Genomic DNA, 56,520 nt, shown 5'->3' with positions numbered 1-56,520 from the left:
TGATCGATCAGCGCGACCTTCAGACCGCGATCGACAGTCTCGGTTGCAGCAACGAGACCGGCCAGCCCTCCCCCGATGACGAGTACATCGAATTCCCGCATGCCTTCCTCCCGACAAGCTTTTTCTTACTTTTACGCGCACGTAAGCAAGGCCGCAAGTTGTCTGGCACGCAAACAGTTACGAACGAAATCAGCGTTCGGTCAGCTTGAGTTCGATGCGACGGTTCTGGGCCAGAGTGTCCGGCGTGTCGCCTTCCGCGATCGGCTGGAACTCGCCAAAGCCGGCAGCGACCAGGCGGTTGGCGGGGACGCCTCTGGAGATCAGGTATTTCACCACCGATGTCGCGCGCGCAGACGAGAGTTCCCAGTTGTCGCGATAACGGCCCGTGCCCGTGAGCGGAGATGCGTCGGTGTGTCCATCAACTCTGAGCACCCAGTTGATTTCGTCCGGAATTTCCTGCGCAAGTTCAAGAATGGCCGCCGCGAGCTTGTCCATCTCCCCCTGCCCAGCCGCATCAAGATCGGCGCCGCCGACGGGGAAAAGTACCTCCGACTGGAAGACGAAACGGTCGCCAACGATTCGGATGTTCTCGCGGTCGGAGAGGATTTCGCGCAGCCTTCCGAAGAAGTCCGAGCGATAGCGGTTGAGTTCCTGAACACGCCGGGCAAGCGCCACATTGAGACGACGGCCGAGATCGGCGATACGCGCCTGGGAGGACTGATCCTTGGCTTCGGAGGCCTGGAGCGCGCCTTCGATGGCGGCGATCTGCGCACGCAGTGCGGCGATCTGCTGGTTCAACAGTTCGATCTGGCTCATGGCCCGCGCGCTCACCTGCCTTTCGGCATCGAGTTCATCGGTGAGCCGGCCGACCTTCTGATTGGCGACATCTGCCGAGCCCGCACCGCTGTCCAGCAATTGCTGCAGCCGGCTGCGCTCGCTTTCAGACGAGGAAAGAGACGATTGCAGTGACGCCAGGGTATCCTGGAGATCCTGATTGCCGCTCTTCTCCAGCGCCAGCAACTGGGTTAGTTCGGCGATCTGACTGTTGAGCCGGTTCAGCACTTCGTCCTTGCCCGAAATCTCACGTCCCAGGATGAACTGCGCAATGACGAAGACGGTGAGCAGAAACATGATGGCGAGCAGCAGAGTTGACAGGGCATCGACGAAGCCCGGCCAATAGTCGATCCCGCGCTCGCGGCGGCGGTTGCGCCCGAGCGCCATTTACTTCGCCCCGCCGATCTTGTCATTCAGCCGGTCCAGCGTCTTGCGCATGGCGCGCGCGTCTTCCTGCTGGGCCTCGATCCAGTCGCGCAGCATCTGCTGCTCGTTGCGCATGTTCTTGACGAGCCCCTGGATCCCCTCGGCGAGGCCGGCAATCGCGGCAACCGAGCGATCATTGCCCTCGCGACTGGCGAGTTTCTGGATTTCCTCGACCAGCTGGCGGATATCGTCGCTCGCAACGGCGCCGTTTGAATCCGAGGCCACGGGACGCTCCGAGTCGAGGTCGGTGACGGAGGACAGCCAGTTTTCAAGTTCGATGTAGAAGCGGTTCTGCGCGCGGCCGGCCTGCAGATCGAGGAAACCGAGGATCAGCGAACCAGAAAGACCGAGCAGCGACGAGGAGAAGGCCGTGCCCATGCCGGATAGCGGCGCCGTCAGGCCGGACTTCAGCGATTGCAGAACATCATTGCTGTCTCCGGACGCGGGATCCAGCGAACCGATGACCTCGTTGATCGAGCCGATCGTACCGAGCAGACCCCAGAACGTTCCCAAAAGCCCGAGAAAGACAAGCAGACCGATCAGGTAGCGGGTCGTATCGCGCGACTCGTCGAGCCGTGTGCCGATCGAATCGAGAATGGAGCGGAGGGCAGCCGTCGAAATCGCCATCGAGCGGCGGCCACCGATCAGCGCCCGCATCGGCGCAAGCAGCTTCGGATCACGGCCGACCAGCATGGCATTGTCGCCGGCGGCGCGGAAGGAATTAAACCAGCGCACTTCAGGTCGAAGCGCCAGAACCTGTGCAAACACGAGGATGATGCCGACGACGAGAACGCCGAGGATCAGGCCGTTCAGGCCGGGATTGGTGATGAAGGCGGCATGCGCCTGCCGATAGAGGATTGCCGCGATGAAACACACGATGATCAGGAAGATCACCATCGTCGTGAAGAAGGGCATCGGGCTGGAGAGCTTCTGGCCGTATGCTCCCGGACGGGTCTCGCCCACCTCGAGATCCTCCAACTTCACTTTCGCCATGGTACGCTCAACCTCCGGGGAATCTTGGACCCGGAGGCTAGTGCAAAATTGAGACGAATTGAAGCCGCGGACTTTGGGAAAATTTTCCCTGCGGTCGAAATCAGGCCTGCGGCACCGGACGGTTCACGACCTCTTCCAGAGCCTTGCGGATATATTCGTTGCCGGCAAGCACCGTGCCGTTCTCGAACATGTCCTGACCGCCCTTCATGTCGGAGACGAAGCCACCGGCCTCCTTGATCAGGAGAATGCCGGCCGCGATGTCCCACGAATTGAGCTGCGCTTCCCAGAAGCCGTCGAGACGACCGGCCGCGACATAGGCGAGATCGAGGGCAGCAGCGCCCATACGGCGAACGCCGGAGACTTCGCCCATGACATGGCGCAATTCGACGAGGAACTTGCCGTGCTGGCCGCGACCGAGATGCGGCACGCCACAGCCGATGACGCAATCCGAGAGCACCTTGCGCGCGCCGACGCGGATGCGGCGGTCGTTGAGGAAAGCGCCGCCACCCTTTTCCGTCGTGTAGAGTTCGTCCGTCGCCGGATTGAAGATGACGCCCGCGACGATCTCACCATTGCGCTCAAGCGCAATCGAGACCGCGAACTGCGGAATGCCGTGCAGGAAGTTGGTGGTGCCGTCGAGCGGGTCGACGATCCAGCGATGCGCGCCGTCGGTGCCCTTGATCTCTTCGCCTTCCTCGCCGAGGAAGCCATAGGTCGGGCGGGCCTTGAGCAGCTCTTCACGCACGATCTTTTCAGCGCGGAAATCGGCCTGCGAGACGAAATCGCTGGGACCCTTCACCGAGACCTGCAGGTTCTGCACTTCGCCGAAATCGCGCGACAGCGACTTGCCGGCCTTGAGGGCAGACTGGACCATGACATTGAGAAGGGCGGAGCGGGCCATAGATCGGATTCCTTGAAACTGGGAGACGCCGGGAGGCGGCGACGGGCGAGCGCGCGTCGGCGGCGGTGTTTGGCCGGTTCAAGACCACAAATGCCGCCAGAATTCAAGGGGCTTGGCCCTTTCGGCCCATGCATGCGGCTCAGATGTGCCCTGCAGCATAGGTGACGATCAGGCCGCCAGCGACGGCAAGCGCCGAGGCGGCTGCGAGCCGCAGCGAGAAACCACGGCTGCCCGCGACAGCCCCATAGACCACTTTCGCCGCCATGTTGGCGTTCACGGCGATCCCGACAGCGATGAGCGCCACGTCGATGGCAAGCGCAGGCAGCATCCCCGCAACCGTGACCGTTGCCGCGTCGACATCGGCAAGAGCCGTCAGGCCTGAGACCACGTAAAGACCGCCATCACCAAAGATCTGGCTCGCCGCACGCGCGATGAAGGCGATGACGGTGATCAAAACAGCCATCTTGATGACCTGCGACAGCTCGAACGGATTACCGGGCAGGTCTGCCTCTGACGCCGTGTCGGCGCGAGCGATGGCTATCATGGCAGCCGCAAGCATCACGCCACCGGCAACGAGCAGGCCGGGCAACAGGCGCCAGCCGAGCGCTGGAGCCAGTGCTAGGAGCAGAAACGCCGTGCGGAAAAGCGAGATGCTCCCCGCCGCGATCGCGCCGGCCGCGGGACCGGCAGCTGCCTTCGTGTTCCGGCTCTGGCGCGCCATGGCGAGCGTGGTCGCCGTCGAAGAGACGAGCCCACCCACGGCACCGGCGACGAGATCACCGCGCCCTCCACCGATCAGCCGGACCGCGACATAGCCGACATAGGAAATGGAGGCGAGCATGATCACCAGGATGACAAGGCTGCGGGGCGACACACCGCCGAACGGACCATAGGGATCGGCCGGAATGAGCGGCAAGAGCAAGAAGCCCATGGCGAGTAGCACGACCGCCGAGCGCAGCTCGACCCAGGTCAGCCGCCGGATCGCGGCATGCAGGAAGTCGCGGCTGGCAAGGATCGTGACCGTGGCAGCGCCCGCCGCAGAGGCAACCGACATATCTCCCGCAACAGCCAGTGCACCGAGGCCAAACGTGGTGATGCCGGCAATGACGGTCGTCGCGCTGAACGAGCCTTCGGCTTGCGCCTCCATCAGGCCAAAGCGCAGGAGAACCAAGGAGATAACGATCAGAAAGCTCGCGATGATCAGCCCGGACAGTCCAGCCGGCGCCATGCCCTGATCCAGGAGGCCGCTAATCCCACCGGTCATTCCGATCAGCGTGAAGGTCCGGATGCCGGCGATACGAGCACCCTCGGGTTCGTCACGCTCCCGCCAATGCCGCTCGACGCCGACAGCGGCACCAATAGCGATAGCAAGCCCGAGACGTTGAAAGACATCGATGAGATCCATGACCGCCGCCCTCCTCTTGATACCACATCTCGATAAGCCACCTTCAGTCGGCTTCCAGACCCTATGGGTTCCCATGATCGAGACGTGGTATACAGCCGCAGAACGCCGTTGCGTCAGATTCGACGGAAGCGGTTGGCGAGATCGATCGCCTGCTTCTGCTGGTCTTCGTTGAGACCGAGATAGAAGTCCTCGAGCGCCGGATCCGTGAGCCCCGCACGACGCGACAGCACATACCACTTGGCGGCTTCGACCGGATTAGGGCCGGTGCCGAGCGCATTGATGTAGAGATGGGCGATCCGGTTCTGGGCAACCACATTGCCACGTGCAGCCGCAATGCTCAGCCAGCGATAACCGGCCTCGTAGTCACGAGGGCCGTTATAGCCGTTGACCAGCCAGAGCCCCATGTCGAGCTGGGCCGTGTCGAAACCGGCACGAGCCGCGCGCAGCATCCATTCCCGAGCGCGCGCCTTCTTTTCCGGAGGCACGTCTTTCAACGCGGAATAGACCTGCGCCAGCGCATACTGCGCATCGGCGATCCCCTGCTCGGCGGCCTTTTCGTAATAGGGCATGGCGGCGGTCAGGCCGCGCACGCCGGGCGTGCCCGAGACCAGGATCTGTGCCCAGTTGAACTGCGCGGATGCATTGCCGGCATCAGCCGCGCGCCGCATGAACTCGTCGGCCTTGGCTCTGTCCTGCGGTACTTCCCGCCCCTCCATCAGGAGAAGCGCATATTTGAACATGGCGGAAGGATCGCCGCCCTGCGCAGCCTGGCCATACCAGAAGGCGGCCCCCTTCAGATCGCGCTTGACGCCCAGCCCGCGCGACATGATTTCCGCAAGCAGTGTCTGCGCCGCGGGATCGCCGAGCTGGGCGCGCGGCAGCGCCTTGTCGACGGCCGTCAGGAACAGCCCGCGCTGGAATGCGCCATAGGCCTCGTCGGGCTTTCCATTATAGGGTTTTTCCGGCGGCACTTCCGGCAGTGGCGCGCCCATGCGCAGGTAGATATTGATGCCCTGCAGGTCATCCGGCTTATCGTCCGCAGTCGGCTTGGCGCCCTTGGTCACCGGCGGCAGAGAATCCCGGTCACCGCGATCGAGCGTGTTGGCATCGCCCGTGCTGCTGCTGGGCCGTGCCCCGCGTTCGATCTCGCCGGCGTTATCGGGATCGGCCGGCAGGATGGCCGGTGCGTCGCCAATCTCGAGACCATCCTCGCTCTCCTGTCCCAGCACCGGGCTGGCCAAGGCAAGGCATGCCCCGGTAAGCGCGGCGAGAATCAGGCGATGATGGGACGAGATTGAACGCATGAGGCGGTTCAATCCTCAAACCGTGGCGCTTTTTCGTCAAGCTCGGCATTCACGCGGGTCACAATCGCGGCAGCTTGTGCAGGGTCGGCGAAGACGGCCTTGCCGAGCGCCACGAATTCGACGCCGCTTTCGGCAACGACGACCGCCGAGGCAGGATCCGAGCCGCCCATGACGATGGCCGGGATCTCGATCATCGACGACCACCATTCGCCGAGCGCGACATTCTTCGAATGTGCCTCCGGCTTGATGTCCCCGTCGATCCTGCCGAAGAAGATGTAGTCGGGCTGAACCTCACCCATTTCCAGCGCGTGGTGCCGGTCCATCGCATTGCCACCACCGACGATCAGCTTCGGCGCATGTTTCTCGACGGACTCGGCCAGTGCCTCGGCATTGCCGGTGACATGCAATCCATCGGCCTTCACCCGACCGGCGACGCGGCTGTTGTCGACGACGAGCGCAGCGGCACCCGCCTCCTGGATGACCGGAACGAGCGTTTCGGCATGCTTCTGGAAGACGGTATCGTCGAGCCCGTATTGCGGGATGATGACCGATGCGACATCGCCGCCGCGCAGCGCATTGCCGAGCACTTCGGCACGCTCGGCGGGATCCGCCATATCGGGAACGATGAGGACCAGGCGGCAGCGATTTTCGATCATGCGCGGTGTTTCCGTGTGCGGGACGGGTCCGTTTCTCCGGATTTCGTCCTCGTTTTCTCTAGACAATTCCGATAGACCGCTCTTCCGAAAGGATCAACCGCGCAATGCTGACAGACCCGAACTTCTATGCCGTCGCCATTCCCGCTGTTGCCCTTGTCGGCCTGTCGAAAGGCGGCCTTGGCGGCGCTTTCGCGCTGATCGGCGTACCCCTGCTCGCCTTCGCAGTACCACCGATGCAGGCCGCCGCCATCTTCCTGCCGATCCTTCTGGTCATGGACGCCGTCGCACTCTGGGCCTGGCGCCATCACAACAATCGCGCGACCCTGGTCGCCATGCTGCCGGGAGCCGTCATCGGCATCGGACTTGCCTGGGCGACGTCGACCTATGTCTCGGCAGACGCGATGCGTCTCGTTCTCGGCGGCATCTCGATCGTCTTTTCGCTCAAATATTTTCTCGAAAGCTGGTCCGCTTACAAGGGACAGGAAACGGCACCCGCAGCCCAGCGCCCAGTCGCCGGCTCTTTCTGGGGCTCTCTCGCGGGCTACGCCAGCTTCGTTGCCCATGCCGGCGGCCCGCCCTTCCAGATCTATGTCCTGCCGCTGAAGCTCGATCCGCTGACCTATACCGGCACCTCGACCCGGTTCTTCGCCATCCTGAATGCGATCAAGGTCATCCCCTATTTTGCGCTCGGAGAGCTGGATGCGACCAATCTCAGCCTGTCGACAGCCCTGTTGCCCATCGCGCTGGTGTCGACGCTCGCCGGAGCCCGCCTCGTACATTACCTGAAACCGGCGATTTTCTATCCGTTGATGTACGGCATGGTGCTGATCGCCGGCAGCAAGCTGACCTGGGACGGCACCCGGGGGCTTTTCGGCATCTGACGCGCGATTTCGTGTTCGGCCATGGCTTGCTGCAGCGCACATCGCCGCTTGCCGCGGAAGGGCCTTTGTCATAACCTTTCCGGCATGACGAACGCAGACCCGTTCACGGCGATCGCAGACCCGAACCGGCGGCATATCCTCGAGGATCTGCGTCGGGGGGAAAAGACCGTGAACGAACTTGCCGCGCAGCTGCCGATCAGCCGCCCTGCGGTCTCGCAACATCTGAAAGCATTGCTCGACAGCGGCCTTGTCGATGTCCGCTCCGAAGGCACGCGGCGGATCTATGTGATCAATCGACCAGGCTTCGATCGCATGAACATGTGGCTCGACCAGTTCTGGTCCTGAACCCCAGAAAACAGTCATCAAGGCAAAACAAAAGCCCCGAAGTCGTGTGAACTCCGGGGCTGAGGGTGCTGTCTTGGCTGCTTCATGAATACATCGGGATCGGTCTTTGGGTCCGCCAGATCCCGGCGCAGCCGGAAGGGTGGTATCAGTGGCGTGTGGAGGCCCTCAGGCGTTCCATTTCATCCTTGAGACGCAGTTTCAGGCGCTTCAGTTCGGCAATGTGCCGGTCATCGATGGAGGGGGATGCAAGCGCGTCATGGAGTTTTTCCTCGAGGGCTCCATGCTTCTTCTGCAGCGATTCAAGATGAGCCTGTATGGTCATTTGATGCGTCCTTCCTTATCGCCTACCTCCAGCCCTCATCCGCTGGAGTTTCAGGCTTTGCGAAGATAATGTGACACGAGAAATACGGTTTGTCGAAGGCGAATTGGCCAAAAACGACCCCGAAAATCGGAGACAAGGATAACTTCCCGTTACCGGTATTTGGTGATAGGAGCTTGCGCGAATCTTCCGGGCATCCTTAAAGGATGGGCCACACGGCGATAATGGGGAACAAGCATGGCCGATCAGGAACAGGCCGACGTCAGGCTCTCGTTGGCACGGCTTCGCCAGGAACATGAAGACTATGATGCTGCGATCAACGCCATGATCACGACTGGCTGTGATGCCCTGCGAATCCAGCGGATGAAGAAGAAGAAATTGTCCATCAAGGACAAGATCACCGCGCTGGAAGACCAGATCATCCCCGACATCATCGCCTGAAGGCATAAGGATACGAGATGACAGCTGAGTGCCCGCCCGTCGCCATCATCATGGGAAGCCAGTCTGACTGGGAAACCATGAAGAATGCCGCAGACACGCTCGACGCACTCGGCGTCTCCTATGAAGCCCGCATCGTTTCGGCACACCGCACGCCCGACCGCATGGTGGCCTTTGCCAAGGGCGCCCGCGACGAGGGCTTCAAGGTGATTGTCGCCGGCGCAGGAGGCGCTGCCCACCTGCCGGGCATGGTCGCGTCGATGACCAATCTGCCCGTCTTCGGCGTGCCCGTTCAGTCGAAAACGATGTCCGGCCTCGACAGCCTCTATTCCATCGTCCAGATGCCCGCCGGCATTCCCGTCGGAACGCTTGCCATTGGCCGCGCTGGCGCCGTCAACGCCGCCCTGCTCGCCGCCCGCGTGCTCGCCGCCTTCGACGAAGAACTGGCCGACCGCCTCGACGAATGGGTCGAACGCCAGACGGCATCGGTCGCTGAATACCCCGTGGACGAGGCCCCATGACCATCCGCACCATCGGCATCATCGGTGGCGGCCAGCTTGGCCGCATGCTGGCCATGTCCGCCGCCCGACTGAATTTCCGCACCGTGATTCTCGAGCCGCAGGCCGACAGCCCCGCTGAGCAGGTGGCCAACCAGCAGATCACGGCAGCCTATGACGATCCGGCAGCGCTGGCCGAACTGGCCCGCCTCTGCGACGTCGTCACTTACGAATTCGAAAACGTGCCCGTTTCGGCCGCCGAGACGCTGGCTGCCAGCGTGCCGGTCTATCCGCCGCCGAAAGCCCTTGAGGTTGCCCAGGATCGTGTGACGGAAAAACGTTTTCTCAACACATCCGGCATCGAGACCGCCCGCTTCCACGCCGTGGACAGCCAGGCCGACCTCGAAGCAGCCCTCGCCGATTTCGGCGGTGAAGGCGTGTTGAAGACCCGCCGCCTCGGCTACGATGGCAAGGGCCAGAAGGTCTATCGCAAGGGTGACAGCTCAGGCGGCGGTTATGAGGCACTCGGCTCGGTGCCGCTCATTCTCGAAAGCTTCGTACCCTTCGTCCGCGAGATCTCGATCATCGCCGCCCGCGGCACTGATGGCGAAGTCCGCTGCTACGACCCGACCGAGAATGTTCACCGTAACGGCATCCTGCACACCTCGACGCAGCCCGCGGCCATTGTGCCTGAGACGGCCAGGGCTGCCCGCGAGGCCGCAACCAAGCTTCTCGACGGCCTGGGCTATGTCGGCGTCGTCGGCATGGAGTTCTTCGTGCTCGAAGACGGCAGCCTGATTGCCAACGAGATCGCCCCGCGCGTGCACAATTCCGGCCACTGGACGGAGGCTGCCTGCATCGTCTCGCAGTTCGAGCAGCACATCCGTGCGGTTGCCTCTCTGCCGCTCGGTGACACCGTTCGCCACTCCGATTGCGTGATGACGAATCTGATCGGCGACGACATCGATTCTGTCCCCGCCTGGCTCGCAAAGCCGAACGTGCTCGTCCATCTCTACGGTAAGACGGAAGCTCGCCCCGGTCGCAAGATGGGCCATGTCACCGAAATCCTGCCGTTTCGCGACTGATTTTCCCGGTTTTTTAGCCTGATGTGTCCCGCATTTTCCGCCGGACATGTTGACATCAAGGCCTCCCTCGGGCTAATTGCCGCCAACTCTTCAGGGGCGCGCCCAGCGGCGCGCTTTTGATTGTTTGAACACAGTGGGTGAATGACACATTCCCCGACAATCGTTGTGGACCAGAAAAATGAAGATCAAGAACTCGCTGAAAGCGCTTAAGGCCCGTCATCGCGACAACCGTCTGGTTCGCCGCAAGGGCCGTATCTACATCATCAACAAGCAGAACCCGCGCTTCAAGGCTCGCCAGGGCTGATGCCCCGGGATCTCAGGATCCCATGAGCCGGACGGACTGCCCGCTGCATATGCGGCGTGTTGATATCGGAAATTTGAGTTTGAAAGACGGCGCTGAGGGACTACCTTCCCTTCATGCGCCGTTTTTCTTTGCGACTCGCCCTCACCCTCCCGCTTCTGCCCGCCCTGCTCTTCGCGGGGAGCGTCGCCGCACAGGCGCCTGAAGAGCAAGGTGGCACGCAGGCGACTGAGATGCCTGTCGAACAGATCCCACTGAGGCCACCAGCCAAGCCGAAGACCGTCGATGATCTACTCGCCGAACTGAAACGAGAGCGCAATCCGCAGGCGGCCAGGCAGATCGCCAATTCCACGATGGCGACCTGGAGCGACTCGTCTAGTCCGACAGTCAACCTCCTGATGCAGTGGTCTGCCAAGGCCGCCGCCGAGAAACGCAACGCGGCCGCCCTCGACTTCATCGACCAGGCGATCATCCTGAAACCCGATTTCGTCGGCGCGTGGAATCAGCGCGCCACGCTGCATTTCACCATGGGCAACTACAAGAAATCCGTCTCTGACATCGAAAAGGTGCTGGAGTTGGAGCCTCGACACTTCGGCGCCATCGCCGGCCTTGCGGGCATCCTCACCGAACGCGGCAGCAAGGATGCCGCACTCAAGGCCTGGGAGCGCTACCTCGAAGTCTTCCCCGCCGACCGCGAGGCCCAGGAGATCGTCGCCAAGCTATCAGAGGAACTGGCCGGCCAGCGGACGTGAGGTAGCCGAAGCGACATCCGCTCAGGCGACCACCTTCGCCACGAGATCGGGATGTTCACCAATCACCCGCACATAGGCGATCGCAAAATCAGGCGGCGTTGCCCTCGCCTGCTCCCAGTCGCGGAGCGTACCCACAGGCACGCGAAATCGAGACGCGAACTCCGTTTGCGACAAACCAAGAGCCGTGCGGGTGCGACGGATCAATCGCGAACGCTGCGCACGGTCGAGCGCCTCCGCCGAGACGTCAAAGTCCTCGTTGTCGTTCGGATCAGCCGGTATCACGATAGGCACGCTCTTCTCCTTGATTGCTTCTCCGGACCGAGATGAAGCGCGGCTCCTGTCCGCGCCAAACGAAGACTCCGGTGAATAACTTGTCCTTCACCAGCCCAATCACCTTGTATCTCTCCTCGCCGTCGCGTTCGCGTATGGACGGGACAACAAGATGATCGAGATCGTCGAAAATGCGATCTCCAAACGCCAGCGAAACACCATGCTTCGCTTTGTTGATCTGGTCCTTCTCGGGATCGAACCGTTCAGCCATACCCAACTATACGGAAATCCCGTATATCACGCAAGACTCGAGCGGCGACCCAGGACGCCCAGCATCAATGTCACCTTGACGAACGGCACCGCCGCACGATCTTGTCCAGATGTCGTCCTTGCCGGAAGCTTCGCTCTTGCTCCTCCCCCGTATCGGTTTTGCTTTGCTCGTCATCCTCCTCGTCCTCATCGCCGTGCTCGCGGCGCTCGCCATCGCCACGCAACTTCGTGCCAGCGCCATCGAGGCGAAGACGCCGAATATCGGCGCGCTGACTGATGTCGGAGGCTTTCGTCTGAACGCCCTGCATATTCCCGCAGGCGCCGATGCCGACCTGCCGCCAATCGTGTTCATCCATGGCGCCTCCGGCAACCTCAGGGATCAGGCGGGCGCCTTCCTGGAGCCATTGCGCGGCCGCGCCGAGCTTCTATTCGTCGATCGCCCGGGTCACGGCTATTCCGAGCGCGGCGGGCCGGAGAACGACACGCCGGACGGACAGGCCAAAGCGATTGCGCGGCTGATGGAGAAAAAGGGCATCGGGCGGGCAATCATCGTAGGCCATTCCTTCGGCGGCGCGATCACCGCAAGTTTCGGCGTTCTGCATCCCGACAAGGTCGAGGGCCTCGTCTTCCTGGCCGCCGCCACGCATCCCTGGCCGGGCGGCGTCGATTGGTATTACCACCTCGCCTCTGCGCCGGTGATCGGACCGATCTTCTGTCACACCCTGGCGCTGCATGCCGGGATGATGCGGATCGCGGCAGCGACCGACCACGTCTTCGCCCCCAACCCGCGTCCGGCCACCTATGTCGAGGATACCGGCCCGGCCCTCGTCTTGCGCCCCTCAACCTTCCGATCGAACGCAAAGGATGTCGCCGGCCTCCATGCCTATGTGAGCACCTTCGCCCCGCGCTACCGCGAGATCACCAAGCCGACGGTTGTCATAACCGGCGATAGCGACGAGATCGTGCTGGAGGAGATCCATTCGAAGGGCCTCGCACGCGACATCGCCGGCTCCGAACTCGTCTGGATTGCCGGTCTCGGGCATAAGCCGGACTATATCGTGACGGAGATCGCCATCGCAGGCATCGAGACGATTGCGGGCAAAGAGCGCGATCTACAGGCCATGGCGCGCGCCGTGGAGCCACGTCTCGCGGCAACCCGGGTGGTCCCGGCAGGCTCAGCGCCGTCCCTCCAGGCTGGCCAATAGCGAGCATGAAAAAAGCCGCCCGAAGGCGGCTTTTCCAGATCAGGGATGCGGTCGAGCTCAGACGCCCGACTGACCGTCCGAACCGATATAGGCGATGCGCAGCATGTTGGTCGAACCAGGTGTGCCAAGCGGCACGCCGGCCGACATGATGATCCGGTCACCCGGCTTGCCGAAACCTTCTTCAACGACGATGCGGCAGGCGCGGTTGACCATGTCGTCGAGATCCGTCGGCTCAGAGGAAACGACACAGTGCAGGCCCCAGACGACCGAGAGGCGACGCGCGGTATGGATAACTGGCGAAAGCGCGATGATCGGCACTTCGGGACGCTCGCGCGAGGCGCGCAGACCGGTATTGCCCGAGGAGGTGTAGCAGACGATCGCCTGCAGACGCAGCGTCTCGGCGATCTGGCGGGCAGCCAGCGAGATGGCATCGGCGCCGGTCGCTTCCGGCTGGGCGCGCTGAGCATAGATGATGCCCGGATAGTGAGGCTCGCGCTCGACCGTGTGGGCGATGGACGCCATGGTGGCGACGGCCTCGACCGGATACTGGCCGGAAGCCGATTCGGCTGAAAGCATGATGGCGTCGGCGCCTTCGAAGACGGCGGTCGCAACGTCAGAGACTTCGGCGCGGGTCGGAACCGGGGCCGTGATCATCGATTCCAGCATCTGGGTGGCCACGACGACCGGCTTGCCTTCGCGACGGCAGGCGCGGATCAGCTGCTTCTGGATGCCGGGCACGCGCTCGAGCGGCATTTCAACGCCAAGGTCACCACGGGCGACCATCAGAGCGTCGGAAAGCGCGATGATCTCGTCGATGCGCTCGATTGCCTGCGGCTTCTCGATCTTCGACATCAGGCCAACGCGGCCCTTGGCAATCTTGCGAACTTCCGCCAGATCTTCCGGGCGCTGAATGAAGGAAAGTGCCACCCAGTCGACATCATTGGTGGCGAGCACGGCATCCAGGTCGGCGCGGTCCTTGTCGGTGAGAACACCGGTCGCGAGAATGGTGTCGGGCAGGCTCACACCCTTGCGGTCAGAGATCTTCGTGCCCGAAACGACTTCCGTGACGATCGTCTTGCCGTCGCATTTGACAGCCTTCAGGTGCAGCTTGCCGTCATCGATGAGCAAACGGTCACCAACTTTGACCGATTCGAGAATTTCCGGATGCGGCAGGTAGACGCGGCTTGCATCACCGGGCGCTTCGTTGCTGTCCAGCGTGAAGGTCTGGCCGGGCTTCAGCTCGACGGTCGTTTCGGCAAACTTGCCCACACGCAGCTTCGGACCCTGCAGGTCGGCAAGGATACCGATCGGGCGACCACAGGCAGCCTCGACGCTACGAATGCGCTGAATGAGCGTCCGCAGCATCTCATGGCTCGAATGGCTCATGTTGATGCGGAAAAGATCGGCCCCTGCTTCGTGCAGCTTCCGGATCATCGCTTCATCGGAAGAGGCGGGACCAAGCGTGGCGAGGATCTTTACTTTGCGGTTTCGCTTCATCAGTTCTGGCTTTCCTGGGTGCCCGACGTATCGGACAGCTGGACCATCCAGCTCCCCTGCCTGCCGGTGTCGTATTCCTTGAATCCCATCTGCTGATAGCCGCGTGCGAAGCAGTCCTTCACACCAACGATTTTGAACTCGTTTTCGGCGACACACATGTTGATGTCCCCGGTCCAGCGACCACCGCGAGCGGCATCCTCAGCATAGAGATAATAATAGCGCGATTGGAGCTCGCCCTCGATGAGCGTGGCACAGGTGCCGGCAGGGACCTGCCACCAACCTTCCGTGATCCAGCCCTCTTCAGCCCGGTAGCCGACCGCGACCCCGACCAGGTTCTGCGTGCCGTTGCAGACACGAAACTCGGCATGGGCAGCAGAGGCTGCCAGCATGGGCGAAAACAGCGCACCCGCGATCAGGAGGGGCTTCAGAAAACGTGCCGCAGCACGGTCGAAAGTCTGTCTGATCGGTTGATGCACGATTGCCGCCGGAACTCCAAAAATGCGCATGGGATGCCTTCTTGCGATGCTGACCAGAGAATGTCAACGCAACTCTAATCGATTATATTTTCTGCCTTTGGCCAGTCTCAGAACGTATATGTTCGATCTTGGCACAAACGTGACAGCCATGAAAGCTTGCGCTCCCCCATTCCCCATGCGATCAAGCACTTGTACCAGACGATGGCTTCAAACTGATGAATGTTTCCCCCGTTTTCGAGATTCTGGATGGCCGTTTTGACGCCGGCCTGGTGCTTCTCGCCGACCACGCGACGAACATCGTGCCCGAGCCCTACGGAAAGCTTGGCCTTCCGGACAGTGCCTTCGGCCGTCACATTGCCTATGACATCGGCATCGAGCCGCTGACGCGCCAGCTGGCTGCCCGCCTTGGCGTCCCCGCCGTCATGTCACGCTTCTCCCGTCTGCTGATCGATCCGAATCGCGGCGAGGATGACCCGACGATCATCATGCGCATCTCCGACGGCGCCATCGTGCCTGGCAACCATCCGATCACCACAGACGAATGGCAGTATCGCATCGAGACCTATCATCGGCCCTACCACCGTGCGGTCTCCGATGTGATCGCCAAGGTCGCGGACGCCTCGGGCAAGGCCCCACTCGTTCTCTCTCTGCATTCCTATACCCCAGCGTGGAAGGGCGTTCCCCGCCCCTGGCACGCCGCAGTCCTCTGGGACACCGACGCCCGCGCCGTGCGCCCACTGATCGAAGGTCTGGAGGCATCGGGTGATGTCCTCGTCGGCGATAACGAACCCTATGATGGCGCCTTGAAGGGCGACACGATGTATCGTCACTGCATGATCACGGGTATTCCGCATGCGCTTCTCGAAGTGCGCCAGGATCTGATCGCCGACGATGCCGGCGTCTCCACCTGGGCCGATCGCCTCGCGCCGATCTTCGAACGCCTCAATGCCGACCCGATGCTGCACGAGTATGAAATTCATGCCTCGCGCACCGGACCCTACCCCGCCCAACCCATCGCGCCCTGAAGGAGGACAGCATGACGCTCCCGACCAAGGACCAACAGACCGAACTCGAAGCGGCCGCCTTTCGCCGGCTCGTATCCCATCTGCGCAATCGTCCCGACGTCCAGAACATCGACCTCATGAACCTTGCCGGCTTCTGCCGAAACTGTCTGTCCAACTGGTATCTCGACGCCGCCAAGGAAAGTGGCCTCGACCTCACCAAGGACGAAAGCCGCGAGATCGTCTACGGCATGCCCTACGACGAATGGAAGTCGCTCAATCAGCGCGAGGCAAGCGCCGATCAGCAGCAAGCCTTCGAAGAGAACCGCCCGAAGGAATGACGCGTCCCTCAAGCTTTGGGACTTGACGCGGACGCTGCTTCGCGGCACGTGGACGCCACGAAAACCATCCCGAGAATGCCATCCCCGCAATGAAGGAGATTGCCCATGTCTGATGCCGCTCACGGCGTCGCCCGCGACCAGCTCCGTGCCTTTGTCGAACGCATCGAGCGCCTGGAAGAAGAAAAGAAGACCATCGCCGACGACATCAAGGATGTCTACGGCGAAGCCAAGTCCATGGGCTTCGACACGAAGATCCTCAAGAAGGTCATCGCGCTTCGCAAGAAGGACGACCAGGAGCGCATGGAAGAGGATCTGATCCTCGACACCTACCTGCACGCGCTCGGCATGATCGAGAGCCCGCCGGAAGGCTGAGGCAGGCGCATCGTGACCAACAAAAAACCCGCCGATCCGGCGGGTTTCTTTTTGTCTGCAATCGCGAAGAGCTGGAGATCAGGGAGCGCCGAAGCGGCTCGGATCGACCGTGGTGGCATCGAGGCGGAACCCGTCCGGAACAGCAGTCGGGGGTGCCACGAGCGAACGGGACACGACGCGAGGTGCTTTCACCGGCTTGGCGACGGATTCAAACTTGCCCTGATTCAGCGCCCACTGCTCGATCATGTTCTTGGTCAGCTGGGTGCCGCCATACATGGCCATGTGCGCGCGCTCTGCATCTTCCTGTCCCGGACGACCGCCCTTCTTCGGCAGCGCCGCATCGGCATCCGCCACAGGTTCGGACGGCGCATCGAACATGTCGCCAAATTGCGTGGTCGACTCGACACTGGCTTCCTGTTGCGGCGGGATCGCGGCCACCTCGACGGGCTTTGCAGCCGGTGCAGGTGCGGCACGAAGTTCGGCCTGAGCGGGCGCGCTCGACGGGATCGGCGCGGCCATTTCCGGCACAGTGCTGTCTTCAAGCGCTGCAGCAGCTTCCGGCGACAGGATCGCTTGTTCCACTTCGTCGACTTCCGCTTCGGCTTCCGCCTGGGCTGAGGCCAGCAGCGCCTCGGCGACCTGCGGACGGGCTGCCGGAACCGGTACGGCCATTCCCTCAGCCAGAAGCATGGCTTCCGAGCTCGGATCGATCGAGGCCGTCATCACGCCTTCGGTCGGACCAGCACCAGGACGCGCATTCAGAAGCGTCGGTACGGGCACGTTCACCGAGGCGAGATCGGGAAATTCATCAGACGGCGCGCTGGCCGGCGTGGGCACGCCACTTGCGACCTGCTGCAGGGCATCTTCTGCGGCATTGCGCGGCGGCTGATAAAGCGCAACGGCAAGACTGTTATCAGCCGGGCGAAGCGAAGGACGGGCCTGCGGGACGGGCGCATCGGCAGCATCAACGCCCGGGAGTGCATTGGCGACCATGACCGGGTCTTGTGCCGCGCCGACCGGCTGCTGGCGCGGCGCAGCAGGTACAGGCTGCGGCCGGGCCGTTGCCGGACGCGCGGCGGGTTCCGGCACGTCCTCGACTTCATCCTCATCACCACCGCCAAACAGCATCGCGAGGAAGTTGCGCGGACGCGAGGAGGACTTTTCCTCGGCGATCATCACGGTGTTGCCGGATGCGACACGGCGCTTGTATTCGGCGAGCGCCTGCTGGTAGCCCGGCAGCGGCTTGCCGTCGGAGGGAATGTGGACGGTCTTGCCGTCGGGGAACAGACGGACGAGATCCTGGCGGTTCATGCGCGGCCAGGCGCGTACACCGGCCACGTCCATATGAACGAAAGGCGAGCCGGAATTCGGATAAAAGCCGACGCCGCCGGCCTGCATCTTCACGCCGATTTCGCGCAGCGTCTTCAGCGGAACACCGGGGATATAAAAGTCCATCGCGGTGCCGCGCATGTGCTGGCTTTCCTTCGCGACACCCTTGGAGCGCGAACGCAGCATGTTGTTCGTCGCCGGCGACCGATAGGCCGAGACGACCTTGATATAGCCCTTGGCACGCGACTGGCGATAAACCTCCCAGACGAGGTCGAAGAGGCGCGGGTCCATCTTCGTCGGCTCGTTGCGACGCCAGTCACGGAGAATATAATTGAGCTGTTTCAGACCCTTGGGGTCGTAGCGGCCATTGCGCTTGAAGGTGATCGAAGCGCGTTCGCCGGTGTGCACGAATTCGATGTTGAGTGTGCGGCTCTCGGCACGCGCTGAAGCGGCGTTGCCGAGCAGGAAGCAGAAGCTCATGAGAAGGGCGGCAAACAGCGAAGACAACAGCCGGCTCACCGACTGTGCAGACGCAAGCCGGATTTTGCGCTCGTTTTGTCCATAGAGCGCGCTGATGTCCTGCGATGCCTGCAATGCAATCCCCGTCCGAAAGACTACGTCCCACGCCAACCGAATTGAACGTCAAATGCGGTCATACCATGGCAAATTTGCCACATCCGCACAAGCTATCCCTTTATGGTGAACGCTTGCCTAACAAATGCTTAGCCCTTGGGTAAGCGATTAAGCTTACCCCAGAGTTAACATCGAACGGTTGAGGCAAATCAAGCGGCATCCTTCTGCGGATCGTCGGGATCGATTCCGTAATCCTTGAGCTTGCGGTAGAGCGTGGACCGCCCGATGCCGAGCTTCCGGGCGACTTGGCTCATCTGGCCGCGATAGAATTTCAGCGCGAAGCGGATCAGCTCCTCCTCGATCTCCGCTAGCTTGCGCACATTGCCGGCCTCGTCTGTGCTGACGATGACATTGCCGGATGCCGATCCCTGAAAACCTGTGGATGGAGCCGACTGGCCGCCGCTGAAGCTCGCTGCACGCTCGGCAAGGGCGGCCTGAACCTTGGCGATCGGGCTCGGCTCATACACGACGGCCTGCGCCTCGCTGCCGCCGACGGCACTTCGATGGCCGGTGACCTGCGCTGCGATCTGCGGAAAGTCACTTTCCTTGAGACTGACGCCCTCCGCCAGAACAACGGCGCGGAAGATCGCGTTCTCAAGCTGGCGCGTATTGCCCGGCCAGTCGAATGAGGTCAGCAGGGCCAGCGCGGAGGATTCGACCTGCAGGGTCCGCGGCAGGCGCTGCTCGAGCGAAAAACGTTCGACGAAGGCCCGTATCAGATGCGGAATATCCTCCTTACGGCGGCGGAGCGCGGCAATGGTGATCGGAAAGACGTTGACCCGGTAGTAGAGATCCTCGCGGAAACGTCCGGCCTTGACCTCCTCGATCAGGTCCTTGTTGGTCGCCAGGACCAGACGGACATTGGCCTTCAAGGGCTTGGTCTGTCCGCTGCGATGCACCTCGCCGGACTGCACGATTTCAAGCAGGCGCATCTGGCCGACCGGCGGCAACTCGCTGATCTCCTCGATGAAAAGCGTGCCACCCTCGGCCTCGGCAACCTTGCCTGTCTGGGTTTCGTTGCCGAACAACACGTCTTCAATCTGCGCGGGCGAGATGGCATTGCAGTTGACCGAAACGAACGGACGGGACGACCGATCGCTGGCGGCATGGATGGCGCGCGCCACGAGTTCCTTGCCGACGCCGGCTTCCCCTTCGAGCATCACGGGGATCATCGACTGCGCTGCCCGACGACCAAGTTCCACGACGCGCGACATGGCCGCACTCGCGGCAACGACGTCGGAAAAGCTGACCGCGCCGCTGCGGGCCCGGCGCGGCGTGCGGCCCTGCAGGCTGGTGCGATGGATCTTCAGTGCCGATTCGATGGCACCGATCAGCCGCTCCTGGGCGATCGGCTTGACGAGGAAGTCAAAGGCGCCCGCACGCACGGCGTTGAGCGCGGTTTCGGTCGCGCCTTGGGTGGTGCAGACGATGACGGGCACGCTCGGATTGATCTCGGCGAGCATGGGAATGACGCTGGGGTTCAGGCCGTCTGCGGACGTGACGTCGAGCACCACCACACCGACTTGCTCGGATTGGCGGCGGAAGAGTTCGAGACCCGCAGGCGCGGTGTCGGCGACATGAACGGCATGGCCGTGCGCTTCTATAGCAGCCTTCATGCTGCGGCGCTCGGCGGCATCTTCATCGATGAGTAGAATCTGTGCGGTCAACTTGCGCTCCCCGAGGCTGTTTCGGCGCGTTCGCGCTCCTGGGTTATCGCGAGGGAGACTGGCAGAAAGGCCTGAAGATGTTCTTGGGAGAAAACCTAACATTTTAACGGTCCTTAACCGTTTATGGCACAATCCACAGAGGCGCTGCGGCAATCGGCTCGCTCAGGTCGCACCACTCCGGCACACCCGGCTGCTTGCCCATCGGCGGGCGACTGACTACATCTCCGCAAAGAACGAGAGAAAGGACGTCACCATGATGATCGACCGCCGCCCCGCCTTAAGCCCCGTCACCCAGGCCTCCGCGAGCACGGATCAAAACCTCGGCGACCTCCCCGTCTGGAAACTTGACGACCTCTATCCCGGCCAGACCTCGTCGGAATTTCTCGGTGCCGTCGAGAAGGCCGGCGCCGATGCGCTTGCCTTTGAGATGAAGTGGAAGGGCAAACTCGCAGCCGCTCTCGAAACCGTTGGTGACGGCTCTCTGGCCGAAACGCTGCGCGAGATGGAAGCACTGGAAGACCTGCTGGGTCGGATAGCCTCCTATGCTGGCCTCACTTATTATTCAGACATGACCAATCCGGCGAACGGCAAGTTCTTCGGCGACATCCAGGCCAAGCTGACGGACATGTCGTCGCGCCTGCTCTTCTTCCCGCTGGAACTCAACCGCCTGCCCGACGACGCCGTCGACGCCGCCATGGACCGCCATCCCGCTCTCGCCCACTTCCGCCCCTGGATCGTCGACCTGCGCAAGGACAAGCCCTTCCAGCTCGACGACCGCATCGAGCAGCTCTTCCTGGAAAAGTCGCAGACGGGTGCCGCCGCCTTCAACCGCCTGTTCGACGAGACGCTGGCTTCGCTGCGCTTCAAGGTGGGCGAAGACGAAATGCCGCTCGAGCCGACGCTGACGCTTCTGCAGGATGCCAATCCGGAAAAGCGCAAGCTCGCCGCCGAAGCCCTGTCGAAGACCTTCAAGGACAATATCCGCATCTTCACTTTGGTGACCAACACGCTCGCCAAGGACAAGGACATCTCCGACCGCTGGCGCGGTTTCGACGACATCGCTGACTCGCGCCATCTCGCCAACCGCGTGGAACGCGAAGTGGTCGATGCACTCGCTGAAGCCGTACGCGAAGCCTATCCGCGCCTGTCGCATCGCTATTACAAGATGAAGGCGAAGTGGCTCGGCATGGACCAGATGAACTTCTGGGACCGCAATGCGCCGCTTGCCGAAACGCCTGACAGACTGATCTCCTGGGACGAAGCCAAGGACACGGTGCTTTCAGCCTATGGCGGCTTTGCGCCCGAAATGGCTGACATCGCCGGACGCTTCTTCGACGGCGGCTGGATCGATGCCCCCGCCCGCCCCGGCAAGGCGCCGGGTGCATTTGCCCATCCGACGGTGCCTTCGGCTCACCCCTATGTTCTCGTCAACTACCTCGGCAAGCCGCGCGATGTCATGACGCTTGCCCATGAGCTTGGCCACGGCGTGCACCAGGTGCTGGCCGGCGGTCAGGGCGCCCTGATGTGCCAGACCCCGCTGACATTGGCTGAGACGGCCTCCGTCTTCGGCGAAATGCTGACCTTCCGCGCCCTCCTCGACAAGACGACGGACAAGCGCGAGAGGAAGGCCATGCTCGCCCAGAAGGTCGAGGACATGATCAATACGGTCGTACGCCAGATCGCCTTCTACCAGTTCGAGCGCAAGATCCACACGGCTCGCAAGGAAGGCGAACTGACGGCCGAGAAAATCGGCGAATTGTGGCTCTCCGTTCAGCAGGAAAGCCTGGGGCCGGCGATCAAGATCTCGGAAGGCTATGAGAACTGGTGGGCCTATATCCCCCACTTCATCCACTCGCCCTTCTACGTCTATGCCTATGCCTTCGGCGATTGCCTGGTGAACTCGCTCTATGCCGTCTACCAGAACGCCGACCAGGGCTTCCAGGCGAAGTATTTCGAGCTTCTGAAGGCCGGCGGCACCAAGCATCACTCCGAGCTTTTGGCTCCCTTCGGCCTCGACGCCACCGATCCGTCGTTCTGGGCCAAGGGTCTGTCGATGATCGAGGGGCTGATCGACGAGTTGGAAGCGCTAGATAAGGCGGCCTGAACAGCGGAGCTGCCGACATCCCATGCGTGACCACGCGCCCTATGCGCTCTTCCGCGACGACCGCGCGGGGACAAGCCTCGTCTTTGCCGAACCGGAGACGCTTGTCGTCGCCCGGACGGCAGACGAGGTCGAACCGGCGCTCGCCCGACTGGAGGCTGCCCGGAAGGCCGGCAAGTGGCTGGCGGGGTACATTTCCTATGAGGCGGGCTTCGTTTTCGAACCGAAGCTCAGGCCCCTCATCGAAAATGGGCGTGAGACGCCGCTGATATCGATGGGGGTCTACGACGCTCCCGCACCGGCGGGGCACCTGCTGGCACAGGCGCCCTCGAACATTCCGAACGCGCCGCTCTTGAGCGACCCACGCGCGGGCTGGGATCTTGAAAACTATCGGCGCCGCTTCGATCGCCTGCATCATCACTTGCGCAAAGGTGACTGCTATCAGGCCAATCTCACCATGCCCGTCGAGGCGCGCTGGGACGGCGATGCCCGCGCCGCCTTCTGGTCGCTCGTCGGTCGCCAGCCGGTGCATTATGGAGCACTGATCGATGACGGCATCGGTCCCGTGATTCTCTCCCGCTCGCCCGAACTCTTCTTCTCGGTCGACGAGGATGGCTGGATCGAAACGCGTCCGATGAAGGGCACAGCACCGCGTGGTGCAAGCCCCGAGGAAGACGACGCGATCATCGAAGCGATGCTCGCCGACGAGAAGACGCAAGCCGAGAACAGGATGATCGTTGACCTCCTGCGCAACGATGTCTCCGTCATCACAGAGGTCGGTACACTCTCGGTCCCCAAACTCTTCGCCATCGAAACCTATCCAACCGTGCATCAAATGGTCAGCTATGTCCGCGCCAGGCTCCTGCCCGAAATCGGCCTGCCCGAGATCATGGCCGCCCTCTTCCCGTGCGGCTCCGTGACTGGCGCCCCGAAAATGTGGGCCATGCGCATCCTGCACGAACTCGAAGCTGGGCCGCGTGACGTCTATTGCGGAGCAATCGGCTGGTGCGACCCTGCCGGCCCCATGCGATTTTCAGTGGCCATCCGCACCATCTCCCTTTTCAACGGCGGACGCGCCGTCTTCAATGTCGGCGGCGGTATCGTCTTCGATTCGAAGGCAGAGGCCGAATACGAGGAATGCCTACTGAAGGCGCGTTTTGCCCTGGGAGACCAATGGATTTCTCGCTGATCGAGACGATGCGGTGGCAGCCGGACGCAGGCTTTCTGCGGCTCGACCAGCATCTGCGCCGTCTGTCCCGGTCTGCCGATGCACTGGGTTTCCGCCAACCACAGGACGCAAAAGGCAAGCTCGAGAAGGAAGTGTCCGGCGATACACCACTGCGCGTGCGCCTCGTCATGACCTATCGCGGCAAGATGGAGGTGACCGCGACGCCCTTCGAGCCGATCCCGGAGGAAACGGTCTGGCGCCTGAAGATCGCCAAGACCCGTCTGCAGTCCGAAGACAGCCTGTTCCGACACAAGACATCCCGCCGCGAGCCTTACGAGGCCGCGCGCGCCGAGTTTTCCAGGGATGAGGCCGACGAAGTGATCCTGCTGAACGAGCGGGGAGAGGTCTGCGAGGGCACGATCACCAACCTGTTTGCCGAAGCAGCCGACGGCATGCTGCTCACGCCGCCTCTAACCAGCGGCCTCCTGCCCGGCGTGTTGCGCGCCGAACTCATCCGGGAGCGCAAGGCGCGTGGCGAGGTGCTGAAACTCGACGACCTTCGCCAGCGCAAGCTTTTCGTCGGCAATTCCCTGCGCGGCCTGATCCGCGCAGAACTCATTGATTAGGGGCGATCATGTTCATTCTCTCCCTCACCTATGTAAAGCCCACCGAGGATGCCGATCGTTTCATGGCCCCGCACATGGACTGGGTGAACGCCGGTTATGATAGCGGCATGTTTCTGGCGTCGGGCCGCAAGAACCCGCGCACCGGCGGCGTGATTTTGGCCAGATGTGCAAGGGCCGAGATCGAGGCTTATGTCGCGGCCGATCCTTTCACGCTTGAAGGCATAGCAGTTTACGAGATCACGGAAGTGGCGGTGACGCGGACGGCGGCGGGGCTGGAAGGGTTGAAGGGTTGAAACACCAGGCTCATTCTTCAATCGTGATTGTTCGAGGAACAGCGCGCCTGCCATCGAAGACTTCAAGGACCTCGATCCGATTAGCCGCCAGCCTGTAGTAGATCACATAAGGCGCGCCAGACACCACCAGTCTGCGAACACCCGCCAGCCTGGTCCTTGTGCCAAGTTCTGGATGTCTAGAAATACTGTCGACAGATTCAATGATGTGGTTACCGACATTGCGCGCAGCCATAGGATGGAACCGGGCAATATAAGCTCTGATATGAACGAGGTCTTACCGCGCGGTCGTAGACCAGACGACCCTCATCTGCATTACCGGCTGATGCCAGTTTCAGGGGCTTGGACTTCTTCTGACGTTCCCCAGCTCTGAAGCCAGAGCTTTCATCGCATCGTGGGAAATCAACCCGTCCGCGCCGGCCAGAGCCATACCGTTTTCGACGGCAGCCAGTTCCATCTCGTGCCGATCAAGATACTCGACGACAGCTTCCTCCAGCAATTCGCGTTCGTAGCGTTGGCTCTGGGCCGCTGACGATCTTAACCGCGAGATAGTCTCATGCGAGAGGGCAATGCGCTCCAGCTGTCCTGACATTGAAGAAACTCCCCGATCCAAACGACGTGGAACACACCGAGACATCTTGTCATCATGATAGCAAGGCGGCAGGCTGACAGCAAACAAGGCTGACTTCTCCATGTCCTCATCACTCACCCACACACCATACGCCAGCCCGACGCGCCCCTTCACCATCGGTCTGTCCGCCCTCGACCCGACCCGCTGGATCGAACCGGATGCAGACTGCGATAGGTACCTGAGCGAAAAGCGCGCGCTGGCGGCGACACGGCTCGAGGACGTCTTCCGGGCGACCGAAGACAGTCTCCCCGCCCAGGCGGAATGTCTCGCAGCCCTCACCGCCAATCTCAACGCCCATCATCCGCAGCTCATGCCCGAGACAGGCCCGAGCGATGATAACAGGCCACCGCTTCTGCGCGCCGGGATGCTCGTGCAGGACGATCTCGTCATCATGATAAAGCGCGAGGCCGGCTGGTCGATCGCGGCGGCCCATCTCTCCTTCCCATCCTCCTGGTCGCTTGCGGAGAAGTTCGACCGTCCAATGGAGGAGGTCCACGAGCATGTGCCGGGGTTCCAGGGCGGCACGCGCAATGCCGTCATGATCAACCGCATCTTCGACAATTTGGCGCCCGGCCTGCCCGCCGAGCGTTTCAACTGGTCGATCAACTGGCGGCCAAAGCTCTTTCACCCGGAAACTGGCCGCAACGACGACGCTGAACCGCGCGAAGCCGTGGTGCGTGTCGAGCGCCAGACACTGACGAAACTGCCTGTGACAGGCGCGATCGTCTTCACGATCCGCATCTATCTGGACCCCGTGACGGCGTTCAGGAACCACCCGGAAGGCCCAAGGCTCCGCGTAGCCCTGGCCGAGCAGCTGGAGGGGTTGGCTGGCGATCAGCTCCGATACAAGGGCCTCGACATCCAGCGTGATCGCCTCGTCGCCCACCTGCGGCAAGATACAGCACTCGAAAATTAGCGGTGAGGCCCCTCACCCCCATGCCCGTACTCTTTATTGTGTCAGATTTTTGTGATCTAGAACCGCCAGTATCGCTCCGGCCGCACAAGACAGGTCGGAAACATGGCCCAGGCACAACGACCGGGCCTCCAAGGAGACGGAAATGAGCGAAATGACCTACCCGGTTTACGGCGAGATCACCGGCCCGATCGTGATGATCGGCTTCGGCTCGATCGGCCGCGGCACCCTGCCGCTGATCGAACGCCACTTCAAGTTCGACAAGAGCCGGATGGTCGTCATCGACCCGCGCAACGATGAGGCAGAGCTTCTCGCCAAGCACGGCATCAAGCACATCCAGGCGCATGTGACGAAGGACAACTACAAGAAGCTGCTGAAGCCGCTTCTGACCGAAGGCGAAGGCCAGGGCTTCTGCGTCAACCTGTCGGTCGACACCGGATCGCTCGACCTGATGAAGCTCTGCCGCAAGCTCGACGTCCTTTACATCGACACGGTGGTCGAGCCCTGGCTCGGCTTCTACTTCGACAAGAACATGAAGAATTCCGAGCGCACCAATTATGCGCTGCGCGAAACCGTGCGCCAGGAAAAGGCGAAGAACCCGGGCGGCACGACGGCCGTGTCCACCTGCGGCGCAAACCCGGGCATGGTCTCCTGGTTCGTCAAGCAGGGTCTCGTCAACCTCGCCCATGAAATCGGCATCAAGTTCGACGAGCCTGATCAGAACGATCGTGACGGCTGGGCCAAGCTGATGAAGAAGGTCGGCGTCAAGGGCGTGCACATCGCCGAACGCGACACCCAGCGTACCAAGAACCCGAAGCCGCTCAACGTCTTCTGGAACACATGGTCGGCCGAAGGCTTCATCTCGGAAGGCCTGCAGCCCTCCGAACTCGGCTGGGGCACCCATGAAAACTGGATGCCGAAGAACGCCAAGAAGCACAAGAAAGGCTGCAAGGCCGCGATCTACCTGGAGCAGCCGGGCGCCAACACCCGCGTTCGCACCTGGTGCCCGACGCCCGGCCCGCAATATGGCTTCCTCGTCACCCACAACGAGTCGATCTCGATCGCCGACTATTTCACCGTCGAGAAGGATGGCGAAGTCGTCTATCGCCCGACCTGCCACTATGCCTACCACCCGGCCAACGACGCCGTGCTTTCGCTGCACGAGATGTTCGGCAATGGCGGCACGCAGCAGCCGGTGCTGCACGTGCTGAACGAAGACGAACTGGTGGATGGCGTCGACGAGCTCGGCGTGCTGCTCTACGGTCATGAAAAGAACGCCTACTGGTTCGGCTCGCGCCTCTCGCTCGAAGAAACCCGCCGCATCGCGCCCTATCAGAACGCAACCGGCCTGCAGGTGACCTCTGCCGTGCTCGCCGGCATGGTATGGGCGCTCGAGAACCCGAAGGCTGGCATCGTCGAAGCCGACGAGATGGACTACAAGCGCTGCCTCGAAGTGCAGACGCCTTATCTCGGCCCGGTCGAAGGCCACTACACCGACTGGACCCCGCTCGACGGTCGCCCGGGCCTCTTCCCGGAAGACCTCGACGAAAAGGATCCGTGGCAATTCCGGAACATCCTGGTCCGATAAGCGGTTTCAGGCAAGAGCTTAAGGCCCGTCGCTCGCGGCGGGCCTTTCTCGTTGAAAGCAAGGACGGGATAACCCCGGCAATACAAGGCTTTCGCCTTGCTTTGGCCGAGGCTTCGCGGCATGTTCTCGACGACAACGCAAACGGTGGGCGGCCGGACCGAACCGCCGAGATGGTGGGAGACAAGAATGAAAATCAGATCCCTGGTGGCTGTAGCAGCGATGAGCCTTGCCCTTTCGTCCTGTTATTCCAGCCCTCCTCGCCAACTGCCGGCCGTTCAGCAGGGTCCGTCGATCGAGGGCGCCTGGGTTGATCCGAATGGCATTGCCTCGACCTTCCAGGGCGGCACCTTCACCACGCGGACAACAGACACCAACCAGATCCTCGCATCCGGCAACTATACCCTAGTGAACGATCGCCTGGTCGAGATCAATATGACGTCTCTGGTTCGCAACACGCAGCAGAAGGTGAATTGCGCCCTCGTGACGCCGACACAGTTGAACTGCACTTCCGACAGCGGCGCGCAGTTCTCGCTCGCCCGACGCGGCTGAGCAAGAGCCTCAAGACATGCCTTTCGAGGAGCGGCCCAAGCGGCCGCTTCTTTCGTTTCTGGCCACGCCAAGATGCGGACATCAAGTGAATTTTGCTTGCCCTGTTCCGGTCTTGATGAAAACATCCGCCATCCGAATTCTGGCGCGTGACTGTCATCAATCCGTGCCAGGCTGTCGGTGATCGATTGCAACAGGAGAGATAGATGTTCAGACATTTGAAGATTGGCCTTTTCAGCGCCTCGGTGCTGGCCCTGACCGCCGGAACCGCTCTGGCCGATTTCGAACTCAATATCCTGCACATCAACGACCTGCATTCACGCATCGAGGCCATCAGCAAATCCGATTCCACCTGCTCGGCAGATGATGCGGCCGCCAACGAATGCTTCGGCGGCATCGCCCGTGTGAAGGCCGCCATTGATGCCCGCCGCGCCGAACTCACCGGCAAGAACGTCCTGACGCTCGACGCTGGCGACCAGTTCCAAGGCTCGCTCTTCTACACCACCTACAAGAGCGCCCCGATTGCCGACTTCATGAACGCCATCGGCTTCGATGCCATGGCCATCGGCAACCACGAATTCGACGACGGCCCGGAAGAGCTGGCGAAGTTCATTGATGCGCTGCAGTTCCCGATGATCTCGGGCAATACGCTGGCCGGTCTCAACTCTCCGGTCGCCGACAAGTTCAAGCCCTACATCGTCAAGGAGTTCGGCGAGGAGAAAGTCGCCATCGTCTCGGTCCTCGCAACCGACACGGACGAGACCTCCTCGCCTGGCGACACCATCCTGTTTGCCGACGAGATCACTTATCTGAAGGAAGCCGTGGCCGAGATCGAAGGCCAGGGCATCGACAAGATCGTGCTGCTCTCGCATGTGGGCTACGTCAAGGATCAGGAAATCGCGGCAGCCGTTGACGGCATCGACGTGATCGTCGGCGGCCATAGCCACACGCTTTTGTCCAACACCGACGAGAAGGCCGCCGGCCCCTACCCGACCATGGTGAAAAATCCGGCCGGCCAGGATGTTCCGATCGTCCAGGCCTATGCCTATTCCAAGTATCTCGGCGACCTGACGGTCGTTTTCGATGATGCAGGCGTCGTCAAGACCGCGACCGGCGAACCCAAACTGCTGGACGCCTCGGTAACCCCGGATGAAGGCTTCGTCGCCAAGGTGGCCGAACTCGGCGGCCCGATCGAGGAGCTGAAGCTGAAGGAAATCGGCGAGACTGCCGAGGCCATCGACGGCTCGCGTGAAACCTGCCGTGCGGTCGAATGCACCATGGGCAATCTCGTGGCCGATGCCATGGTGGACCGCCTGAGCGATCAGGGTATCACCATCGCTATCCAGAACGGCGGCGGTCTGCGCGCGTCGATCGACGCCGGTACCGTCACCATGGGCGAGGTCCTGACTGTCCTGCCGTTCCAGAACACGCTTGCCTCCTTCCAGCTCAAGGGCTCCGACATTGTTGCAGCGCTCGAGAACGGCGTCAGCCAGGTCGAGGAAGCAGCAGGTCGTTTCCCGCAGGTCTCCGGTTTGAAGTTCACTGCCGACCTGACCAAGCCGGCCGGCAGCCGCATCTCCTCCGTCGAGGTCAAGGAAGGTGACGCCTTCGTCGCCATTGACCCCGAGAAGGTCTACGGCGTGGCCACCAACAACTACATGCGCACCGGCGGTGATGGCTATGGCGTGTTCGAGAGCGGCGGACAGAACGCCTACGATTTCGGCCCGGGCCTTGAAACCGTCGTGGCCGACTACATTGCCAAGAACAGCCCCTACAGGCCTTACACCGATGGTCGCATCACCGTGATCTCGGCGACGGCACCTCCGGCAAGCGATACGACCGCACCAGCAACCGAAGTACCGGCCGCTGAGGCTCCGGCCGCAACCGAGGCTCCGGCTGCTGCGGAAGCCCCCGCGGCAAGTGCTGCCGATACTGCCATGGCGACTGCCGAAACCGTCTACAAGGTGGTTGCCGGCGACAACCTCTGGAAGATCGCTGAGGCCACCTATGGTGACGGAATGATGTGGGGCAAGATCGCCGAGGCGAACACGCTGCGCAATCCGAACGTGCTCTCGATCGGCCGTGAATTGCAGCTTCCGCCGAAGTAAGACCGTTTGACGCATGACAAAAGCCGGTCCGGGCTTCCCCGGGCCGGCTTTTGCTTTTATCAGATGATCTCAACTGGCCTTCGCCACGTATCGGTCGAGATCTCATCACCAGGATATCAAGATGAATGTACTGCCTGCCCATTGGCCCTCCGACCATCCGCCCGTCAATTTCGGTAAGGTCGGCGTGCTGCTCGTCAACCTCGGAACGCCCGATGGCACGGACTACAAGTCGATGCGCCGCTATCTCGAGGAGTTCCTGACGGACAAGCGCGTCATCGAGTGGTCGCGGTGGTTCTGGTACCCCATTCTGTACGGCATTGTTCTCAACCGCCGCCCGCAGAAGGTCGGCAAGGCTTATGAAGAGATCTGGAACAAGGATCTCGATGAAAGCTATCTGCGCACCTACACCCGCAGCCAGGCCGAGAAGCTCGCGGTTTCCCTGAAAGATCTTCCGAATGTGCATGTCGATTGGGCGATGCGCTACGGCCAGCCGGCGATCCAGGCGAAGATGAACGAGATGCAGAAGGCAGGCTGCGAGCGCATTCTCGTTTATCCGCTCTACCCGCATTATGCGGCGGCAACCACGGCGACCGTCAACGACGAAGCCTTTAAGGCGCTGTTGAAGATGCGCTGGCAGCCGGCTTTGCGCACCGTGCCGCAATATGCCGATGATCCGGTCTACATTGCCGCCCTTGCCAACTCGATCAACCAGCATCTGGCGACCCTCGACTGGGAGCCTGAGCTGGTGATCACCTCCTATCACGGCATTCCGAAGTCCTACTTCATGAAGGGCGACCCCTATCACTGCCAGTGTCACAAGACGACGCGCCTGCTGCGCGACCATCTGGGCTGGGAGAAGGACAAGCTGATGGTGACCTTCCAGTCGCGCTTCGGGCCTGAGGAATGGCTGCAGCCCTATACCGACAAGACCGTCGAAAAGCTGGCGAAGGAGGGGGTCAAACGGATCGCCATCATGAACCCGGGCTTTGTCTCCGACTGTTTGGAAACGCTGGAGGAAATCGCCGGTGAAGCCGGCGAAGACTTCCTGCACAATGGTGGCGAGAAGTTCACCCACATTCCCTGCCTCAACGACAGCGACGACGGCATGCGCGTGATCGAGAACGTCGTGCGCCGCGAACTCCAAGGCTGGGCCTGAAGCTCAATAGTCTAAGCGATATAGAAAATGACGAAGGGGACTGCCGGAAGGCGGTCCCTTTTTGCTTTGCATCCACGTCGATTCACGTCGTCCCATGCCTTTCGGAGGGGCATTTGAGCTAGGACAGCGGCACAACCGAGACGACGAACACGCATGGCGAGCCAATGAGAAAAAGCCCAATTTTCAGTACATATGCCCAACTTTAGTGCATCTTTTCATTTGCTTAGCGCGTCGAAACTCCGAAGCAACACAACCGCAAAGACAACCTCAAGCTGCTCATAGGCGTAAATCTGGGACGGCAAAGCCTACTTAAATCATTGGATTTCATTACAATTTTAGATAGGCAATTTCTTATATTAAGGGTCCGTTTAGTAATGATCCCTAGAATTAGGGGGAGTTGAAGGAGACCATCATGAAATTCGTCACGACAGCATTGGCATCGACGTTCTTCGTCGCGTCACTCGCCACTGCCCATGCACAACCGGCCCAGCCTGATATCGCCAAGCTTGTCTCGCCCGAGCTCATCAAGCAGATCCAGGAGTTCGTGTCCGCCGAGATCGTCACCGTATCGGTCGAGGCGCAGAATGCGCGGCTCACAGAACTGTCGCAGGACAAGATCGACGAGCTGGACAATCAGTGGAAGGCCGAGCGCGAGGCAGCCGACAAGCCGCTGATCGCCGCGACGCTCTCGAGCCCGCTCTCCGTCTATCTCGCCCGCATTCAGGGGAAATCGCTTGGCCTCTATCCGGAAATCTTCGTGATGGACCAGAACGGCCTGAATGTCGGCCAGAGCTCGATCACCAGTGACTTCTGGCAGGGCGACGAGGCGAAGTTCCAGAAGACCTATGACATCTCGGAAGACGCAATCTTCATCGATGAAGCCGAGTGGGATGACGAAATGAAGATCTGGCGAAACCAGGTGAGCCTGACGCTGGTTGACAGCGCCAAGAAGAAGATCGGCGCCGTCACCGTCGAGCTCAACCTGACGGAACTTGAGCGCCGCTCACTGGCCGGCAGCTAATCCGTCGACACGACCCCATGATGGCGGCCGTCCTGTAAACCATGATTCAATTCGACCCCGACCGGGACAGGATTTTACTATGCTTAAGAATTTATCCGTGAGCGCCAAAGGCTTTCTCGCTTTCGGACTCCTCGCCGCCATTGCGATCGCAGCCTCGACCTTCATGCACAATCGCGCCATTACGGCGAGTGAGCAAGTCGCGGAAACCGCCACGATGAACCGCGCCGTTGCGGTCATCGAAGAGTTCTCTGCCGATCTCTACGTCGCGGACCTCCAGTTGAAGACCTTCCTGCTCACCGGCAACCGCGATTATGCGGCTGGCGCGGAGAAGGTGACTGTTGACATGAACGCAAAACGTCCCGCGATCGAGACCATGCTGTCGACGTCGGCCCCCGCAGAACTGGCGAAGTTCAGTGAAGCCATCACCTCCTTCCAGACATGGAAGACGAACTTCATGGACCGTCAGATCCTCCTGATGCGTGACCCTGAGACGGTTGAACTGGCACGCGCTATCGAAGTGACTGGCGAAGGCGAAGCACTGGTCAAGGCCTTCGAAGATCGCCTTGGCGAGCTCAAGTCTTCGCTTTCGGCACGCGCTGTCGCAGCCGCTGAAAACCAGACCGCAGCCCTGTCGCTTGTCGAAACGGTGAGCCTTGCCGCTTCGATCATCGTCGGTATCGCCGCCATACTTCTCGGTTTCCTGAACTTCCAGCTCGTTTCCCGTCCGCTCGGCAAGCTTGCCGACAACACGACGCGCCTCGCCAATGGCGACCTCGAGGTCACGATCGATCAGGGTGGCAAGGACGAGATCGGGCGCATGGCCGCCGCCATGCAGATCTTCCGTGAGGCAGCCATCGCCAACAAGCGTCTGGAATCCGAAGCGGAAGGCAATCGCCAGCGTGCCGAAGCCGAGCGCATTGCCACCCAGCAGCGTGCCGAAGCCGATGCCGCCGAACGTCTGCGCATTGCCACATCTGGCCTGGCAGCCGGTCTGAAGCGCCTCGCTTCCGGCGATCTCGCTTTCCAGATCAACGAAGCCTTCGCGCCGGACTTCGAGGCACTCCGCCACGACTTCAACCAGTCGGTCCGCCAGCTGAACCAGACCATGGCCTCGATCAACAACAGCGTCGCAACCATGGAAACCGGCACCCGCGAGATCGCCTCGGGGACCGATCATCTATCGAAGCGCACTGAGCAGCAGGCCGCCGCTTTGGAACAGACGGCTGCCGCCGTCGAAGAGATCACCGCCAACGTCGTCAGCTCAAGCAAGCGGACCGAGGAGGCCCGTGGTGTCGCGGCTCACGCCAACACCTCTGCCAACCAGTCGTCGGACGTCGTCTCCCGCGCCGAAGAAGCCATGCGCCGGATCGAGAATTCGTCGCAGCAGATCTCGAACATCATCGGCGTGATCGACGAAATCGCCTTCCAGACAAACCTGCTGGCGCTCAATGCGGGCGTTGAGGCCGCACGCGCCGGTGAAGCCGGCAAGGGCTTTGCCGTCGTCGCCCAGGAGGTCCGTGAACTCGCCCAGCGCTCTGCGAATGCGGCAAAGGAGATCAAGGCTCTCATCCAGAACTCCTCGACCGAAGTCGCTGGCGGCGTGGATCTCGTCCGCAAGACCGGTGAGTCCCTGCGCACCATCGGCGGCTTTATCGCCGAGATGAACACCCACATGGACGCGATTGCCCTTTCAGCGAAGGAACAGGCGACCGGCCTGTCGGAAGTGAATCATGCCGTCAACTCGATGGACCAGACGACCCAGCAGAACGCCGCCATGGTCGAGGAATCCAACGCCGCGTCCGCAGCACTCGCGAGCGAAGCCGCGAAGCTCCGCGAACTGATCTCGCACTTCAGCATCGACGGCGTCCAGCAAACCCAGGCATCGGCGCTGCGCGAAACAGCGCGTGTCATGGCCCAGCCCTCGACATCGACAAGCCGCGCTCCCGCACCGCGTGCTGCAGCGCCTGCACGGCATACGGCCCCCGCACCACGCAGCCACGGCAACGCGGCGGTGGCCCAGGACAACTGGGAAGAGTTCTAAGCTCAGGTCGATCAGCCTGAAAACCGAAGCGGCGGGAGAAATCCCGCCGCTTTTCTGTTTCTTGCAGCCGTCAGTCCGGATGGCAAAGCACGCAGCATGTGACCGCGATCCCTTGCATTTACCCTGTCACGCCACGATGTTAGACCAAGGGGGCGCAATTTCCGTTTGCGCCAATGCTGGAGGAATTCATGCCCGTCACCGGTCCGGACATCGTCGTCATCGCACTCGTACTGCTTGTGATCCTGGTCCTCTTTGCCGGCATCAAGACCGTACCGCAGGGTTTCCGTTACACGATCGAGCGTTTTGGCCGCTACACGCGCACGCTGGAGCCGGGCCTCAACCTGATCATCCCGTTCTTTGAGCGGATCGGCGCGAAGATGAACGTCATGGAGCAGGTGCTTGATGTGCCGACCCAGGAAGTTATCACCAAGGACAATGCCTCGGTTTCTGCGGACGCAGTCGCTTTCTATCAGGTGTTGAACGCTGCAGAAGCCGCCTATCAAGTCTCGAACCTGGAAAATGCCATCCTCAACCTGACAATGACCAATATTCGCTCGGTCATGGGCTCGATGGACCTCGATGAACTGCTGTCCAACCGTGAGGTCATCAACGATCGGCTGCTACGCGTCGTCGACGAGGCGGTCCGTCCCTGGGGCATCAAGGTGACCCGCGTCGAGATCAAGGATATTCAGCCGCCGGCCGACCTCGTGGATGCCATGGGTCGCCAGATGAAGGCGGAGCGTGAGAAGCGCGCCCAGGTCCTGGAAGCCGAAGGCTTCCGTAATGCCCAGATCCTGAGGGCCGAAGGCGCCAAGCAGGCCGCCATCCTTCAGGCCGAAGGTGAGCGTGAGGCAGCCTATCGCGAGGCCGAGGCCCGTGAGCGTCTGGCGGAAGCCGAAGCCAAAGCCACCCGCCTCGTCTCGGACGCGATCGCCGCCGGCGACGTCAACGCCATCAATTACTTTGTCGCCCAGAAATACACCGAGGCCATGGCCTCGATCGGCACCTCGAGCAACTCCAAGGTGGTTCTGATGCCAATGGAAGCCACGGCCCTGATCGGCTCGCTTGGCGGCATCGGCGCGATTGCGCGCGAAGTCTTCGGCGACGACAAGCGCACTGCCCCGCCGCGTCCGGCGGCAGCGCCACGCACCACGCCGCCGATCAGCTCCTTCAACCCGAACGGCGAGTGACCGCCATGCTGGCGCGCATCATCGCCGAACTCGGTCCCTGGAGCTGGTGGGTCCTCGGCATGCTGCTGCTTGCGGCCGAACTGGTTATGCCAGGCGTCTTCCTGGTTTGGATCGGCCTCGGTGCCATCCTGACCGGTGTCCTGTCGCTGCTGCTCTGGGATGCAGGCTTCTGGTCCTGGCAAATCCAGTCGCTGGTCTTTGCGGCCAGCGCCGTGGCGTTCACGCTCGCCGGGCGCCGTCTCTTCACCCGCCTCGAGACGTCGAGCGACGAACCACTCCTTAATCAGCGTGGCGCAAGCCTCGTCGGACGCACCGCCGTGCTGGCCGAGCCGATCCGCGAGGGACGCGGCCGCATCCGGCTGGACGACACCTTCTGGCTGGTTTCCGGCCCGGACCTGCCCGGTGGCGCTCGCGTGCGGATTGTTTCCAGCGATGGCCGCGATCTGACAGTGGAAGAGGCTTGAGCCGCCTCAGGCGACACCGATCCTGAGCAGATCGTGGAAGTGAATGAGGCCGACGGGCGTGTTCTCGTCATCGACGACGATCAGCGCACCTATGCTATGTTTGTTGATCATCGCCACGGCGGTCGTCGCCAGCGCATCGCCCTTGATAACCTTGGGATTGCGGGTCATCACGTCATCGACGTTGAGGATCGACAGATCCCGCGCGAGATTGCGGGCCATGTCGCCTTCCGTCACGATGCCGCAGAGCTTGCCGGCTTCATCCACGATCCCCACACAGCCGAAATGCTTGTGCGACAAGGTCTTGACCGCCTCGGGCATCGGCGTGCCGAGCGCCACAAGCGGAAGCCGATCGCCGGTATGCATGATGTCGCGCACATGGGTGAGCGCCGCACCGAGCTTGCCGCCCGGATGGAAGGTGCGGAAGTCGGACGGCGAAAATCCGCGGGCTTCGAGCAGCGCAATCGCAATCGCATCGCCGATCGCAAGCTGCAGCACCGCCGAGGTTGTCGGCGCCAGCCCGTGCGGGCAGGCCTCCTGAACCTTCGGCATCAACAGCACGACATCGGCATTGCGGGCGAGCGTGGAATTTTCACCCGCCGTGATGGCGATCAACGGGATCGAGAAGCGACGGGAAAAGCTCAGAATGCCCTGCAGTTCCGTCGTTTCGCCACCCCAGGAGATCGCCAGGATCGCATCATCCTGCGCGATCATGCCGAGATCGCCGTGATTGGCTTCGGACGGATGGACAAAGAAGGCGGGCGTGCCGGTCGAGGCGAAGGTGGCGGCAATCTTCGAACCGATATGGCCACTCTTGCCGACCCCGGTGACGATCACCCGACCGCCGATGCCGCCGATCGTCTTCACCGCATTGCAAAAGGGTGCGGCCAAGGGACCGGCCAAGGCCTCTTCGAGCACACGAAGCCCTTCCCGCTCGGTCGAGATGACGCGAAGAGCGGATTCGGTGGCACTGGCTTCAACAAGATTGACTGCGCGCTTGATCATGTCGTCCCATACTGCGTTTGTCGTCTTCTGTAAATTCTCGTGGTGCATGCCGCTCCTGCGGCAAAGCTTGCCCGCTCGCCAAGGACGGCCGAAACCAATCATTAACCACCAGGCTTTACGATTGGGTAAGCATTACAGATCGCCGGGCGCAAGCATGACTTCAGTCGAAAATCGGGACAAGCGCGGCGCAGGCCGTCTGGGACTGCGCGCTTTCGCCAGCGCCCTTGCGCTGTCGGCACTCGTGCACCCGTCATTGGTCGCAGCCCAAGAGACCCGCCCCACGCCGCAATCCTCGACAGACGCTGCGGCAAGCGGCACGTCAACACCCGGCATCGGCGCGTCAGGCATCGCGACGCGCGCGGACGAAATGTCGACATCAGCGCCTGCCTTGGCGACCGATCCGACCACGACGGCAACAATTGCCCCGAACACATTCCCGGTGGACCCGCTTGCCGATCCCGATGCCCTACCGCTGGACGACGACATCGGTCGCCAGAACCTGCGCGAAACCCGGCTCGATGACCCGACGGGCGCCCGCATTCGCCGAGACGCTTTGGATGCCGAAGACGGCACCGGCATTCGCCTTGGCAGCATGATCCTTCGGCCGTCGATCAGCCAGAAATTCGGCACAGAGCGGGAGAAGTCCGGCGACGTCAAAACCAACCGCACATTCTCTGAAACCGGATTGAAGGGTACTTTGACCTCGGACTGGTCGAGACATGAGCTGAATGTCGGAGCCGAAGGCGCATGGCAGGAAACGCTGTCCGGCACGGACAACGACAAGCCACGCGCCAATATCGACGGGCGCCTGCGTCTCGATCTGGCAGACGACACCATCGCGACGCTCTCAGGATCCTACAGTTTCAGCCGCGAGGATAGCGACGATCCGAACGCCGTGTCCGGCGCCAGGGTCCAGTCCGGCGTCAACCAGTTCGGGACTGGCGTGTCGGTCGAACGCGACTTCGGCTTGATCCGCGGCTCTATCGCCGGCGACTTCACCCGCTTTCAGTATTCGGATGCCAAGTTGTCCAATGGCAGCATTCTCGAACGCAGTGATCGCGACCGCAATCGCTACACCGTCAGCAGCCGCCTCGGATACGAGATCTCGCCTGCTCTCACGCCCTTCATAGAAGGCACGATCGGGCGTATCGACTATGACGAAGCCGTCGATTCGTCGGGATACCGGCGCTCGGCGGATCTTTATGGCGCCAAGGCCGGTGTGGCCGTCGATCTGGGAGAGAAGCTGCGCGGCGAAATCGCCCTCGGCTACGAGCACCAGACCTTCGAGGACGCACGTCTGGCGGAACTGTCAGGGATGACGGTGGATGGCAACATCTTCTGGTCACCGCGCGACGGCACCAGCATCGATCTCTCGCTCGACACCAGTATCGATCCATCGACTACGGCCGGTGTAAACGGTGCAACGATCCACCGGGTCACTGCGGCGCTGTCCCACGACCTGCGCACGAACCTCGTCGCCCGCCTGACCGGTGGAACAACCTTCACGAACTACGACGGAAACGCGAGTGCGAGCGACACGACGGCCTATCTCGCGGGCGCCGGCCTGACCTGGAAGGTCAATCGCTATCTCGATGCGACGGCGGATCTCGCTTACGAGCGGACCAACTACAAGACAGGCACCGACAACAGCACGGTGACGGCATTGGTCGGCCTGACCGCCAAGCGCTGAGCCCGGCGGTCAGGAATTTCTTTTCACTTCAGCGCGGCGAGCAGCGCCTTCAACTGGTCCTCGATGGCTGGACGAATGTCGGCGCGCTCAATGGCAAAGGCGACATTGGCCAGGATGAAGCCGTCCTTGGAACCGCAGTCGAAGGTCTGGCCCTTGAAGTGGTAACCGGCAAACGGCTGGTCATTGGCGAGCTTCAGCATGCCATCGGTCAACTGGATCTCGTTGCCGGCGCCACGCTCCTGGGTCGACAGGATCTCGAAGATCTCAGGCTGCAGGATGTAGCGGCCGTTGATGAAGAAGTTGGAAGGTGCCGTGCCCTTGGCAGGCTTCTCGACCATTTGCGTGATCTTGAAGCCGCCTTCGAGCGCGTCACCGACGCCAACGATGCCGTATTTGTGGGCCTGATCCGGCGCACATTCCTCGACCGCCACAATGTTGCCGCCGGTCTTTTCATAAAGTTCGACCATGCCCTTGAGGCAGGCCTTTTCGCCGCGCATAATCATGTCAGGCAGGAGAAGGGCGAAAGGTTCATGCCCCACGATGTCACGAGCACACCAGACGGCATGTCCGAGACCCAGCGGCTCCTGTTGCCGCGTGAAGCTGGTCTGACCCGCTGTCGGCTGGAGTTCGTCGAGCATTGAAAGTTCGGCGTTCTTGTTGCGGGCCTTCAGGGTCTGTTCGAGTTCGAACTGGATGTCGAAATAGTCCTCGATGACCGCCTTGCCGCGGCCGGTCACGAAAACGAAGTGCTCGATCCCGGCTTCGATGGCCTCGTCAACCACATACTGGATGACCGGCTTATCGACGACGGTGAGCATTTCTTTCGGGACCGCCTTGGTGGCGGGAAGAAAACGCGTGCCGAGACCGGCCACAGGAAAAACGGCTTTACGGAGCTTTTTAGTCTGAACCACTCATTCCTCCTCGAGGATCTAAATCGATTAACGTCTTCATAACGCAGTCACGCCCAGTAACATACAATTGCTTCAAAATGGCAAAGACAAAGCTTGGGCGGACAACATGGTAAAGGGTTTGTTGACTGAACAGCATTAACCTGTGGTGAACAGCCTTGTTCCGGCTGCCAACACGAGAATGCACGGGAGATGCCCATGAAAAGACACCGCCCCAGCCTGCTCGGCGCCATTGCCCTGACGCTGACGACAGCGCTCATCCCGATGGAAGCCTTTGCGGACGCCGGTTTCCAAAAGTGGATCCGCGACTTCTATCCGGTCGCCGCCAAGTCCGGTATCACCGAAGCGACCTATCGACAGGCCTTCAAGGGTGTGAGCGAGCCCGACCAGTTCGTGCTGGAGAAAGCCGCCTATCAGCCCGAATTCAAGTCCCAGATCTGGGACTACCTCGACAGCCGCGTGAACCCCTTCACCGTCAAGGTCGGCCAGGAGATGCTGGCCAAGCACGGGCGCCTGCTGACAGCCTTGGAAAACCATTTCGGCGTCGACAAGCACGTGCTGCTGGCGATCTGGTCGATGGAATCCAACTACGGCGCCGCCCTTGAGCGCCCTGACCGCCTGCACAATGTGCCACGTTCTCTGGCAACGCTCGCTTACGCCGACCGCAAGCGCGCAAAGTTTGCCCGCACACAGCTGATTGCTGCGCTCAAGATGCTGCAGAACGGCGACGTAACCAACAAGAACCTGATGGGCTCCTGGGCCGGCGCCATGGGGCACACCCAGTTCATCCCTACGAGCTATCTGCTTTACGGCATCGACGCCGACGGCAACGGCGACAAGGACATCTGGCACTCGATTCCGGATGCGCTGGCCACCGCCGCGAACCTGCTTGCCAAGAACGACTGGCAGACCGGCCGGACCTGGGGCTACGAGATCGCCGTCCCGAGAGGTGGTCACAAATATGCTGGCCAGACCAAGACGGTCGCGCAGTGGCAGGCCCTCGGCTTTGCCCGTCCGTCTGGCAAGGGCTTCCGCAACGGCAGCGAACGCGCAGAGCTCAAGATGCTCGGTGGCGCCAACGGCCCGGGCTTCCTGATGACCAAGAACTTCTTCGTCATCAAGCGTTACAACGCCGCTGACAGCTACGCCCTTGGCGTTGGCTTGCTGGCGGACGAGATTGCCGGCTACGGCGGCATGCAACAGCGCTGGCCGCGCCCCGACGGTTCGCTCGACGTCAAGGAAAAGTTCGAGCTCCAGACCCGTCTTCAGGCGCTTGGCTATTACGATGGCAAGATCGACGGCAATTTCGGCTCTGGCTCGAAGGCGGCAATCACCGCCATCCAGCAGCGACTCGGCATGTCCGTGGACGGCCAGCCTTCACGCGACCTGCTCGACAAGCTGCGCAACTGATCCGGGTCCGCAGCAGGGCACCTGTTGACTTGGCATCCGCCGCGCTCCAGAAACAAGAGAGCGCGGCGGATGCATTTTGAGCCCGCCGCTTTCGCCCATGGAGTGTGACTTGACGAGCCCGCGCGGAACCTTCGCCCGCCTCCTGACGCTCGGTCTGGCGCTGACAGTCGTCGCGACCGCGTTCATCACCACGTCTGCCGAGGCCCAGCAGCCGGAACGTCGACGCAATCTCCTCGATTTGCTCTTTGGCCAACGCCAGCCCGCCTATGTGCCGCCCCAGAACGTGCAGCGTCCGCGGGAAACCAATACCCGAAAGAAGACCAGTGGCAGCGTGACCACGATCAATACCCGGCCGCAATCGCCCCGCGCGGTTGCAGCCCCCCCGCCGCCGCCAAAGCTCGACAACGCAAAGACGGTCCTCGTCCTCGGTGACTTCGTGGCAAGCGCCCTTGGCGATGGGTTGAAGACCGCCTTCGAGGATTCACCCGGCGTCGTCGTGGAAAACCGCACCAACGGATCTTCCGGCCTGGTGCGTGACGATTTCTACGATTGGCCGGGCCAGTTGCCGGCACTCGTCAGCGATCTCAAACCGAGCGTCGTGGTCATCCAGATCGGCGCGAACGATCGGCAGCAACTGGTAACCCCGACCGGCCGCCTCGACTTCCGGACCGATCCCTGGTTCACCGCCTATGGCGACCGGGTCGCACGCCTGGCGAGCGTCGCGGCGGAAACGCGCCTACCGATCATCTGGGTCGGACTGCCGGCCTTCCGCCCGCAAAATATGACGGCAGACGCCCTGCGCCTTAACACCATCTATCGATCGAGCATCGAGAAGGTGAACGGCGAATTCGTCGATATCTGGGAAGGCTTCGTCGATCAGGAAGGGCGCTTCATCGTCACCGGCTCCGACATCAACGGCCAGCCGGTGCGCCTGCGCGGCAATGACGGCATCGGCTTTACCGGCCCCGGCAAACGCAAGCTCGCTTTCTATGTCGAAAAATCCGTGCGCCGCTATCTTGGCGACATGACGAGCCCGGATCTCGTCCGCCTCGACGCCAGCAATCTGCCCGAGCTCGTGACCCTGTCGCCATCGGAGAACAAGGCAATTATCACCACCCCGCCGATCGACCTTTTCGACCCGGAGCTCGACGGTGCCGACGAACTGCTAGGCGGCACCGTGCCCGCCTCCTCGACCTTCCCGACACCGCGCGACCAGCTCGTAAAGAACGGTCGCCTGCCGGATCCGCCGGTCGGACGGGTGGACTATGTGAAGCGCGCAACAGAGGCGGCACCGACAGTCTCTCCCGCTCCGGCCACGGCGACACCCTGATCCGTCAATACATCCAACGCAAAAGGGGCCGCTCGAAAGCGGCCCCTAATCGTTTGGCAAACCAGTAGGATCAGCGCGGCAGCACGCTTTCGCCCATCAGCGCCTCGTCGATGGCGCGCGCGGCCTGGCGCCCTTCGCGGATTGCCCAGACGACCAGCGACTGGCCGCGACGGGCGTCGCCGGCGACCCAGACCTTGTCGACCGAGGAGCGATAATCCTTGTCGTTGGCAACAACATTGGTCGAGCCACGACGGTCGGTATTGAGTTCGAGCTTGCCGTCGAGATCCTTCAGCACGCTGTCAGTGAACGGACCGGAGAAGCCGATGGCGATGAAGGCGAGATCAGCCTTGATGATGAATTCCGTGCCCGGGATCGGCTTGCGACGCTCGTCGACCTGGCAGCACTTCACGCCGGTCAGCACGCCGTCTTCGCCGACGAATTCGAGCGTTGCCACCTGGAATTCGCGGTTGGCACCTTCGGCCTGGCTGGACGAGGTGCGCATCTTGGTCGCCCAGAAGGGCCAGATCGCAAGCTTGTCTTCCGTCTGCGGCGGGCGCGGGCGGATGTCGAGCTGGGTTACCTTGACGGCACCCTGGCGGAAGGCCGTGCCGACGCAGTCAGACGCCGTATCACCGCCGCCGACAACGACGACATGCTTGCCACCGGCGAGGATCGGATCGGCCGGCCAGCCGATGCTGTCGATGTTTTCGCGGCCAACGCGGCGGTTCTGCTGCACCAGATAGGGCATGGCATCATGCACGCCATGGAACTCGACGCCGGGAATGCCGGCCTCGCGCGGCGTTTCCGAACCGCCACAATAGAGCACGGCATCATAGTCGGCACGCAGCTTCTCGACAGTCACGTCGACGCCGACGTTGACGCCGCAATGGAAGGTGACATTTTCGCCCTGCATCTGCTCGACGCGGCGATCGATGAAGTTCTTCTCCATCTTGAAATCAGGAATGCCGTAGCGCAGCAGGCCGCCGGGCTTCGACTCGCGCTCGTAGACATGCACTTCATGACCGGCGCGCCCAAGCTGCTGTGCAGCGGCGAGACCAGACGGACCGGAGCCGATGATCGCCACCTTTTTGCCGGTGTGGATCGTTGCCGGCTGCGGCACGATGAAGCCGAGCTCATAGGCCTTGTCAGCAATCGCCTGCTCGACGGTCTTGATTGCGACCGGCGCATCTTCGAGGTTCAGCGTGCAGGCTTCCTCGCAAGGCGCGGGGCAGACGCGACCGGTGAATTCCGGGAAGTTGTTCGTCGAGTGGAGGTTGCGGATCGCCTCCTCCCACTTGTTGTTATAGACGAGGTCGTTCCAGTCGGGGATCTGGTTATGCACCGGACAGCCGGTCGGACCATGACAATAGGGAATGCCGCAATCCATGCAGCGCGCCGCCTGCTTGGTCACCTCGGGATCCGACATCGGGATGGTGAATTCGCGGAAATGGCGGATGCGGTCGGAGGCCGGCTGATACTTCGCCACCTGCCGGTCGATTTCCATGAAACCTGTAACCTTGCCCATTTTAAAGTCCTGCTAATCTGAGCTTCAACTGCACGGCCGAGCCGTGGGCGACGACATCCCGGCCATCCGGGATGTCGAGGTGGCAATCATTCGGCGGCAACGCCCATGCGCATGCGTTCCATTTCCTCAAGCGCACGGCGGTATTCGACCGGCATGACCTTGCGGAACTTCGGACGATACTCGGCCCAGCTGTCGAGGATCTGCTTGGCACGGTTCGAGCCCGTGTAATGCAGATGGTTCGAGATCAGTTGGTAGAGGCGCTCCTCGTCATGGCGGGTCATGTCGCCGGATACGTCGACAAGGCCCTTGTGCATGAGGTCGCCGCCGTGATGGTGCAGCTTCTCCAGCATGTCGTCCTCTTCCGGAACCGGCTCGAGTTCGACCATGGCCATGTTGCAGCGCTTGGCGAAATCGCCGCTCTCATCGAGCACGTAAGCGACACCGCCCGACATGCCGGCTGCGAAGTTGCGGCCGGTTTCACCGAGCACAACGACCACGCCACCCGTCATGTATTCGCAGCCGTGGTCACCCACGCCTTCGACGACGGCGATAGCACCCGAGTTGCGGACAGCGAAACGTTCGCCGGCCACGCCGCGGAAGTAGCATTCACCCGAGATCGCGCCGTAAAGCACGGTGTTGCCGACGATGATCGAGTTCTCGGCAACGATACGGGCATTCTCCGGCGGACGCACGACGATGCGGCCACCCGAGAGGCCCTTGCCGACATAGTCGTTGCCATCGCCCACGAGATCGAAGGTTATGCCACGCGCCAGGAAAGCGCCGAAGGACTGACCGGCCGTGCCATTCAGCGTCGCATGGATGGTGTCATCCTTGAGGCCCTTGTGGCCGTAGCGCTTGGCGACTTCACCTGAAAGCATTGCGCCGGCCGAACGGTCGACGTTCTTGATATCGACGTCGAAGACGACAGGCTGCTTGGCTTCGAGCGCCGGCATGGCCTTCTCGATCAGCTTGCGATCGAGAATGTCGATGATCGGGTGGTTCTGGCGTTCGGTCCAGTAGGTGGCGGACTTCGGCGCATCGACCTTGTGGAAGATCTTCGAGAAGTCGAGCCCCTTGGCCTTCCAGTGGGCGAGCATCTCGTCCTTTTCCAGCAGTTCGGAAGCGCCGATGATCTCGTCCAGCTTGGTCACGCCGAGCGAAGCCAGGATCTCGCGCACTTCTTCAGCCACGAAGAAGAAGTAGTTGATCACGTGCTCGGGCGTGCCCTTGAAGCGCTTGCGCAGAACCGGATCCTGGGTGGCGACGCCAACCGGGCAGGTATTGAGATGGCATTTGCGCATCATGATGCAGCCGGCAGCGATCAGCGGTGCGGTCGCAAAGCCGAACTCGTCGGCACCAAGCAGCGCGCCAATGATGACATCACGGCCGGTCTTCAAACCACCGTCGACCTGCAGCGCGATGCGCGAACGAAGGCCGTTCAGCACCAGCGTCTGCTGTGTCTCGGCGAGACCAATTTCCCATGGGCTACCGGCATGCTTCAGCGAGGTGAGCGGCGATGCGCCCGTGCCCCCATCGAAGCCTGAGACGGTGATATGGTCGGCGCGCGCCTTGGCAACGCCGGCAGCAACCGTGCCGACGCCGACTTCCGAGACGAGCTTGACCGAGACATCCGCTTCCGGGTTGACGTTCTTCAGGTCGTAGATCAGCTGCGCCAGATCTTCGATCGAATAGATGTCATGATGCGGCGGCGGCGAGATGAGGCCAACGCCCGGCGTCGAGTGTCGCGTCTTGGCAACCGTCGCATCGACCTTGTGGCCGGGGAGCTGACCGCCTTCGCCGGGCTTTGCACCCTGCGCGACCTTGATCTGCAGCATATCGGCATTGACGAGATACTCGGTGGTCACACCGAAGCGGCCAGACGCGATCTGCTTGATCGCCGAACGCTCTGGGTTCGAGGAACCGTCAGCGAGCGGCAGGTAACGATCGCTTTCCTCGCCGCCTTCACCGGTGTTCGACTTGCCGCCGATCCGGTTCATGGCAATCGCGAGCGTGGTATGCGCCTCGCGGCTGATCGAGCCGAAGGACATGGCACCGGTCGAGAAGCGCTTGACGATATCGACAGCAGCCTCGACCTCATCGATCGAAACAGGCTTGCGACCAAGGTCTTCAGCCTTCTTGATCTTGAACAGGCCGCGGATCGTGTTCATCCGCAGATTGCTGTCATTCACCATCTCGGCGAATTCGCGGTAGCGGTCCTGGCTGTTGCCGCGCACGGCATGCTGCAGCGACGCGATCGAATCAGGGCTCCAGGCATGGTTTTCACCACGCATGCGGTAGGCATATTCACCGCCGACATCGAGCGTGCTGGCGAGAACCGGATCCTTGCCGAAAGCCGAGAGGTGACGGGTGACAGTTTCCTCGGCGATTTCCTCGAGGCCAATGCCCTCGATCGTCGTCGCGGTGCCGAAGAAATACTTGTCGACCAGTTTGGACGACAGACCAATCGCGTCGAAGATCTGGGCGCCACAATAGGACTGGTAGGTCGAGATGCCCATCTTGGACATGACCTTGAGGATGCCCTTGCCCACGGCCTTGATGTAGCGGTAGACGACTTCGTCTTCCGACACTTCCTTGGGGAATTCGCCATGCTTGTGCATGTCGAGCAGCGTGTCGAAGGCGAGATAGGGGTTTATCGCCTCGGCCCCGAAGCCCGCGAGACAGCAGAAGTGATGCACTTCGCGCGGCTCGCCGGATTCGACCACGAGACCGACCGAGGTGCGCAGCCCCTTGCGGATCAGGTGGTGATGGACGGCAGCGGTCGCCAGAAGCGCCGGGATGGCGATCCGGTCCGGGCCGATCTGGCGGTCGGAAAGCACGATGATGTTATAGCCGCCGCGCACAGCCGCTTCCGCCCGCTCGCACAGGCGATCGAGCATCTCCGGCATTCCTTCGGCGCCACGGCTGACATCATAGGTGAAGTCGAGCGTCTTGGTGTCGAAGCGATCCTCGACATGACCGATCGAGCGGATCTTTTCCAGATCACCATTGGTCAGGATCGGCTGGCGTACTTCCATGCGCTTGGCGTTCGCCATGCCTTCATGGTCGAGAATGTTCGGGCGTGGTCCGATGAACGAGACGAGGCTCATGACGAGCTCTTCGCGGATCGGATCGATCGGCGGGTTGGTGACCTGGGCGAAGTTCTGCTTGAAATAGGTGTAGAGCAGCTTCGACTTTGTCGACATCGCCGAGATCGGCGTATCGGTCCCCATCGAGCCGATCGCTTCCTGACCGGTGGTGGCCATCGGCGACATCAGGAGCTTGGTATCTTCGGTGGTGTAGCCGAAAGCCTGCTGGCGATCGAGCAGCGACACATCGCGGCGAAGCGCGCGCGGCTCGACCGGCTTCAGGTCTTCGAGGATGAGCTGCGTGCGATCCAGCCACTCGCGATAGGGATGGCTGCCGGCAAGCGACGACTTCACTTCCTCGTCGGAAATGATGCGGCCTTCCGCCATGTCGATGAGCAGCATCTTGCCCGGCTGCAAACGCCACTTCTTGACGATGCGCTCTTCCGGCACCGGCAGGGTGCCGGCTTCGGAAGCCAGGATAACGCGGTCGTCGTCAGTGACTATGTAACGGGCCGGGCGCAGGCCGTTACGGTCGAGCGTCGCGCCGATCTGGCGACCGTCGGTAAAGCAGACCGCAGCCGGGCCGTCCCACGGCTCCATCAGGGCTGCATGATATTCGTAGAACGCCTTGCGCTCCTTCGACATCAACTGGTTGCCCGACCAGGCCTCCGGGATCAGCATCATGACGGCATGCGCGAGCGAATAGCCACCGCGCTGCAGGAATTCGAGCGCGTTGTCGAAGCAGGCCGTGTCCGACTGCCCCTCATAGGAGATCGGCCAGAGCTTGGAGATGTCGTCACCGAATAGCGGCGAAGACACCGAGGCCTGACGCGCAGCCATCCAGTTGACGTTGCCGCGCAGCGTGTTGATTTCGCCGTTATGGGCGACCATGCGGTACGGGTGCGCCAGCTTCCACGACGGGAAGGTGTTGGTCGAGAAGCGCTGATGCACGAGGGCAACGGCCGACTCGAAGCGAGGATCGGCCAGATCCTTGTAATAGGCACCAACCTGATAGGCGAGGAACATGCCCTTGTAGACGATCGTCGAGGACGACAGCGACACCGGATAGAAGCCGGTCTCCTGGCCGCCGTACTGGTCATAGATGCGGTTGGAAATCACCTTGCGGAGCAGGAACAGGCGACGCTCGAATGCATCCTGGGTTGCGGCATCACGACCGGCGCCGATAAAGACCTGGATCTGGCGCGGCTCGGTTGCAGCAATCTCAGGCGCCTTGGACAGCGAGGAATTATCAACAGGCACGTCGCGATAGCCAAGCAGGCGCTGGCCTTCGGACTGACAGACCTCGGCGATGACCTGCTTGAAATGGGCGATCTGCTCTTCGTCCTGCGGGAAGAAGAAGTGACCGACGGCATATTCGCCCGCCTTCGGCAGGGTGATGCCCTGGGCCGCCATTTCCTCACGGAAGAAGCGGTCGGGGATCTGCACGAGAATGCCCGCGCCATCACCCATCAGCGGATCAGCGCCGACGGCGCCGCGATGGGTGAGGTTTTCGAGGATGAACAACCCGTCTTTGACGATCTGATGCGACTTCTGCCCCTTCATGTGGGCGATGAAACCAACGCCACAGGCGTCATGTTCGTTGCGAGGATCGTAAAGACCCTGTTTCGGAGGCAGACCGGTGCGCGCGATCGCCGTCTCGGCGACTGCTTCCGCACTGGCGGACCGCATGATCTCTTCGGATGACGGAATCTTCGTCATGACCTTTACCTCCTTTGAAGCCGGACTGGCCGGGCTGATTGGACCCATCTCAGGCACCGATGGGCGCCAGCGACAGCCACCCAATCCTACGCGGATCGCTTGACCACCCCAAAACGCCCGAAAACACATCGCCTTCGAAACCGGAATTAGGTCAACTAGTCTGACCTAATTCCGGTTGTTCCTATGACAGAAAGTAAACGCTCATGCAAGAGTTGCCCAGGAAAATTAACCGGGCAAAGGATGCGAAATTACGACACAGGGGCAACGAGCGAAATTTTATTACGCCAATTGCCATGGCTGCATCACCTTGTTGCGGACTTGATATTCTTTGTCCGCGCTACAGCCGGGCCACATTGATAGCCATGCGGAAAGAGATAAAGTCTCTCGGATCACTCCCGCCTCAGGATAATGCCATGCACTTCGCTTCAGACAACTGGTCCGGCGCCCATCCCAGGATCGCCGAAAGCCTCACCCGCCATGCCCAGGGCTTCGCCTCCGCCTATGGCACGAGCGATCTGGACAAGGCGGTGGAAGAGCGGTTCAGTACCATTTTCGAACGCGAGGTCGCAGTCTTCTTCGTGGCAACCGGCACGGCGGCCAACTCGCTGGCGCTTGCAAGCCTTGCCAAAGCCGGAGGCGTCAGTTTCTGTCACACCGATGCACACGTCAATGCGGACGAAGGCGGCGCGCCGGAGTTCCTGACGGGCGGTACCCGGCTCTTCGGCGTCGAGGGCGCAGAGGGCAGGATGGACCCACAGGCACTGGAGGCCGCGATAGCCCGCTTCGAGCCGGCCTCTCCCCATCATGGTCGCGCCATGGCCGTCACCGTCACCCAGGCGACAGAGGTCGGAACGGTCTACACGCTTGACGAGCTCGACAGGATCGCGGCGATCGCGAAGGCGCGTGACCTGCCGCTTCACATGGACGGGGCGCGATTCGCCAATGCCCTCGTCGCACTCGACGCAACGCCGGCCGAGATGACCTGGAAGCGCGGGGTCGACATTCTCTCCTTTGGCGGCACCAAGAACGGCTGCTGGTGCGCGGAAGCCATCGTCTTCTTCGATCCCGGTATGGCGGCTGATATGCCCTTCATCCGCAAGCGTTCCGCCCAGCTCTTTTCCAAGAGCCGCTTCATCTCGGCCCAGCTCGAGGCCTATCTCGACGGCAACCTCTGGCTAGACCTCGCGGGCCATTCGAATGCCATGGCCGACCGCCTGCGATCGGGTCTGGCAGTGAAGAACACCGCTCGCCTCGCCTGGGACACGACCGCGAACGAGGTCTTTGCCGTCATCGAAAAATCCTCTGCCGAACGTGCCCGTTCCAAGGGGGCGAAATTCCATGAATGGCAGCCCCCGCACGGGTGGCTTCCCTTGCCGACCGAGAATGAGGTCCTAATTAGACTGGTGACGAGCTTTGCAACGACAGTAGAAGACGTTGATCAATTCATAGAAGTCGTGTGAGCCCAAGGTTTCTTACAGATAAAACGTGCACGTTTTACACAAAAAACCTTGATTTTTCAAACGGCCCACTCCTCGACATGATGCAGTTGCCAGCCCCGATGAGGGCTTCAACGACACCACGCATCACGATCCGAGGAGACATTTCATGACCAAGACCACCATTAACACGGCCGCCCTCGCCGCCGCCGTCACCATGGCCATCGGCAGCGCCGCCCTCCTGTCCGGCCCGGCCGTCGCCCAGGAAAAGGAAAAGTGCTTCGGCGTTTCCATGGCCGGCAAGAACGATTGCGCAGCTGGCCCCGGCACCACCTGCGCCGGCACCTCCAAGGTCGACTTCCAGGGTAATGCCTGGACCTATGTCGCCAAGGGCACCTGCACCGCAATGGCGCTTCCGGATGGCCGCATGGGTGCGCTCGAAGCCCTCGACCGCGACCTTCCGAAGGCTTGAGACAGCACGGCACCTGCGGCTCGTCCGCAGGTGCCGTCCCGCTATCCTGTCCAGGACGAATGCTTGAGGAGCCGGCCGTGTCTATCCATCCCGCCGCAGAGATCACTTTTGCCGACAGAAGCCACCAGGGCCCTGCCGCCCGCCTCCCCAGCCGTGCAGGCGCCGGCTTCAAGCCCCAGCATGCCGACCAGATCCTTGCGGACGAATTTCGCATCGGCTTTCTCGAAGTCCATGCCGAGAACTACATGGGCGCCGGCGGCCATCCGCACCGCATCCTGACCCGCATGCGCGAGGACTTCCCGATCTCGATCCATGGCGTTGGCCTCTCGATCGGCAGCCCGACCGGCATGGACCTGGAGCATCTCGCTCGCCTCAAGACGGTCATTGACCGCTACCAGCCGGAACAGGTCTCGGAACATCTCGCCTGGTCCACCCATGACAGCCACTTCTTCAACGATCTCCTACCCGTCCCCTATGATACGGCGACTCTGAACAGGGTTTGCGACCACATCGACCAGGTACAGGAGACGCTAGGACGCCGGATCCTGCTCGAGAACCCGTCGACCTACCTCGGCTTTGAAGCCTCAACCATGTCAGAGACGGACTTCATCCGGGCGATCGCCCGCCGGACCGGCTGCGGCCTTTTGCTCGACATCAACAACGTCCACGTCTCCGCCACCAACCACGGTTACGGCGCCCGCGACTATCTCGCCGATTTCCCACTCTCATGCGTCGAGGAAATCCACCTCGCGGGGCATGCGGAAGATATCGACGATGCCGGTCTCCCGCTGCTGATCGACAGCCATGACCGCCCGGTGAACGATCTGGTCTGGGATCTCTATGCCCATGTCATTGGCAAGCTCGGCCCCCTGCCAACCTTGATCGAATGGGACAATGAAGTGCCCGACTGGTCCGTCCTCAAACGAGAGGCGCAACTGGCCGACGCGATCCTCGACCGCCATGTCGCGGCCGACCTGGGGCTTCGCCATGCGTCTTGACCCAGTCTCCAGCGGCGCCTTCGCCGAAGCGCTTTTCGCACCGGATCTGCCTTCGCCGGAAGGGCTGACAGGTCGCGAAGAGACGCGACCGCAACGCCGCTTCTCGGTCTACCGCAACAATGTCACCGTCTCGCTGGTCGATGCCCTCGCTTCGATCTTTCCGACGGTCCAGAACCTTGTTGGCGAAGACTTCTTCCGCGCCATGGCCCGCCTGTATGTGGCCGCCCATCCGCCCACGTCTCCCCTGCTCTTCACCTATGGCGAGAGCTTCCCGGCTTTTCTCGTAAGCTTCCCACCGGCAGCAGATCTTCCATTTCTCGCGGATGTCGCCCGCGTCGAGCGCCTCTGGCTCGATGCCTATCACGCAGCTGACGCCGCCCCGCTCGATCCGGCAGCGCTTGCACAAATCCCAGCCGAGGAACTGGCAAACATTCGCTTTCGGCCGCAGCCAGCGACCCGCATGAGCCGCCTCTGTCACGCCGCCGGCACCATATGCCGCCTAGACCGAGCCGGCATGTCGCTCGAAGGCGTCAACCCGCTTCAGCCGGAGGCCGTGCTCGTCACCCGTCCGGCCTTCGATGTTTCGATCGAAATCCTGCCCTCGGGCGGAGCTCGCTTCTTTGAACGACTTCTCAGCGGTCACCCACTCGGCGAAGCCTGTCTCGCAGCAGGAGAGGAAGCCGCCGACATCCCTGCCCTCATCGGCCTTGCCATCACCTCGGGCGCCTTCACCGCGATCGACCTTCTCCCGGAAAGCGAAAGACCATGACATCTGCCATCGCAATCATCGAATTCTACCGCCGCACGATCCGCGGGATGGAGCCCATGCTTGATCGATGGTTTCTCGGGCTTTTTGCGCGTCTCGTCTTTCTAGCGGTGCTCGTTCCCTATTACCTGAATTCGGCACTGACCAAGTTCGACGGCCCCTTCTCGGTTTCCGACGGCGCCTATTACCAGATCGCTCTTCCGGCCGTCGATGCCGCCGGCGGCGATGTCTCGGCCGTATCCTTCTTCCCCTGGGGGCTGATGGTATTTCTCGGCTCCTACGGCGAAATAATCCTGCCGTTGCTGCTCGTCGCCGGCCTCTTCACCCGCATCGCCGCCCTTGGCATGATCGCCTTCATCGTGGTGCAGAGCTTGACCGACATCCTCGTCCACAATGTCGATGCCGGCACGATCGGCGCCTTGTTCGACCGTTTTCCCGACAGCGTCATCCTCGATCAGCGCCTGCTCTGGATCTTCCCGCTCGCCTACCTTGTCTTAAAGGGCGCGGGCATGCTTTCGCTCGACAAGCTGCTCTGCACGATCTGGACCCAGCGAATGGCTGCGCATGAAAAAAGCGGCCGGCTTTCGCCGACCGCCTGACTGGGAGGCTTGATCGTCTGGGAGACGATCAGTTCACATGCGCCTCGATCGCCTTGGGCGCGCTGCCGAGGGGCTCTGCAGCAATCGAGATCCGGCGCGGCTTCATCGCTTCGGGGATGTTGCGCAGCAGATCGATGTGCAGCAGGCCGTTCTTCAGCGAGGCTGCAGTGACTTCCACATGATCGGCAAGCTGGAAGCGACGCTCGAAGGCGCGCTTGGCGATGCCGCGATAGAGGAATTCGCTCTGCTCGGCCTTCTCGTCCTCGGCCTTCTCACCCTTGACGGTCAGCACATGCGCATGCGCCTCGATCGATAGCTCGCTTTCGTCGAAGCCGGCAACGGCCATTGTGATCCGGTAGAGATTCTCGCCGGTGCGCTCGATGTTATAGGGCGGATAGCTCTGGGCCTGCTCCGGCTGACCGAGGCTGTCCAGCATGGTGAACAGGCGATCGAAACCGACGGTGGAACGGTAGAGCGGGGAAAAATCGACGTGACGCATTGTGTCCTCCTTGAAGCGACGTTGGCGTTCTCTTGAGGCCGCTGGCATCCCGCTTGGGGCGATGCTGGCGGCGGTCTGCGGACCCTTCTGGCGTCCGCAGAACCGATGTGGGAAATGCCTCGATCGAATTCAAGATCTTCTGTTCCAGCGCCGCTCATCCCGTGATGAACTGCGGGTGAACGGCTGGTTCAAGCCGGGTTCAAGCACCCTCATCTAGGTTTGGATCATCGGTTGTCTCGACCGACCGGGCCGGAGATATCGTCCCTTCCACTTCGGCCGGACTTCGCCGGAACCGCAGCCCTCCGTCTGCGGTTCCGGCTTTTTTCTTTGACTTGCGACCGGGCTGCGGCCTATCCCCAAGAGACGAGACGCAGCTTCAACCGACAGGCAGTTGCAGGCATGGACGCCATTCTTCACGCCACCCCCGGAAACCCGATTCCTGGAACGCCGCAGGTCGGCTTCTTCGAGGGCCATCGCGGTATCCGCCTGCGTTACGCGGTCTTCCGGTCGAGTGCCGCGAAGATCAAGGGCACGATCGTCCTCTTGCATGGACGAAACGAGAGCATCGAAAAGTATTTCGAGACGATCCGTGAACTGAATGAAAGCGGCTTCTGGGTCGCGACCTATGATTTTCGTGGCCAGGGCGGATCAGAACGGCTTCTGAAGAAGGATCCGCGCCGAGGACATGTCGGCCGCTTCGACCATTATGTCCGCGACCTCGAGATCTTCCTCGAACAGATCGTGCTGCCCGACACCCGTCTGCCCTTCTTCCTGCTCGCCCATTCGACCGGCGGCCTTATCGCCTTGAAGGCGGCTCCGCGTCTTTCCAATCGTATCGAGCGCATGGTGCTGGCAGCCCCATTCGTCGGCCTCGGCGGCCAGAAGGCATCGCCGGAGAATATCCGCCGGATTGCGACCCTCGCAAGCTTTACCGGTTTCGGCGGCATTTCGCTGACGAAGGACGAGCCCTTGAAACCCTTCGAGGGGAATCCGCTGACATCGGATGCCCTGCGCTTTGCCCGCAACCAGCGGATCATGCTCGACCATCCGGAACTGGCACTTGGCCCACCCACGGCGCGCTGGCTTTACGAGAGCCAGAAGGCGATCGATGCCATCCGCAAGCCGGGCCATCTCGCATCGATCACGGTGCCGACGGTGATCATCGCGCCCGGCAATGACCCCATCGTGCCGTATCACTATCAAGAATCCATGGCGCAATACTTCCGCGCCGGCCAGCTGGTGCCGGTCCCCGGCGCACGCCACGAGATCCTGCAGGAGCAGGATCGCTACCGCAAACAGGCGCTAGCCGCGATCTTTGCCTTCATGCCGGGCGGCGAGCCCGACGAGGCAGATCCCGCCGAAGAACTGACAGTCTCCACCCTGGAGGCCTGAGCGAAGAGCTCAGCCGCGCTTCAGCATATCCATGGCCTGCGCATGAACGGCCTTGGATCCGGCCGCGATGATCGAACCGCCAGCCTCCGGTCGCCCGCCGTCCCAGGTGGTGATGATCCCACCCGCCTGCTCGATGATCGGGATCAGCGCGCCGACGTCATAGGGCTTCAGGACCGTCTCGATGACGAGATCGACATGGCCGGCGGCCAGCAGGCAATAGGCGTAGCAGTCGACACCGTAGCGGAAGAGCTTGACCTTGTCCTGCACGGCCTGAAAACGCTCGACCTCCCAATCCTTGAAGAGATGCGGCGAGGTGGTGAAGAGGATCGCGTTTTCGAGCGATCCGCAATCGCGCACCTGATTTTGCCGCTCCCCATCGGGACCTGAGTACCAGGAGCGCTCGCCATCCGCATAATAGCGCTCGCCTGTGAAGGGCTGCTCCATCAGCCCCATGACCGAGCGGCCCTCTTCCTGGAAGCCGATCAGCGTGCCCCAGACGGGAACGCCGGAAATGAACGCCCGCGTGCCGTCGATCGGATCGATGACCCAGAGGTGATCGCTGTCCATGCGGATGTTCTCGTGCTCTTCGCCGAGAATGCCATGAGTCGGAAATTCCGCTTCGATCAGCTTGCGGATGGCGATTTCGGCCGCCTGGTCGCCTTCGGTGACGGGGTCGAAACCGGCTTTCTCCTTGTTGACCACGGACAGGCCCGAGCGAAAGCGCGGAAGGGTCTCGGCCCTGGCGGCATCGGCCAAGCGAAAGAAGAAATCACGATCAGGGCGCATGGATAGATCCGTCGTCTGGAGGGAGCTCCGTCTTAACGCCAGTCGCAAGGAAAGAAAACCACCGCCGGCTGCCTTCTTCGCCCCCACCGGGCGCCCGCCGCCAGGCCTCCGAATGCAAAACTGCGTAAATTTTGGCCTTGCTCAAAAATGCACCAATTTTCGACTTGACAATGGTGCACCGCAACATCTAACGTCACAGTTACAGTCTTCTGACTGTAAATACCCTCTTTGGGTGTTTCCTCCCTAGACTTAACCGCGCCACGTGCGCGGTTTTTTTTGCCCGGCACAGAGCGCCGAGAGCCGCAACATCCGGGAATGGGAAAAACTTACTCGGCAGCGAGGGCCCGATCGCCGGCATAATCGGCGACGAAGTCTGCCATCTGCTCCATGAACACGGCGAGCGAACCAGCCAGGGCATCGAAGTCAGAGCGCTTTTCGAGCGTCGTCTCGTCGATATAGATCGAACGATTGACCTCGATCTGCAGGGCGTGCAGCCCACGGGCCGGACGGCCGTAATGCTCGGTGATGAAGCCGCCGGCATAAGGCTTGTTGCGCACGGCCGTAAAGCCGAGATCCTCGAAGAACTGCAACGCGGCTTGGCTGAGCTCGACGGAAGCACTGGTACCGTAACGGTCGCCGACGATGAAATCCGGCTTCAGACCGCTGCCCGCGACGCGGATATTGCCAGGCATCGAATGGCAATCGATCAACACACCGAAGCCGAACATCGCATGGGTCCGGGCAATCAGCCGGCGCAGGCAGGCATGATAGGGCTTGTAGCAGCTCTCGATCCGCTCCATGGCGACCGAAAGCGGCATGCGCCTTTCGTAAATCTCCATGTTTTCGGCAACGATGCGCGGG

Annotated in this window: 55 protein-coding genes (2 of these 55 cut by a window edge); 33 read left to right on the top strand and 22 right to left on the bottom strand. The window is 61.7% G+C overall.

Annotated elements, in window-relative coordinates; translation table 11 throughout:
- The 7 genes from BW978_RS08400 to BW978_RS08370 form a co-directional block, all read right to left on the bottom strand.
- On the bottom strand, positions 1 to 101 hold the beginning of the coding sequence (locus BW978_RS08400; RefSeq protein WP_076394053.1) for an FAD-binding dehydrogenase. It extends 1,546 nt beyond the left edge of the window; 101 of the gene's 1,647 nt are visible here — the first part of the coding sequence; the start codon lies at positions 99 to 101; its stop codon lies off the left edge, out of view.
- A gap of 88 nt (positions 102 to 189) precedes the next feature.
- Positions 190 to 1,221 carry a peptidoglycan -binding protein gene (locus BW978_RS08395; RefSeq protein WP_076394052.1) on the bottom strand — a complete coding sequence of 344 codons (1,032 nt, stop codon included), beginning with the start codon at positions 1,219 to 1,221 and terminating at the stop codon, positions 190 to 192.
- Positions 1,222 to 2,253 (bottom strand): flagellar motor protein MotA, encoded by a 1,032-nt coding sequence (locus tag BW978_RS08390; RefSeq protein ID WP_076394051.1) that lies wholly within the window; start codon positions 2,251 to 2,253, stop codon positions 1,222 to 1,224.
- Positions 2,254 to 2,353: 100 nt separating this feature from the next.
- Positions 2,354 to 3,154 (bottom strand): inositol monophosphatase family protein, encoded by an 801-nt coding sequence (locus BW978_RS08385; protein ID WP_076394050.1) that lies wholly within the window; start codon positions 3,152 to 3,154, stop codon positions 2,354 to 2,356.
- A gap of 139 nt (positions 3,155 to 3,293) precedes the next feature.
- Complete coding sequence (locus BW978_RS08380) at positions 3,294 to 4,559, bottom strand: MgtC/SapB family protein (RefSeq protein WP_076394049.1); 1,266 nt, start codon at positions 4,557 to 4,559, stop codon at positions 3,294 to 3,296.
- A 113-nt stretch (positions 4,560 to 4,672) separates the two neighbouring features.
- Positions 4,673 to 5,863 carry a tetratricopeptide repeat protein gene (locus tag BW978_RS08375; protein ID WP_076394048.1) on the bottom strand — a complete coding sequence of 397 codons (1,191 nt, stop codon included), beginning with the start codon at positions 5,861 to 5,863 and terminating at the stop codon, positions 4,673 to 4,675.
- 8 nt (positions 5,864 to 5,871) lie between these two features.
- Positions 5,872 to 6,519 (bottom strand): thiamine phosphate synthase, encoded by a 648-nt coding sequence (locus tag BW978_RS08370; RefSeq protein WP_076394047.1) that lies wholly within the window; start codon positions 6,517 to 6,519, stop codon positions 5,872 to 5,874.
- A 104-nt stretch (positions 6,520 to 6,623) separates the two neighbouring features.
- On the opposite strand from BW978_RS08370, the gene BW978_RS08365 reads away from it, so the two are divergent.
- Both BW978_RS08365 and BW978_RS08360 read left to right on the top strand, forming a co-directional pair.
- Positions 6,624 to 7,400 carry a sulfite exporter TauE/SafE family protein gene (locus BW978_RS08365; protein ID WP_076394045.1) on the top strand — a complete coding sequence of 259 codons (777 nt, stop codon included), beginning with the start codon at positions 6,624 to 6,626 and terminating at the stop codon, positions 7,398 to 7,400.
- Positions 7,401 to 7,484: 84 nt separating this feature from the next.
- Positions 7,485 to 7,745: an ArsR/SmtB family transcription factor gene (locus tag BW978_RS08360; protein WP_076394042.1), complete on the top strand. Its 261-nt coding sequence runs from the start codon at positions 7,485 to 7,487 to the stop codon at positions 7,743 to 7,745.
- A gap of 145 nt (positions 7,746 to 7,890) precedes the next feature.
- Here BW978_RS08360 and BW978_RS08355 read toward each other — a convergent pair whose 3' ends face one another.
- Positions 7,891 to 8,067 (bottom strand): YdcH family protein, encoded by a 177-nt coding sequence (locus BW978_RS08355; RefSeq protein WP_069043460.1) that lies wholly within the window; start codon positions 8,065 to 8,067, stop codon positions 7,891 to 7,893.
- A gap of 234 nt (positions 8,068 to 8,301) precedes the next feature.
- On the opposite strand from BW978_RS08355, the gene BW978_RS08350 reads away from it, so the two are divergent.
- The 5 genes from BW978_RS08350 to BW978_RS08330 all read left to right on the top strand — a co-directional run bounded on the left by BW978_RS08350 (position 8,302) and on the right by BW978_RS08330 (position 11,137).
- Positions 8,302 to 8,505, top strand: coding sequence for a YdcH family protein (locus tag BW978_RS08350; protein ID WP_006726870.1), 204 nt, complete (start codon positions 8,302 to 8,304; stop codon positions 8,503 to 8,505).
- Between the two features lie 17 nt (positions 8,506 to 8,522).
- On the top strand, positions 8,523 to 9,023 hold the full coding sequence (purE, locus tag BW978_RS08345) for a 5-(carboxyamino)imidazole ribonucleotide mutase (protein WP_006726871.1): 501 nt from the start codon (positions 8,523 to 8,525) through the stop codon (positions 9,021 to 9,023).
- Positions 9,020 to 10,084 (top strand): 5-(carboxyamino)imidazole ribonucleotide synthase, encoded by a 1,065-nt coding sequence (locus tag BW978_RS08340; RefSeq protein ID WP_076394040.1) that lies wholly within the window; start codon positions 9,020 to 9,022, stop codon positions 10,082 to 10,084. Before purE ends, BW978_RS08340 begins: the two co-directional genes overlap by 4 nt.
- A 178-nt stretch (positions 10,085 to 10,262) precedes the next feature.
- A complete protein-coding gene (gene ykgO, locus BW978_RS08335) occupies positions 10,263 to 10,388 on the top strand; it encodes a type B 50S ribosomal protein L36 (RefSeq protein ID WP_006726873.1) in 126 nt (41 codons plus the stop codon).
- A gap of 113 nt (positions 10,389 to 10,501) precedes the next feature.
- On the top strand, positions 10,502 to 11,137 hold the full coding sequence (locus BW978_RS08330; RefSeq protein ID WP_076394038.1) for a tetratricopeptide repeat protein: 636 nt from the start codon (positions 10,502 to 10,504) through the stop codon (positions 11,135 to 11,137).
- A gap of 21 nt (positions 11,138 to 11,158) precedes the next feature.
- Here the strand turns inward: BW978_RS08330 and BW978_RS08325 are convergent, their stop codons facing one another.
- Entirely contained in the window at positions 11,159 to 11,428 is a 270-nt protein-coding gene (locus BW978_RS08325; RefSeq protein ID WP_076394036.1) for a helix-turn-helix domain-containing protein, read from the bottom strand.
- Positions 11,406 to 11,678, bottom strand: coding sequence for a BrnT family toxin (locus tag BW978_RS08320; protein ID WP_076394034.1), 273 nt, complete (start codon positions 11,676 to 11,678; stop codon positions 11,406 to 11,408). Before BW978_RS08320 ends, BW978_RS08325 begins: the two co-directional genes overlap by 23 nt.
- Positions 11,679 to 11,814: 136 nt before the next feature.
- Between BW978_RS08320 and BW978_RS08315 the strand changes: the two genes are divergently transcribed.
- Complete coding sequence (locus tag BW978_RS08315) at positions 11,815 to 12,882, top strand: alpha/beta fold hydrolase (protein WP_244551920.1); 1,068 nt, start codon at positions 11,815 to 11,817, stop codon at positions 12,880 to 12,882.
- Between the two features lie 57 nt (positions 12,883 to 12,939).
- Here the strand turns inward: BW978_RS08315 and pyk are convergent, their stop codons facing one another.
- Positions 12,940 to 14,379, bottom strand: coding sequence for a pyruvate kinase (gene pyk, locus BW978_RS08310; protein ID WP_076394032.1), 1,440 nt, complete (start codon positions 14,377 to 14,379; stop codon positions 12,940 to 12,942).
- Positions 14,379 to 14,768, bottom strand: coding sequence for a DUF1036 domain-containing protein (locus BW978_RS08305; protein WP_085942941.1), 390 nt, complete (start codon positions 14,766 to 14,768; stop codon positions 14,379 to 14,381). The genes pyk and BW978_RS08305 overlap by 1 nt, the downstream gene beginning before the upstream one ends.
- A 302-nt stretch (positions 14,769 to 15,070) precedes the next feature.
- On the opposite strand from BW978_RS08305, the gene BW978_RS08300 reads away from it, so the two are divergent.
- From BW978_RS08300 to BW978_RS08290, 3 genes are all read left to right on the top strand, one after another.
- On the top strand, positions 15,071 to 15,880 hold the full coding sequence (locus tag BW978_RS08300; protein WP_076394031.1) for an N-formylglutamate amidohydrolase: 810 nt from the start codon (positions 15,071 to 15,073) through the stop codon (positions 15,878 to 15,880).
- An 11-nt stretch (positions 15,881 to 15,891) separates the two neighbouring features.
- Positions 15,892 to 16,197, top strand: a complete 306-nt coding sequence (locus tag BW978_RS08295) for a DUF1244 domain-containing protein (protein ID WP_076394029.1) — start codon at positions 15,892 to 15,894, stop codon at positions 16,195 to 16,197.
- Positions 16,198 to 16,302: 105 nt separating this feature from the next.
- Entirely contained in the window at positions 16,303 to 16,569 is a 267-nt protein-coding gene (locus tag BW978_RS08290) for a DUF2312 domain-containing protein (RefSeq protein WP_054148241.1), read from the top strand.
- A 78-nt stretch (positions 16,570 to 16,647) separates the two neighbouring features.
- On the opposite strand, the gene BW978_RS08285 is transcribed toward BW978_RS08290, so the two are convergent.
- Positions 16,648 to 18,492: a peptidoglycan L,D-endopeptidase MepK gene (locus BW978_RS08285; RefSeq protein ID WP_083697537.1), complete on the bottom strand. Its 1,845-nt coding sequence runs from the start codon at positions 18,490 to 18,492 to the stop codon at positions 16,648 to 16,650.
- Between the two features lie 188 nt (positions 18,493 to 18,680).
- A complete protein-coding gene (locus tag BW978_RS08280) occupies positions 18,681 to 20,198 on the bottom strand; it encodes a sigma-54-dependent transcriptional regulator (protein WP_076394025.1) in 1,518 nt (505 codons plus the stop codon).
- A gap of 253 nt (positions 20,199 to 20,451) precedes the next feature.
- Here BW978_RS08280 and BW978_RS08275 point away from each other — a divergent pair, with 253 nt between their 5' ends.
- The 4 genes from BW978_RS08275 to BW978_RS08260 are packed head-to-tail and all read left to right on the top strand — an operon-like array spanning position 20,452 to position 24,386.
- A complete protein-coding gene (locus tag BW978_RS08275; RefSeq protein WP_076394023.1) occupies positions 20,452 to 22,302 on the top strand; it encodes a M3 family oligoendopeptidase in 1,851 nt (616 codons plus the stop codon).
- A gap of 22 nt (positions 22,303 to 22,324) precedes the next feature.
- Positions 22,325 to 23,488, top strand: coding sequence for an aminodeoxychorismate synthase component I (locus BW978_RS08270; protein ID WP_076394021.1), 1,164 nt, complete (start codon positions 22,325 to 22,327; stop codon positions 23,486 to 23,488).
- On the top strand, positions 23,473 to 24,093 hold the full coding sequence (locus BW978_RS08265) for an aminotransferase class IV family protein (RefSeq protein WP_083697536.1): 621 nt from the start codon (positions 23,473 to 23,475) through the stop codon (positions 24,091 to 24,093). Before BW978_RS08270 ends, BW978_RS08265 begins: the two co-directional genes overlap by 16 nt.
- Before the next feature lie 8 nt (positions 24,094 to 24,101).
- On the top strand, positions 24,102 to 24,386 hold the full coding sequence (locus BW978_RS08260) for a YciI family protein (protein ID WP_076394017.1): 285 nt from the start codon (positions 24,102 to 24,104) through the stop codon (positions 24,384 to 24,386).
- Between the two features lie 331 nt (positions 24,387 to 24,717).
- Here BW978_RS08260 and BW978_RS08250 read toward each other — a convergent pair whose 3' ends face one another.
- A complete protein-coding gene (locus BW978_RS08250) occupies positions 24,718 to 24,975 on the bottom strand; it encodes a hypothetical protein (protein ID WP_076394013.1) in 258 nt (85 codons plus the stop codon).
- 100 nt (positions 24,976 to 25,075) lie between these two features.
- Between BW978_RS08250 and BW978_RS08245 the strand changes: the two genes are divergently transcribed.
- From BW978_RS08245 to BW978_RS08205, 9 genes are all read left to right on the top strand, one after another.
- Complete coding sequence (locus BW978_RS08245) at positions 25,076 to 25,930, top strand: heme-dependent oxidative N-demethylase family protein (protein ID WP_076394011.1); 855 nt, start codon at positions 25,076 to 25,078, stop codon at positions 25,928 to 25,930.
- Between the two features lie 142 nt (positions 25,931 to 26,072).
- Positions 26,073 to 27,515 carry a homospermidine synthase gene (locus BW978_RS08240; protein ID WP_076394009.1) on the top strand — a complete coding sequence of 481 codons (1,443 nt, stop codon included), beginning with the start codon at positions 26,073 to 26,075 and terminating at the stop codon, positions 27,513 to 27,515.
- A 186-nt stretch (positions 27,516 to 27,701) separates the two neighbouring features.
- A complete protein-coding gene (gene omp10, locus BW978_RS08235) occupies positions 27,702 to 28,064 on the top strand; it encodes an outer membrane lipoprotein Omp10 (RefSeq protein ID WP_076394007.1) in 363 nt (120 codons plus the stop codon).
- A gap of 203 nt (positions 28,065 to 28,267) precedes the next feature.
- Complete coding sequence (locus tag BW978_RS08230; protein WP_076394005.1) at positions 28,268 to 30,169, top strand: 5'-nucleotidase C-terminal domain-containing protein; 1,902 nt, start codon at positions 28,268 to 28,270, stop codon at positions 30,167 to 30,169.
- A 121-nt stretch (positions 30,170 to 30,290) separates the two neighbouring features.
- Positions 30,291 to 31,325 (top strand): ferrochelatase, encoded by a 1,035-nt coding sequence (gene hemH / locus BW978_RS08225; protein WP_076394003.1) that lies wholly within the window; start codon positions 30,291 to 30,293, stop codon positions 31,323 to 31,325.
- Positions 31,326 to 31,737: 412 nt separating this feature from the next.
- On the top strand, positions 31,738 to 32,346 hold the full coding sequence (locus BW978_RS08220) for a hypothetical protein (protein ID WP_076394001.1): 609 nt from the start codon (positions 31,738 to 31,740) through the stop codon (positions 32,344 to 32,346).
- Between the two features lie 79 nt (positions 32,347 to 32,425).
- Positions 32,426 to 34,387, top strand: a complete 1,962-nt coding sequence (locus tag BW978_RS08215; RefSeq protein WP_076393999.1) for a methyl-accepting chemotaxis protein — start codon at positions 32,426 to 32,428, stop codon at positions 34,385 to 34,387.
- A gap of 188 nt (positions 34,388 to 34,575) precedes the next feature.
- The gene (locus BW978_RS08210) at positions 34,576 to 35,577 is read left to right on the top strand and encodes an SPFH domain-containing protein (RefSeq protein WP_076394920.1); all 1,002 of its coding nucleotides are present in this window, start codon (positions 34,576 to 34,578) and stop codon (positions 35,575 to 35,577) included.
- Between the two features lie 5 nt (positions 35,578 to 35,582).
- Positions 35,583 to 36,041, top strand: a complete 459-nt coding sequence (locus BW978_RS08205) for an NfeD family protein (protein WP_006726899.1) — start codon at positions 35,583 to 35,585, stop codon at positions 36,039 to 36,041.
- Positions 36,042 to 36,047: 6 nt separating this feature from the next.
- On the opposite strand, the gene BW978_RS08200 is transcribed toward BW978_RS08205, so the two are convergent.
- Positions 36,048 to 37,043, bottom strand: coding sequence for a KpsF/GutQ family sugar-phosphate isomerase (locus tag BW978_RS08200; RefSeq protein WP_076394918.1), 996 nt, complete (start codon positions 37,041 to 37,043; stop codon positions 36,048 to 36,050).
- A 154-nt stretch (positions 37,044 to 37,197) separates the two neighbouring features.
- Here BW978_RS08200 and BW978_RS08195 point away from each other — a divergent pair, with 154 nt between their 5' ends.
- Entirely contained in the window at positions 37,198 to 38,733 is a 1,536-nt protein-coding gene (locus tag BW978_RS08195) for an outer membrane beta-barrel protein (protein ID WP_076393997.1), read from the top strand.
- Positions 38,734 to 38,756: 23 nt separating this feature from the next.
- Here BW978_RS08195 and galU read toward each other — a convergent pair whose 3' ends face one another.
- Positions 38,757 to 39,644: a UTP--glucose-1-phosphate uridylyltransferase GalU gene (gene galU / locus BW978_RS08190; RefSeq protein ID WP_054148222.1), complete on the bottom strand. Its 888-nt coding sequence runs from the start codon at positions 39,642 to 39,644 to the stop codon at positions 38,757 to 38,759.
- A gap of 195 nt (positions 39,645 to 39,839) precedes the next feature.
- On the opposite strand from galU, the gene BW978_RS08185 reads away from it, so the two are divergent.
- Both BW978_RS08185 and BW978_RS08180 read left to right on the top strand, forming a co-directional pair.
- The gene (locus BW978_RS08185; protein ID WP_139330400.1) at positions 39,840 to 41,051 is read left to right on the top strand and encodes a lytic murein transglycosylase; all 1,212 of its coding nucleotides are present in this window, start codon (positions 39,840 to 39,842) and stop codon (positions 41,049 to 41,051) included.
- A 109-nt stretch (positions 41,052 to 41,160) separates the two neighbouring features.
- The gene (locus BW978_RS08180) at positions 41,161 to 42,381 is read left to right on the top strand and encodes an SGNH/GDSL hydrolase family protein (RefSeq protein ID WP_076393993.1); all 1,221 of its coding nucleotides are present in this window, start codon (positions 41,161 to 41,163) and stop codon (positions 42,379 to 42,381) included.
- Between the two features lie 70 nt (positions 42,382 to 42,451).
- Here the strand turns inward: BW978_RS08180 and BW978_RS08175 are convergent, their stop codons facing one another.
- On the bottom strand, positions 42,452 to 43,906 hold the full coding sequence (locus BW978_RS08175) for a glutamate synthase subunit beta (protein ID WP_076393991.1): 1,455 nt from the start codon (positions 43,904 to 43,906) through the stop codon (positions 42,452 to 42,454).
- Positions 43,907 to 43,992: 86 nt separating this feature from the next.
- Complete coding sequence (gene gltB, locus BW978_RS08170; protein ID WP_244551935.1) at positions 43,993 to 48,681, bottom strand: glutamate synthase large subunit; 4,689 nt, start codon at positions 48,679 to 48,681, stop codon at positions 43,993 to 43,995.
- A 443-nt stretch (positions 48,682 to 49,124) separates the two neighbouring features.
- Between gltB and BW978_RS08165 the strand changes: the two genes are divergently transcribed.
- The 5 genes from BW978_RS08165 (at position 49,125) to BW978_RS08145 (ending at position 52,982) form a co-directional block, all read left to right on the top strand.
- Positions 49,125 to 50,171, top strand: coding sequence for a threonine aldolase family protein (locus tag BW978_RS08165; RefSeq protein ID WP_076393987.1), 1,047 nt, complete (start codon positions 49,125 to 49,127; stop codon positions 50,169 to 50,171).
- Positions 50,172 to 50,316: 145 nt separating this feature from the next.
- Positions 50,317 to 50,619: a BufA1 family periplasmic bufferin-type metallophore gene (locus BW978_RS08160; RefSeq protein WP_076393985.1), complete on the top strand. Its 303-nt coding sequence runs from the start codon at positions 50,317 to 50,319 to the stop codon at positions 50,617 to 50,619.
- 101 nt (positions 50,620 to 50,720) lie between these two features.
- On the top strand, positions 50,721 to 51,617 hold the full coding sequence (locus BW978_RS08155) for an MNIO family bufferin maturase (RefSeq protein ID WP_139330440.1): 897 nt from the start codon (positions 50,721 to 50,723) through the stop codon (positions 51,615 to 51,617).
- On the top strand, positions 51,607 to 52,386 hold the full coding sequence (locus BW978_RS08150) for an HvfC/BufC N-terminal domain-containing protein (RefSeq protein WP_076394916.1): 780 nt from the start codon (positions 51,607 to 51,609) through the stop codon (positions 52,384 to 52,386). The genes BW978_RS08155 and BW978_RS08150 overlap by 11 nt, the downstream gene beginning before the upstream one ends.
- Complete coding sequence (locus tag BW978_RS08145; protein WP_076393981.1) at positions 52,383 to 52,982, top strand: DoxX family protein; 600 nt, start codon at positions 52,383 to 52,385, stop codon at positions 52,980 to 52,982. The genes BW978_RS08150 and BW978_RS08145 overlap by 4 nt, the downstream gene beginning before the upstream one ends.
- 28 nt (positions 52,983 to 53,010) lie before the next feature.
- Here the strand turns inward: BW978_RS08145 and BW978_RS08140 are convergent, their stop codons facing one another.
- Positions 53,011 to 53,481, bottom strand: a complete 471-nt coding sequence (locus BW978_RS08140) for an Hsp20 family protein (RefSeq protein ID WP_076393979.1) — start codon at positions 53,479 to 53,481, stop codon at positions 53,011 to 53,013.
- A 399-nt stretch (positions 53,482 to 53,880) separates the two neighbouring features.
- Here BW978_RS08140 and BW978_RS08135 point away from each other — a divergent pair, with 399 nt between their 5' ends.
- A complete protein-coding gene (locus tag BW978_RS08135; protein WP_076393977.1) occupies positions 53,881 to 54,873 on the top strand; it encodes an alpha/beta fold hydrolase in 993 nt (330 codons plus the stop codon).
- 9 nt (positions 54,874 to 54,882) lie between these two features.
- Here the strand turns inward: BW978_RS08135 and hisN are convergent, their stop codons facing one another.
- Positions 54,883 to 55,659 (bottom strand): histidinol-phosphatase, encoded by a 777-nt coding sequence (hisN, locus tag BW978_RS08130; RefSeq protein ID WP_076393975.1) that lies wholly within the window; start codon positions 55,657 to 55,659, stop codon positions 54,883 to 54,885.
- A 326-nt stretch (positions 55,660 to 55,985) separates the two neighbouring features.
- Positions 55,986 to 56,520 carry the 3' portion of an N-formylglutamate amidohydrolase gene (locus BW978_RS08125; RefSeq protein WP_076393973.1) on the bottom strand. The gene runs 341 nt beyond the window's last position, so the window shows 535 of its 876 coding nt (coding positions 342–876); the start codon falls outside the window, past its right edge; its stop codon occupies positions 55,986 to 55,988.

This window comes from Rhizobium sp. RU33A, from assembly GCF_900156055.1.
Classification (GTDB): domain Bacteria; phylum Pseudomonadota; class Alphaproteobacteria; order Rhizobiales; family Rhizobiaceae; genus Allorhizobium.
Note: the sequence above shows the minus strand (reverse complement) of the source record. Positions and strands in the feature narration are given on the sequence as shown.

What these genes read in the sequence shown, in the direction of transcription:
- BW978_RS08395 (WP_076394052.1), bottom strand. Translation starts at nt 1,221, where the DNA reads ATGGCGCTCGGGCGCAACCGCCGCCGCGAGCGCGGGATCGACTATTGG.
- BW978_RS08390 (WP_076394051.1), bottom strand. Translation starts at nt 2,253, where the DNA reads ATGGCGAAAGTGAAGTTGGAGGATCTCGAGGTGGGCGAGACCCGTCCG.
- BW978_RS08385 (WP_076394050.1), bottom strand. Translation starts at nt 3,154, where the DNA reads ATGGCCCGCTCCGCCCTTCTCAATGTCATGGTCCAGTCTGCCCTCAAG.
- BW978_RS08380 (WP_076394049.1), bottom strand. Translation starts at nt 4,559, where the DNA reads ATGGATCTCATCGATGTCTTTCAACGTCTCGGGCTTGCTATCGCTATT.
- BW978_RS08375 (WP_076394048.1), bottom strand. Translation starts at nt 5,863, where the DNA reads ATGCGTTCAATCTCGTCCCATCATCGCCTGATTCTCGCCGCGCTTACC.
- BW978_RS08370 (WP_076394047.1), bottom strand. Translation starts at nt 6,519, where the DNA reads ATGATCGAAAATCGCTGCCGCCTGGTCCTCATCGTTCCCGATATGGCG.
- BW978_RS08365 (WP_076394045.1), top strand. Translation starts at nt 6,624, where the DNA reads ATGCTGACAGACCCGAACTTCTATGCCGTCGCCATTCCCGCTGTTGCC.
- BW978_RS08360 (WP_076394042.1), top strand. Translation starts at nt 7,485, where the DNA reads ATGACGAACGCAGACCCGTTCACGGCGATCGCAGACCCGAACCGGCGG.
- BW978_RS08355 (WP_069043460.1), bottom strand. Translation starts at nt 8,067, where the DNA reads ATGACCATACAGGCTCATCTTGAATCGCTGCAGAAGAAGCATGGAGCC.
- BW978_RS08350 (WP_006726870.1), top strand. Translation starts at nt 8,302, where the DNA reads ATGGCCGATCAGGAACAGGCCGACGTCAGGCTCTCGTTGGCACGGCTT.
- purE (WP_006726871.1), top strand. Translation starts at nt 8,523, where the DNA reads ATGACAGCTGAGTGCCCGCCCGTCGCCATCATCATGGGAAGCCAGTCT.
- BW978_RS08340 (WP_076394040.1), top strand. Translation starts at nt 9,020, where the DNA reads ATGACCATCCGCACCATCGGCATCATCGGTGGCGGCCAGCTTGGCCGC.
- ykgO (WP_006726873.1), top strand. Translation starts at nt 10,263, where the DNA reads ATGAAGATCAAGAACTCGCTGAAAGCGCTTAAGGCCCGTCATCGCGAC.
- BW978_RS08330 (WP_076394038.1), top strand. Translation starts at nt 10,502, where the DNA reads ATGCGCCGTTTTTCTTTGCGACTCGCCCTCACCCTCCCGCTTCTGCCC.
- BW978_RS08320 (WP_076394034.1), bottom strand. Translation starts at nt 11,678, where the DNA reads ATGGCTGAACGGTTCGATCCCGAGAAGGACCAGATCAACAAAGCGAAG.
- pyk (WP_076394032.1), bottom strand. Translation starts at nt 14,379, where the DNA reads ATGAAGCGAAACCGCAAAGTAAAGATCCTCGCCACGCTTGGTCCCGCC.
- BW978_RS08305 (WP_085942941.1), bottom strand. Translation starts at nt 14,768, where the DNA reads ATGCTGGCAGCCTCTGCTGCCCATGCCGAGTTTCGTGTCTGCAACGGC.
- BW978_RS08300 (WP_076394031.1), top strand. Translation starts at nt 15,071, where the DNA reads ATGAATGTTTCCCCCGTTTTCGAGATTCTGGATGGCCGTTTTGACGCC.
- BW978_RS08295 (WP_076394029.1), top strand. Translation starts at nt 15,892, where the DNA reads ATGACGCTCCCGACCAAGGACCAACAGACCGAACTCGAAGCGGCCGCC.
- BW978_RS08290 (WP_054148241.1), top strand. Translation starts at nt 16,303, where the DNA reads ATGTCTGATGCCGCTCACGGCGTCGCCCGCGACCAGCTCCGTGCCTTT.
- BW978_RS08275 (WP_076394023.1), top strand. Translation starts at nt 20,452, where the DNA reads ATGATGATCGACCGCCGCCCCGCCTTAAGCCCCGTCACCCAGGCCTCC.
- BW978_RS08270 (WP_076394021.1), top strand. Translation starts at nt 22,325, where the DNA reads ATGCGTGACCACGCGCCCTATGCGCTCTTCCGCGACGACCGCGCGGGG.
- BW978_RS08265 (WP_083697536.1), top strand. Translation starts at nt 23,473, where the DNA reads ATGGATTTCTCGCTGATCGAGACGATGCGGTGGCAGCCGGACGCAGGC.
- BW978_RS08260 (WP_076394017.1), top strand. Translation starts at nt 24,102, where the DNA reads ATGTTCATTCTCTCCCTCACCTATGTAAAGCCCACCGAGGATGCCGAT.
- BW978_RS08250 (WP_076394013.1), bottom strand. Translation starts at nt 24,975, where the DNA reads ATGTCAGGACAGCTGGAGCGCATTGCCCTCTCGCATGAGACTATCTCG.
- BW978_RS08245 (WP_076394011.1), top strand. Translation starts at nt 25,076, where the DNA reads ATGTCCTCATCACTCACCCACACACCATACGCCAGCCCGACGCGCCCC.
- BW978_RS08240 (WP_076394009.1), top strand. Translation starts at nt 26,073, where the DNA reads ATGAGCGAAATGACCTACCCGGTTTACGGCGAGATCACCGGCCCGATC.
- omp10 (WP_076394007.1), top strand. Translation starts at nt 27,702, where the DNA reads ATGAAAATCAGATCCCTGGTGGCTGTAGCAGCGATGAGCCTTGCCCTT.
- BW978_RS08230 (WP_076394005.1), top strand. Translation starts at nt 28,268, where the DNA reads ATGTTCAGACATTTGAAGATTGGCCTTTTCAGCGCCTCGGTGCTGGCC.
- hemH (WP_076394003.1), top strand. Translation starts at nt 30,291, where the DNA reads ATGAATGTACTGCCTGCCCATTGGCCCTCCGACCATCCGCCCGTCAAT.
- BW978_RS08220 (WP_076394001.1), top strand. Translation starts at nt 31,738, where the DNA reads ATGAAATTCGTCACGACAGCATTGGCATCGACGTTCTTCGTCGCGTCA.
- BW978_RS08215 (WP_076393999.1), top strand. Translation starts at nt 32,426, where the DNA reads ATGCTTAAGAATTTATCCGTGAGCGCCAAAGGCTTTCTCGCTTTCGGA.
- BW978_RS08210 (WP_076394920.1), top strand. Translation starts at nt 34,576, where the DNA reads ATGCCCGTCACCGGTCCGGACATCGTCGTCATCGCACTCGTACTGCTT.
- BW978_RS08205 (WP_006726899.1), top strand. Translation starts at nt 35,583, where the DNA reads ATGCTGGCGCGCATCATCGCCGAACTCGGTCCCTGGAGCTGGTGGGTC.
- BW978_RS08200 (WP_076394918.1), bottom strand. Translation starts at nt 37,043, where the DNA reads ATGATCAAGCGCGCAGTCAATCTTGTTGAAGCCAGTGCCACCGAATCC.
- BW978_RS08195 (WP_076393997.1), top strand. Translation starts at nt 37,198, where the DNA reads ATGACTTCAGTCGAAAATCGGGACAAGCGCGGCGCAGGCCGTCTGGGA.
- BW978_RS08185 (WP_139330400.1), top strand. Translation starts at nt 39,840, where the DNA reads ATGAAAAGACACCGCCCCAGCCTGCTCGGCGCCATTGCCCTGACGCTG.
- BW978_RS08175 (WP_076393991.1), bottom strand. Translation starts at nt 43,906, where the DNA reads ATGGGCAAGGTTACAGGTTTCATGGAAATCGACCGGCAGGTGGCGAAG.
- gltB (WP_244551935.1), bottom strand. Translation starts at nt 48,681, where the DNA reads ATGCGGTCCGCCAGTGCGGAAGCAGTCGCCGAGACGGCGATCGCGCGC.
- BW978_RS08165 (WP_076393987.1), top strand. Translation starts at nt 49,125, where the DNA reads ATGCACTTCGCTTCAGACAACTGGTCCGGCGCCCATCCCAGGATCGCC.
- BW978_RS08160 (WP_076393985.1), top strand. Translation starts at nt 50,317, where the DNA reads ATGACCAAGACCACCATTAACACGGCCGCCCTCGCCGCCGCCGTCACC.
- BW978_RS08150 (WP_076394916.1), top strand. Translation starts at nt 51,607, where the DNA reads ATGCGTCTTGACCCAGTCTCCAGCGGCGCCTTCGCCGAAGCGCTTTTC.
- BW978_RS08145 (WP_076393981.1), top strand. Translation starts at nt 52,383, where the DNA reads ATGACATCTGCCATCGCAATCATCGAATTCTACCGCCGCACGATCCGC.
- BW978_RS08140 (WP_076393979.1), bottom strand. Translation starts at nt 53,481, where the DNA reads ATGCGTCACGTCGATTTTTCCCCGCTCTACCGTTCCACCGTCGGTTTC.
- BW978_RS08135 (WP_076393977.1), top strand. Translation starts at nt 53,881, where the DNA reads ATGGACGCCATTCTTCACGCCACCCCCGGAAACCCGATTCCTGGAACG.
- hisN (WP_076393975.1), bottom strand. Translation starts at nt 55,659, where the DNA reads ATGCGCCCTGATCGTGATTTCTTCTTTCGCTTGGCCGATGCCGCCAGG.